The sequence below is a fragment of the Litchfieldia salsa genome, from assembly GCF_900104555.1.
Taxonomy (GTDB): Bacteria; Bacillota; Bacilli; order Bacillales; family Bacillaceae_L; genus Litchfieldia; species Litchfieldia salsa.
Genome location: NZ_FNJU01000010.1, coordinates 43,966 through 101,636, shown reverse-complemented (window position 1 = coordinate 101,636; position 57,671 = coordinate 43,966). Strand labels below are relative to the sequence as shown.

50 protein-coding genes, 1 tRNA gene and 3 other RNA genes (1 of these 54 running past the window's edge) are annotated in these 57,671 nt (G+C 36.8%); 45 read left to right on the top strand and 9 right to left on the bottom strand.

The window, feature by feature from the left end; translation table 11 throughout:
• The 19 genes from BLQ56_RS17205 to BLQ56_RS17115 form a co-directional block, all read left to right on the top strand.
• Positions 1-56, top strand: partial view of a nucleoside recognition domain-containing protein gene (locus BLQ56_RS17205; protein ID WP_090857184.1) — the end only. Its footprint begins 889 nt before the window's first position; only the last 56 of its 945 coding nucleotides appear in the window; the start codon falls outside the window, past its left edge; the stop codon is at positions 54-56.
• The gene (gene ppaX, locus BLQ56_RS17200) at positions 46-687 is read left to right on the top strand and encodes a pyrophosphatase PpaX (protein WP_090857181.1); all 642 of its coding nucleotides are present in this window, start codon (positions 46-48) and stop codon (positions 685-687) included. The genes BLQ56_RS17205 and ppaX overlap by 11 nt, the downstream gene beginning before the upstream one ends.
• Before the next feature lie 2 nt (positions 688-689).
• A complete protein-coding gene (locus BLQ56_RS17195) occupies positions 690-1,214 on the top strand; it encodes an acyltransferase (protein WP_090857178.1) in 525 nt (174 codons plus the stop codon).
• A gap of 187 nt (positions 1,215-1,401) precedes the next feature.
• Complete coding sequence (locus BLQ56_RS17190; protein WP_175490362.1) at positions 1,402-3,426, top strand: methyl-accepting chemotaxis protein; 2,025 nt, start codon at positions 1,402-1,404, stop codon at positions 3,424-3,426.
• Positions 3,427-3,933: 507 nt separating this feature from the next.
• Positions 3,934-5,109, top strand: a complete 1,176-nt coding sequence (locus BLQ56_RS17185; protein ID WP_090857174.1) for an ATP phosphoribosyltransferase regulatory subunit — start codon at positions 3,934-3,936, stop codon at positions 5,107-5,109.
• On the top strand, positions 5,109-5,732 hold the full coding sequence (hisG, locus tag BLQ56_RS17180) for an ATP phosphoribosyltransferase (RefSeq protein WP_090857171.1): 624 nt from the start codon (positions 5,109-5,111) through the stop codon (positions 5,730-5,732). Before BLQ56_RS17185 ends, hisG begins: the two co-directional genes overlap by 1 nt.
• A 336-nt stretch (positions 5,733-6,068) precedes the next feature.
• Entirely contained in the window at positions 6,069-7,334 is a 1,266-nt protein-coding gene (gene hisD, locus BLQ56_RS17175; protein ID WP_090857168.1) for a histidinol dehydrogenase, read from the top strand.
• A gap of 63 nt (positions 7,335-7,397) precedes the next feature.
• A complete protein-coding gene (hisB, locus tag BLQ56_RS17170; RefSeq protein WP_090857166.1) occupies positions 7,398-7,985 on the top strand; it encodes an imidazoleglycerol-phosphate dehydratase HisB in 588 nt (195 codons plus the stop codon).
• A gap of 1 nt (position 7,986) precedes the next feature.
• On the top strand, positions 7,987-8,613 hold the full coding sequence (gene hisH / locus BLQ56_RS17165; RefSeq protein WP_090857163.1) for an imidazole glycerol phosphate synthase subunit HisH: 627 nt from the start codon (positions 7,987-7,989) through the stop codon (positions 8,611-8,613).
• Between the two features lie 4 nt (positions 8,614-8,617).
• Positions 8,618-9,352 (top strand): 1-(5-phosphoribosyl)-5-[(5-phosphoribosylamino)methylideneamino]imidazole-4-carboxamide isomerase, encoded by a 735-nt coding sequence (hisA, locus tag BLQ56_RS17160; protein WP_090857159.1) that lies wholly within the window; start codon positions 8,618-8,620, stop codon positions 9,350-9,352.
• Complete coding sequence (hisF, locus tag BLQ56_RS17155) at positions 9,349-10,107, top strand: imidazole glycerol phosphate synthase subunit HisF (protein ID WP_090857156.1); 759 nt, start codon at positions 9,349-9,351, stop codon at positions 10,105-10,107. Before hisA ends, hisF begins: the two co-directional genes overlap by 4 nt.
• Complete coding sequence (gene hisIE, locus BLQ56_RS17150) at positions 10,104-10,730, top strand: bifunctional phosphoribosyl-AMP cyclohydrolase/phosphoribosyl-ATP diphosphatase HisIE (RefSeq protein WP_090857153.1); 627 nt, start codon at positions 10,104-10,106, stop codon at positions 10,728-10,730. The genes hisF and hisIE overlap by 4 nt, the downstream gene beginning before the upstream one ends.
• A 328-nt stretch (positions 10,731-11,058) precedes the next feature.
• Complete coding sequence (locus tag BLQ56_RS17145; RefSeq protein ID WP_238457306.1) at positions 11,059-12,558, top strand: tetratricopeptide repeat protein; 1,500 nt, start codon at positions 11,059-11,061, stop codon at positions 12,556-12,558.
• Positions 12,559-12,669: 111 nt separating this feature from the next.
• A complete protein-coding gene (trxB, locus tag BLQ56_RS17140) occupies positions 12,670-13,614 on the top strand; it encodes a thioredoxin-disulfide reductase (protein WP_090857150.1) in 945 nt (314 codons plus the stop codon).
• Positions 13,615-14,199: 585 nt separating this feature from the next.
• On the top strand, positions 14,200-14,658 hold the full coding sequence (locus BLQ56_RS17135) for an NUDIX hydrolase (RefSeq protein ID WP_090857147.1): 459 nt from the start codon (positions 14,200-14,202) through the stop codon (positions 14,656-14,658).
• Positions 14,659-14,708: 50 nt separating this feature from the next.
• A complete protein-coding gene (gene rapZ / locus BLQ56_RS17130) occupies positions 14,709-15,599 on the top strand; it encodes an RNase adapter RapZ (protein WP_090857144.1) in 891 nt (296 codons plus the stop codon).
• Positions 15,596-16,561, top strand: coding sequence for a gluconeogenesis factor YvcK family protein (locus BLQ56_RS17125; protein WP_090857141.1), 966 nt, complete (start codon positions 15,596-15,598; stop codon positions 16,559-16,561). The genes rapZ and BLQ56_RS17125 overlap by 4 nt, the downstream gene beginning before the upstream one ends.
• 105 nt (positions 16,562-16,666) lie before the next feature.
• Positions 16,667-17,608, top strand: a complete 942-nt coding sequence (whiA, locus tag BLQ56_RS17120; RefSeq protein WP_090857138.1) for a DNA-binding protein WhiA — start codon at positions 16,667-16,669, stop codon at positions 17,606-17,608.
• A 103-nt stretch (positions 17,609-17,711) separates the two neighbouring features.
• Positions 17,712-17,969, top strand: a complete 258-nt coding sequence (locus tag BLQ56_RS17115) for an HPr family phosphocarrier protein (RefSeq protein WP_090857135.1) — start codon at positions 17,712-17,714, stop codon at positions 17,967-17,969.
• A gap of 221 nt (positions 17,970-18,190) precedes the next feature.
• Here the strand turns inward: BLQ56_RS17115 and clpP are convergent, their stop codons facing one another.
• Complete coding sequence (clpP, locus tag BLQ56_RS17110; RefSeq protein WP_090857132.1) at positions 18,191-18,793, bottom strand: ATP-dependent Clp endopeptidase proteolytic subunit ClpP; 603 nt, start codon at positions 18,791-18,793, stop codon at positions 18,191-18,193.
• 298 nt (positions 18,794-19,091) lie between these two features.
• Between clpP and BLQ56_RS17105 the strand changes: the two genes are divergently transcribed.
• Positions 19,092-19,163, top strand: a tRNA-Arg gene (locus tag BLQ56_RS17105).
• A gap of 57 nt (positions 19,164-19,220) precedes the next feature.
• Here BLQ56_RS17105 and BLQ56_RS17100 read toward each other — a convergent pair.
• Positions 19,221-19,406: a hypothetical protein gene (locus BLQ56_RS17100; RefSeq protein ID WP_090857129.1), complete on the bottom strand. Its 186-nt coding sequence runs from the start codon at positions 19,404-19,406 to the stop codon at positions 19,221-19,223.
• 153 nt (positions 19,407-19,559) lie between these two features.
• Here BLQ56_RS17100 and rpoN point away from each other — a divergent pair, with 153 nt between their 5' ends.
• The 8 genes from rpoN (at position 19,560) to eno (ending at position 28,669) form a co-directional block, all read left to right on the top strand.
• Entirely contained in the window at positions 19,560-20,846 is a 1,287-nt protein-coding gene (gene rpoN / locus BLQ56_RS17095; RefSeq protein WP_090857126.1) for an RNA polymerase factor sigma-54, read from the top strand.
• A gap of 18 nt (positions 20,847-20,864) precedes the next feature.
• Positions 20,865-21,131 (top strand): glutaredoxin family protein, encoded by a 267-nt coding sequence (locus tag BLQ56_RS17090; RefSeq protein ID WP_386756473.1) that lies wholly within the window; start codon positions 20,865-20,867, stop codon positions 21,129-21,131.
• Positions 21,132-21,279: 148 nt separating this feature from the next.
• A complete protein-coding gene (locus BLQ56_RS17085; RefSeq protein WP_090857123.1) occupies positions 21,280-22,299 on the top strand; it encodes a sugar-binding transcriptional regulator in 1,020 nt (339 codons plus the stop codon).
• A gap of 129 nt (positions 22,300-22,428) precedes the next feature.
• On the top strand, positions 22,429-23,436 hold the full coding sequence (gap, locus tag BLQ56_RS17080; RefSeq protein ID WP_090857121.1) for a type I glyceraldehyde-3-phosphate dehydrogenase: 1,008 nt from the start codon (positions 22,429-22,431) through the stop codon (positions 23,434-23,436).
• A gap of 246 nt (positions 23,437-23,682) precedes the next feature.
• The gene (locus BLQ56_RS17075) at positions 23,683-24,867 is read left to right on the top strand and encodes a phosphoglycerate kinase (RefSeq protein WP_090857115.1); all 1,185 of its coding nucleotides are present in this window, start codon (positions 23,683-23,685) and stop codon (positions 24,865-24,867) included.
• A gap of 87 nt (positions 24,868-24,954) precedes the next feature.
• Positions 24,955-25,716, top strand: a complete 762-nt coding sequence (tpiA, locus tag BLQ56_RS17070) for a triose-phosphate isomerase (RefSeq protein WP_090857112.1) — start codon at positions 24,955-24,957, stop codon at positions 25,714-25,716.
• The gene (gene gpmI, locus BLQ56_RS17065; RefSeq protein ID WP_090857109.1) at positions 25,709-27,244 is read left to right on the top strand and encodes a 2,3-bisphosphoglycerate-independent phosphoglycerate mutase; all 1,536 of its coding nucleotides are present in this window, start codon (positions 25,709-25,711) and stop codon (positions 27,242-27,244) included. Before tpiA ends, gpmI begins: the two co-directional genes overlap by 8 nt.
• A gap of 132 nt (positions 27,245-27,376) precedes the next feature.
• Positions 27,377-28,669, top strand: a complete 1,293-nt coding sequence (gene eno, locus BLQ56_RS17060; protein ID WP_090857106.1) for a phosphopyruvate hydratase — start codon at positions 27,377-27,379, stop codon at positions 28,667-28,669.
• Between the two features lie 264 nt (positions 28,670-28,933).
• On the opposite strand, the gene BLQ56_RS24135 is transcribed toward eno, so the two are convergent.
• Complete coding sequence (locus BLQ56_RS24135; protein ID WP_274380247.1) at positions 28,934-29,065, bottom strand: hypothetical protein; 132 nt, start codon at positions 29,063-29,065, stop codon at positions 28,934-28,936.
• Between the two features lie 174 nt (positions 29,066-29,239).
• Between BLQ56_RS24135 and secG the strand changes: the two genes are divergently transcribed.
• The 7 genes from secG to BLQ56_RS17025 all read left to right on the top strand — a co-directional run bounded on the left by secG (position 29,240) and on the right by BLQ56_RS17025 (position 35,533).
• Positions 29,240-29,473, top strand: a complete 234-nt coding sequence (gene secG / locus BLQ56_RS17055; protein WP_090857103.1) for a preprotein translocase subunit SecG — start codon at positions 29,240-29,242, stop codon at positions 29,471-29,473.
• Positions 29,474-29,645: 172 nt separating this feature from the next.
• Positions 29,646-30,386: an alpha/beta hydrolase gene (locus tag BLQ56_RS17050; RefSeq protein WP_090857100.1), complete on the top strand. Its 741-nt coding sequence runs from the start codon at positions 29,646-29,648 to the stop codon at positions 30,384-30,386.
• 23 nt (positions 30,387-30,409) lie between these two features.
• Positions 30,410-32,755 carry a ribonuclease R gene (rnr, locus tag BLQ56_RS17045; protein WP_090857097.1) on the top strand — a complete coding sequence of 782 codons (2,346 nt, stop codon included), beginning with the start codon at positions 30,410-30,412 and terminating at the stop codon, positions 32,753-32,755.
• 110 nt (positions 32,756-32,865) lie between these two features.
• A complete protein-coding gene (locus BLQ56_RS17040; protein ID WP_090857094.1) occupies positions 32,866-33,438 on the top strand; it encodes an LOG family protein in 573 nt (190 codons plus the stop codon).
• A 79-nt stretch (positions 33,439-33,517) separates the two neighbouring features.
• On the top strand, positions 33,518-33,985 hold the full coding sequence (gene smpB / locus BLQ56_RS17035; protein ID WP_090857091.1) for an SsrA-binding protein SmpB: 468 nt from the start codon (positions 33,518-33,520) through the stop codon (positions 33,983-33,985).
• A gap of 182 nt (positions 33,986-34,167) precedes the next feature.
• Positions 34,168-34,529, top strand: a transfer-messenger RNA (tmRNA) gene (gene ssrA / locus BLQ56_RS17030).
• A 377-nt stretch (positions 34,530-34,906) separates the two neighbouring features.
• Positions 34,907-35,533: an NAD(P)/FAD-dependent oxidoreductase gene (locus tag BLQ56_RS17025; protein WP_090857088.1), complete on the top strand. Its 627-nt coding sequence runs from the start codon at positions 34,907-34,909 to the stop codon at positions 35,531-35,533.
• A 105-nt stretch (positions 35,534-35,638) separates the two neighbouring features.
• Here the strand turns inward: BLQ56_RS17025 and BLQ56_RS17020 are convergent, their stop codons facing one another.
• On the bottom strand, positions 35,639-36,022 hold the full coding sequence (locus tag BLQ56_RS17020; RefSeq protein ID WP_090857085.1) for a hypothetical protein: 384 nt from the start codon (positions 36,020-36,022) through the stop codon (positions 35,639-35,641).
• Between the two features lie 268 nt (positions 36,023-36,290).
• On the opposite strand from BLQ56_RS17020, the gene BLQ56_RS17015 reads away from it, so the two are divergent.
• The 3 genes from BLQ56_RS17015 (at position 36,291) to BLQ56_RS17005 (ending at position 39,342) form a co-directional block, all read left to right on the top strand.
• Positions 36,291-36,890: a YdhK family protein gene (locus tag BLQ56_RS17015; protein ID WP_090857082.1), complete on the top strand. Its 600-nt coding sequence runs from the start codon at positions 36,291-36,293 to the stop codon at positions 36,888-36,890.
• Between the two features lie 403 nt (positions 36,891-37,293).
• Positions 37,294-38,667: a sensor histidine kinase gene (locus tag BLQ56_RS17010; RefSeq protein WP_090857080.1), complete on the top strand. Its 1,374-nt coding sequence runs from the start codon at positions 37,294-37,296 to the stop codon at positions 38,665-38,667.
• A 6-nt stretch (positions 38,668-38,673) separates the two neighbouring features.
• Positions 38,674-39,342 carry a response regulator transcription factor gene (locus BLQ56_RS17005; protein WP_090857077.1) on the top strand — a complete coding sequence of 223 codons (669 nt, stop codon included), beginning with the start codon at positions 38,674-38,676 and terminating at the stop codon, positions 39,340-39,342.
• A gap of 213 nt (positions 39,343-39,555) precedes the next feature.
• Here the strand turns inward: BLQ56_RS17005 and BLQ56_RS17000 are convergent, their stop codons facing one another.
• Positions 39,556-39,801, bottom strand: a complete 246-nt coding sequence (locus BLQ56_RS17000) for a PLC family EF-hand domain-containing protein (protein WP_386756476.1) — start codon at positions 39,799-39,801, stop codon at positions 39,556-39,558.
• Positions 39,802-39,927: 126 nt separating this feature from the next.
• Between BLQ56_RS17000 and BLQ56_RS16995 the strand changes: the two genes are divergently transcribed.
• The 3 genes from BLQ56_RS16995 to BLQ56_RS16985 all read left to right on the top strand — a co-directional run bounded on the left by BLQ56_RS16995 (position 39,928) and on the right by BLQ56_RS16985 (position 43,281).
• Positions 39,928-40,641 carry a response regulator transcription factor gene (locus BLQ56_RS16995; protein WP_090857071.1) on the top strand — a complete coding sequence of 238 codons (714 nt, stop codon included), beginning with the start codon at positions 39,928-39,930 and terminating at the stop codon, positions 40,639-40,641.
• A complete protein-coding gene (locus tag BLQ56_RS16990) occupies positions 40,619-41,992 on the top strand; it encodes a sensor histidine kinase (RefSeq protein ID WP_090857068.1) in 1,374 nt (457 codons plus the stop codon). The genes BLQ56_RS16995 and BLQ56_RS16990 overlap by 23 nt, the downstream gene beginning before the upstream one ends.
• A gap of 116 nt (positions 41,993-42,108) precedes the next feature.
• Entirely contained in the window at positions 42,109-43,281 is a 1,173-nt protein-coding gene (locus BLQ56_RS16985; protein WP_090857066.1) for a F510_1955 family glycosylhydrolase, read from the top strand.
• A gap of 57 nt (positions 43,282-43,338) precedes the next feature.
• On the opposite strand, the gene BLQ56_RS16980 is transcribed toward BLQ56_RS16985, so the two are convergent.
• Entirely contained in the window at positions 43,339-43,683 is a 345-nt protein-coding gene (locus BLQ56_RS16980; protein ID WP_090857063.1) for a four-helix bundle copper-binding protein, read from the bottom strand.
• 268 nt (positions 43,684-43,951) lie between these two features.
• On the opposite strand from BLQ56_RS16980, the gene rnpB reads away from it, so the two are divergent.
• From rnpB to BLQ56_RS16965, 3 genes are all read left to right on the top strand, one after another.
• Positions 43,952-44,464, top strand: an RNA gene (gene rnpB / locus BLQ56_RS16975) — RNase P RNA component class B.
• A 104-nt stretch (positions 44,465-44,568) separates the two neighbouring features.
• Positions 44,569-44,654, top strand: an RNA gene (ffs, locus tag BLQ56_RS16970) — signal recognition particle sRNA small type.
• A 136-nt stretch (positions 44,655-44,790) separates the two neighbouring features.
• Positions 44,791-47,061, top strand: a complete 2,271-nt coding sequence (locus BLQ56_RS16965; RefSeq protein ID WP_090857060.1) for a beta-glucosidase — start codon at positions 44,791-44,793, stop codon at positions 47,059-47,061.
• A gap of 240 nt (positions 47,062-47,301) precedes the next feature.
• On the opposite strand, the gene BLQ56_RS16960 is transcribed toward BLQ56_RS16965, so the two are convergent.
• Genes BLQ56_RS16960 through BLQ56_RS16950 form a run of 3 tightly spaced genes read right to left on the bottom strand, consistent with a single transcriptional unit; the run spans position 47,302 to position 52,335 of the window.
• The gene (locus BLQ56_RS16960; RefSeq protein WP_090857057.1) at positions 47,302-48,849 is read right to left on the bottom strand and encodes a response regulator; all 1,548 of its coding nucleotides are present in this window, start codon (positions 48,847-48,849) and stop codon (positions 47,302-47,304) included.
• Entirely contained in the window at positions 48,824-50,590 is a 1,767-nt protein-coding gene (locus BLQ56_RS16955; protein WP_090857054.1) for a sensor histidine kinase, read from the bottom strand. The genes BLQ56_RS16960 and BLQ56_RS16955 overlap by 26 nt, the downstream gene beginning before the upstream one ends.
• 44 nt (positions 50,591-50,634) lie before the next feature.
• The gene (locus BLQ56_RS16950; protein WP_090857052.1) at positions 50,635-52,335 is read right to left on the bottom strand and encodes a HAMP domain-containing protein; all 1,701 of its coding nucleotides are present in this window, start codon (positions 52,333-52,335) and stop codon (positions 50,635-50,637) included.
• Between the two features lie 258 nt (positions 52,336-52,593).
• On the opposite strand from BLQ56_RS16950, the gene BLQ56_RS16945 reads away from it, so the two are divergent.
• Positions 52,594-57,671 (top strand): family 43 glycosylhydrolase (locus BLQ56_RS16945; protein ID WP_175490361.1); only part of this gene is annotated, 5,078 nt, incomplete at its 3' end.

Sequence of the window (57,671 nt, the reverse complement as noted above, 5' to 3'; positions counted from 1 at the left end):
ATATTTGGAAACGAGCGGAGCAAAACATACGGAAGGAAGCAACTTATGAAAATTAATACATTACTATTTGATTTAGACGGAACCTTAATAAATACAAACGATCTAATTATTTCATCATTTATGCATACACTTGAGCAATATTATCCAAATCAATACAAACGAGAAGATGTGCTGAAATTCATTGGTCCTTCCTTGCATGATACATTTGTAACAATGGATGAAAATCGCGTAGAGGAAATGATCAATACTTATCGAGAACATAATCATGCAAACCATGATTTACTTGTAAAAGAGTATGAGGGTGTTTATGACACGATTAAGCAACTGCATGAAAAAGGGTATAAACTAGGTATTGTAACAACGAAAGTCAGAAGTACTGTAACAATGGGGCTTAAGCTTACCGGATTAGATGAGTTTTTTGATGTGATTGTTACTTTGGATGATGTAAAGAATGCAAAGCCAGACCCGGAGCCTATACAACTAGCGCTTTCTCAATTAAACTCGCAAGCAGATGAGTCAATCATGGTTGGCGATAACTATCATGATATTTTAGCGGGTAAAAATGCTGGTACGTTAACAGCAGGTGTTGCTTGGACGATTAAAGGAAAAGACTATTTAGCGACATTCGACCCAGATTATATGCTAGAGCATATGAATGACCTATTGACTATTATCGGAGCTGAATAGCATTGAGAAACACGACAAGATATCCAGTGGAAGGTGCGAATTCACTTTGGCATGTTTATAAAACGGTCCCTTTTTGGAAGGTTGTTAAAAACTTCATCGTGATTCAATTAGCAAGATATACTCCATTTCTAGCGATGAAAAATTGGTTATATCGCACCTTCTTAAACATGAAAATCGGTGATCAAACGTCATTTGGATTAATGGTCATGCTTGATATTATGTTTCCAGAGAAAATAAGTATCGGTAGAAATTCCGTGATTGGTTATAATACAACCATTCTCGCGCATGAATATCTCATTAAGGAATATCGTCTTGGAGAAGTCCTTATCGGTGATGAGGTGATGATTGGGGCGAACACAACCATCTTACCAGGAGTCAGGATCGGTGATCATTCAATCGTGTCAGCTGGGACACTCGTAAATAAAGACGTACCAGATGGAGCCTTTGTTGGTGGAAATCCAATGAGAATCATTTATACAAGAGAAGAATTAGAGAAGAGATTTAAGACTGAAGAAAGTCATGATTAGGGTCAAACCTTGTTGTGGCTTTTTTTATTATCATCCACTAAATAAAGGGATTATTTTAAAAAATTATGTATTTTTTTCAAAAAATGTCAAATGTAACCGGTAACAATCGTTTTTTGCCGAAAAATCTCCTAAACAAATAGGTATTATGACCGATAATAACTTTATTAAGTATAGGGGAGAGACGACAATGAAAAAAAAGCAAAAGCAAAAAAGGTCATTTAAATTTGGGCAACTTTCTTTACAAAAACAAATCCTCCTACCATTTTTGGCAATTATTATAATTGCGGGAGCGGTTATTTCTTTTGTTAGTTTTAAGTTTAGTGAAATCATGGTTACTAATGAATTAGTGAAGAGTACTGAAGAACAAATGGTGAGTGTGAATGAGGCTTTTGATTTATTTCTAGGAAACACAGAAAAGACACTCAATCGCTTCTCAAATATGCCTGAAATGTCAGACCCACGAGCTGCCAATGACAGTATTGTCAAATATTTTACTGAAACAAAAGCTTCGAATTCAGAAATTTTAGAGATCTACATAGGGATGGAAGACAATGGTAAAATGATTATTGATCCTTCAGTCCAGTTACCAGAAGACTTTGATGCCAGAACACGTCCTTGGTACCAAGAGGCTGTTAAGAATAAAGGCGAAATTATTTGGACAGATCCATATCTGGATGCAAATTCTAATGAGTTAACAGTAAGTGCAGCAAAAGCAGTTGAAAAGAATGGCCAATTTGTTGGGGTTGTGTCTGTTGATATTTTACTAGATGTATTAGTAAGTTTGATTGAGAACGTTAAGATTGGTGAAACAGGATATGCAGCACTACTCGATCAAAGTGGAACATACATTGTTCACCCAAATGAGGATTATGTTGGAGCTAATGCTTCGAAAGAGTCTTATTATGTAGAGATTAGTAAAGGACCTGAGCATGGGATGGTTCACTATGAATTTGAAGGTGCTCCTAAAGCAATGGGATATGTGAAAAACGAAACAACTGGTTGGGTCCTTATCGGTACTGTTTACAAAGCAGAATTTGCTAACAAAGCAAAAGATATTATTTTTCCTATCACAGTGACTCTTATTATCATTATTGGGCTAGCAATTGTTGCTTCGTTTTTCATTGCGAGAAGAATTGTGAATCCTATCAAGGCACTCCAAGTAGCAATGAAGGATGTTGAAGAGGGAAATCTTGCGGTGAAAGTAGCTATCAATCGTAAAGATGAAATCGGGCAACTTTCCACAGCGTTTGAGAATATGCTTTTACAAATGAGAGGTATGATTGAGAAGGTATCTAAGGTTTCATTACAGGTAACTGATGCCTCTCAAACTCTTGTTGCAAGTGCAGAGGAAAATACAGCTGCATCGAATGAAGTGGCAACGACAATGGGACAAATTGCTTCTGGAGCTAGTAGGCAGTCTGATTTAACAGAAGAGAGTAATAGAGTTGTACAGTTATTGGCTACAAACATCAAAAATGTTGAAGAGCAAACTCTCCAAATATTAGAAGAATCTACTTCGATGTATACAACTTCTGAAGATGGAATGGAAAAGGTGCGATTACTTCAAAACCAATTTGGTCGTACAAACGAAATGATTGATGAAATGGTTGCTGCGATCAAGAGCCTTGATCAGCGTTCAACTAATATCAATGAAATTGTGAGCACGATTACGGCGATTGCAAGTCAAACAAACTTACTTGCGCTAAATGCAGCGATTGAAGCTGCAAGAGCTGGTGAGCATGGAAAAGGTTTTGCTGTTGTAGCCGATGAGGTACGTAAATTAGCAGAACAATCAGAGGCTGCACTTAGACAGATTGCTGAAATCGTGAAACAAATGCAAAGTGAAACAAAGCAAACCGTTAAATTAATTAATGAAACTAGTGAGGTAATGGTAGGCCAAGGTGTCGCAGTTAACGAGACTGAGAGTGCATTTGTTTCTATTAAAACAAAAGTAGATGCAAACAGTGAGATGATCATGAAAATCTCGAATGCAATCAATCAAATGGTAGACCAAAGAAATATGATTGTTGAACATGCAACAGGTATTTCTTCTATTAGCCAAGACACAGCTGCAGGAACACAAGAAGTGTCAGCTTCAATAGAAGAAACCACTGCATCAATGGAACAACTGAACCAACTAGCATTTGAATTAGAAGGATTCTCAAGAGAACTATTAGAAGAACTACAAAAATTTAATATTGAACATAAATAAGTCGAAAAGCCCACAATCTATAAAGGTTGTGGGTTTTATTTGGCTGTTTCTTAAAATTTGTTATTTACACATAAAACATTGAAGAGGTAGTTTCTAGCAGGCTGAATACACGGAGACTCCTGCGGGACAAGTGGCCAAAGTGAGACCCCACAAGAGCTTTCGCGACGAGGAGGCTCACTGGTCACCCGCCGGACGCGGAGTGTATTCAGCCTGCGGCTTTATAAGGACAATCTATACGAAAACAGTTGCTCATTTATCAACATTTTCATTCTTGTTTGTTAAGCCTACTATTAGATTGAAAAATGAGAATACATCAAATAGAAAGATAGTTTATAATGGTAGAGACTTTATTAATCAAAAATATCAAAAAACTTAACTGTTTTAGGTTGACGAATGTTTTTGAGAGTTGTAAACTTACTAATAACTTCAACTTATTAGCATATTAGCGAACTAAAGTGTTTGCTGGATAAATAAAGAAAATTAATATTGATGGTGGTGGACTGGTTCATGTTATTTATGTTTGAAAAACCATTAGGTATGCGTGATACATTACCTTCTTTATATGAAATGAAGAAGAAGGTTCGATCTGCAATGTCAGATGAAATTAATAGTTGGGGATTTCAATTTATTGAAACACCAACATTGGAATATTATGAAACGATTGGCGAGGCTTCAGCCATTCTTGATCAACAATTATTTAAACTATTAGATCAGCAAGGACATTCATTAGTTCTTAGACCTGATATGACAGCTCCGATTGCTAGGGTAGCTGCTTCAAGGCTATTTCAAGAAGGACATCCATTAAGATTAGCTTATTCAGCGAATGTATTCCGTGCACAGCAAAGAGAAGGTGGACGCCCGGCAGAGTTTGAACAAATTGGGGTAGAATGCATCGGGGATAAGACAATCAGCTGTGACGCAGAGGCTATTGCATTGATGATTTCTTCACTTAAGAAAGCAGGTCTCAGTCAGTTTACAGTTGCTATTGGGCATATCGGTTATGTCAATACACTATTTTTAGAAATATTAGGAAATGAAGAAAGAGCAAATATTCTTAGACGATTCTTGTATGAGAAAAACTATGTTGGATATAGAGAGCATGTAAAGAGTTTACCTTTGTCTTCTATTGATAAGCAAAAACTGCTATCACTCCTACAATTAAGAGGAAACGAAACGAAAATAGCGGATGCAAAGGATATTATTGAAAGTGCGAATGGCAGAGAAACAGTCGAAGAATTAGATCAGTTATGGACTCAGTTGGCAGCCTATGGGGTTACTGAACACATTAAGATTGACTTTAACCTTGTAAGTCATATGAGTTACTATACTGGGATTTTATTTGAAGTGTATGCTGAGAATGTTGGGTTTCTCATTGGTAATGGCGGGCGCTATGATCAGCTTTTGGAGAAATTCGGATGTTCAGCTCCTGCAACAGGATTTGGAATTCGTCTTGATCGTTTAATAGAAGCACTTGATTATACTGAGGAACAGGATGATATCCATTGCGTCATTTTTAGCTCAGAGCAACGAAGTGCAGCTATTGAATTTGCAACCGGTGAGCGTGCAAATGGAAAGAGAGTTATTCTACAAGATATTAGTGGGATTAATGATGTGGATGCTTGTGCAAATGCATTTAATGAAGTGACCTATTTTATAGGGAAAGGTAAAAAGGGGGCAGAGTAATGCGAGAGGTTTTAACAATTGCCATGCCTAAGGGGCGGATCTTTGAAGAAGCGGCAGAGCTATTACGGAAAGCAGGATATCTGCTTCCTCCGGAGTTTGATGATTCACGTAAGTTAATAATCGATGTACCAGAAGAATCATTCCGATTTATCCTTGCTAAACCAATGGATGTGACGACTTATGTAGAACATGGTGTTGCTGATATCGGTATTGCAGGGAAAGATGTCATGCTGGAAGAAGAACGTGATGTGTATGAAGTGCTAGATTTAAAAATAAGTGCATGCCATTTGGCAGTAGCGGGATTACCGGGCACGAAAATGAGCGATATTGCGCCAAAGGTTGCCACAAAATATCCGAATGTTGCATCAAGCTATTTCCGTGAACAAGGTCAACAAGTTGAAATTATCAAGCTAAATGGTTCCATTGAGTTAGCTCCAATGATTGGCTTAGCTGATCGCATCGTCGATATTGTCTCAACAGGAAGAACACTTGAAGAAAATGGTCTTGTCCAACTTGAACATATCGTCGACATAACCTCAAGACTAATCGTCAACCCAGTTAGCTATCGTCTTAAGGACAAAATGATCGACGAACTGGTTGAAAGATTGTCAGAAATTATTTAAGAGATCTTTTTTAGAGAAATTTCTTTTTTGTAAAATACTATGTATTTTTTTATGGTCGATTGGAACGGAAGGTGCGAGACTCCTGCGGGATGTGCAGGACAGATGAGACCCCGCAGGAGCTTCGCGACGAGTGGGTCATCCCTGCACCAAGGAAAGATCGCACCTGGAGTGGAAATTGACTACTGAGTTTGTAAGTAGTAACAAAGTTTACGAAACTACCCTTATTAGAATATTTGTTGCTCGCTGTGATGCCCGCGGAAAGCAAGTGGTTCGCAGAGAATGGAAGTTTTAAAAACTACGTATTTTTGATTATAAGCGATATTAGAGGTGAAAAATATGAAAATCGAACGTGTTTCAAGTGCTGTATCACTTAAAAGAACACTTGACCAAGGGACCGAAGAGCAACGAAAAGACGTTCTAGCAATCTTAAATGATGTTGCAAACGATGGTGACCAGGCAATCATCCGCTATACAGAAAAATTTGACCGTGTTCTATTAGAAGATTTAAAAGTAACAAAAGAAGAAATCGCTACAGCCTATTCTTCCTTAACTGACGAAATAATAGAGATCATTAAAGAAGCAGCTGCTAATATTGAAGACTACCATAGTCGACAAGTCAGACAATCTTGGATGACCATGCAAGAAAATGGAACGATGTTAGGTCAAAAGATCACCCCACTAGATGCAGTTGGTGTGTATGTTCCAGGAGGAAAGGCTGCTTATCCATCTTCGGTCTTAATGAACGTCATTCCTGCTAAGGTAGCAGGTGTTAAGAGAATTGTAATGGTATCACCTCCTAGTCAGGATGGTTCACTTCCACCTGGAGTACTTGTTGCTGCAAACGAATTAGGAGTACAAGAGATTTACAAAGTAGGAGGAGCCCAAGCCATAGGTGCTCTCGCATACGGAACTGACACGATAAAACCTGTCGATAAAATTGTCGGTCCTGGTAATATTTATGTAGCGCTAGCAAAGAGAGAAGTATTTGGTAGTGTTGATATTGATATGATTGCTGGCCCAAGTGAAATCGTCGTACTAGCCGATGAAACAGGAAGAGCAAATGAAATTGCAGCTGACCTGTTGTCACAAGCTGAGCATGATGAAAGAGCGTCAAGTATTTTAGTAACAACCTCAATGGAGTTGGCAGAGGCAGTTTCAATAGAGGTTGAAAAGCAATTATCGGACCTTCCACGCAAAGAAATTGCTGAAGCATCGATTCGAGACTTCGGGGCGATCTATGTTACCAATGGAATGGACGAAGCGATTGAAACGGTAAATGATTTAGCTGCAGAGCACTTAGAAATCATGACAGCTGATCCGATGGCAACAATGAGTAAAATTCGCCATGCAGGTGCCATCTTTTTAGGTCGTTTTAGTTCAGAACCTATTGGTGACTATTTTGCAGGTCCTAATCATGTTCTACCAACAAACGGAACAGCAAGATTTTCAAGCCCATTAAGTGTTGATGATTTCGTGAAAAAATCTAGTATCATTTCATATAGTGAACAAGCAATCAAAGAGAACGGTGCAAAAATTGCGGCCTTTGCTCGATTAGAAGGCCTTGATGCACATGCAAGAGCAATCGAAGAACGTCTAAAATAAAGAATAGCGGGACTAATATTGTCCCACATAAGGTGCCAGGCACCACCAGATGGAGGGAATAAAATGTCTAGACAATCAGTGGTTGAACGTAAGACGAATGAAACAGATATTAAGCTGAGCTTTGAAGTAGACGGAGAGGGTCAGTCAAACTTAGAGACTGGTGTTCCTTTTTTAACACATATGCTTGATTTATTTACAAAACATGGCCAGTTCAATTTAACTGTCAATGCAAATGGTGACACTGAGATTGATGATCATCACACAACTGAAGATATTGGTATTTGTCTTGGTCAAGCTTTAAGAGAAGCATTAGGAGACAAAAAAGGAATCAAGCGCTACGGAAACGCTTTTGTACCAATGGACGAAGCATTGGCTCAAGTTGTGATTGATTTAAGCAATCGACCTCATTTCGAATTGAAAGGGGAATTCCCTAGTTCAAGAGTCGGAACATTTGACACAGAGTTAGTTCATGAATTTTTATGGAAGCTTGCACTTGAAGCAAGAATGAATCTTCATGTCATCGTTCACTATGGCACAAATACACACCATATGATTGAAGCAGTATTTAAGGCGTTAGGACGAGCACTTGATGAGGCAACAATCGTAGACCCGAGAGTGAAGGGAGTACCTTCGACGAAAGGAATGTTATAGAATGATCGGTATTATTGATTATGGAATGGGCAATTTGCATAGTGTCAGTAAAGCATTAGAACGTATGAATTATGAGTATGTCATTTCTGACTCTCCTGAAGTCTTAAACAAAGCAAAAGGTCTAATTCTTCCTGGTGTAGGTTCATTCAAGGATGCGATGTCAATTCTAAATGAAACAGGATTAACAAACTATATTAAAGACAGTGTAAAATCAGGTCGTCCTCTCTTAGGGATCTGCTTAGGAATGCAGTTGTTGTTTGATAAAAGTGAGGAAAACGGTCAAACAGAAGGACTGAGCCTATTAACAGGTGAAGTCATTCGTTTTCCGGGTAAAACACCAACTGGTGAAACGTACAAGGTTCCACATATGGGCTGGAATAACCTGAATATTAACACGAAATCACCGTTATTAGCCTCATTAGATGAGGGACATGTATACTTTGTTCATTCTTATTATGTAAACACGAATGATCAGGATGTTGTCCTTGCAAGCAGTACATATGATGTTGAAGTTCCTGCAGTTGTGGGAAATGGTCTTGTTTTTGGGACTCAATTTCATCCTGAAAAAAGTAGTGAGGTTGGATTAACCATCTTGAAAAATTATGCTGCAATTGTAGAAGGGAGGTAATTGTATGAGTTTCATTATTTATCCGGCAATCGATATGCGTGGTGGGAAATGTGTTCGTTTAATTCAAGGGGACTATAATCAAGAAACAGTTTATGGTGACTCACCTTTTGATATGGCAAAACGCTTTGCTGATGAAGGGGCAGAGTGGATTCATATGGTTGACTTGGACGGTGCGAAAGCTGGTAAACCTGTAAATGATCAATATGTGATAAAAGTAGCAAAAGAGCTTTCTGCTAAGGTGCAAATTGGTGGAGGAATCCGTTCTGAAGAAGATATTGAGTATTATATAAACAATGGTGTCTCTCGTGTAATCCTTGGAAGTGCGGCAATCTCAAACCCATCCTTTGTAAAAGAAATGCTTAAAAAATATGGCTCTAAAATTGCGATTGGACTTGATGCAAAGGATGGCTATATAGCAACAGAGGGATGGTTGAATACATCGTCAATAAAAGCAACCGATCTTGGAAAAGAGCTTGCAAATGCAGGAGCAGAAGTTTTCATATTTACTGATATTGCAACAGATGGCATGCTATCAGGACCAAATATCGAAGCGGTAGTTGAAATGGCAAAAGCAACAGGTAAAGAAGTGATTGCATCTGGTGGAGTGAGTTCGATTAAAGATTTACAAAATCTAAACGAGTACACGGAAACAGGTGTAGGTGGAGCTATTGTTGGAAAAGCTCTGTATACAAATCAATTTACGGTCACAGAAGCAATAGAAGAGGTGAGGGGTAAATGATTACTAAACGAATTATACCTTGCCTTGATGTGAAAGATGGTCGAGTAGTAAAAGGAATCCAGTTTGTGGGACTTCGAGATGCTGGAGACCCAATTGAACTAGCCAAATTCTACGATGAAGAAGGTGCAGATGAGCTTGTATTTCTGGACATTTCTGCATCACATGAAGGTCGTAAAACAATGGTTGAGGTTGTTGAACAAGTGGCATCACAACTTGCAATCCCATTCACAGTTGGCGGTGGGATTAACTCTCTTGAGGATATGAAGAAAATCTTGAGAGCAGGCGCTGATAAAGTTTCATTAAACACTGCGGCTTTAGGCAATCCAGGATTGATTACTGAGGGTAGCAACTTTTTTGGAGCTCAATGCATTGTTGTTGCAATTGATGCAAAATATGATGAACAATTAGGTTCATGGCGGGTATACACGCATGGCGGACGTAATGCGACAGATTGGGAAGTTGTTGCATGGGCAAAAGAAGCTGTAAGCCGTGGTGCAGGTGAAATCCTTTTAACTAGCATGGATAGTGATGGTGAGAAGAACGGGTTTAACCTAAACCTTACGAGTGCAGTTAGTTCAGCTGTTTCTGTTCCTGTAATCGCTTCAGGAGGAGCGGGAAATGCTCGTCATTTTCAAGAAGCATTTGAGGCAGGTTTAGCCGATGCTGCTTTAGCTGCAAGTATATTTCACTATAAAGAAACTTCTGTCAAAGAAGTAAAAGCATCCTTAAGGGAACAGGGGGTTAATGTACGATGAATATTCCTTCACAACTAAAATTTGATCAAAATGGGCTGATTCCAGCCATCGTTCAAGATGCAACAAGTAAGGAAGTACTTACGCTAGCTTATATGAATGAAGAATCGCTTCAAAAATCCCTTGAAACAAGGCAAACATGGTTTTACAGTCGTTCACGACAGGAACTGTGGCATAAAGGGGCAACCTCTGGAAACACTCAGAACATCACTGATATTAAGTACGATTGTGATCAGGATGCATTACTTGTGCTAGTCCAACCAGAAGGTCCTGCATGTCACAAAGGAAATTATAGCTGTTTTCCTGAAAGTATCCTGGATGATGAGCCAAAAGAAACAGACGCTGACAGATTTGCTATTATTAATGAATTGGAGCAAATCATTGCCGAGCGTGAAGCAGAACGACCAGAGGGTTCATATACGACCTATCTCTTTAAGGAGGGCGTAGATAAAATCCTTAAAAAGGTTGGTGAAGAAGCTTCTGAGGTAATTATTGCTGCTAAAAATAGAGATCCAGAAGAATTGAAATGGGAAACGGCCGATTTACTATTCCATCTCCTAGTTTTATTAAGAGAACAAAAACTTCCGTTAGATGAAGTGTTAAACGCACTTCAAAAGAGAAGATAACTTATATTTTGATTGTTTTCGTATAGATTGTTGCTTTTAAAGCCGCAGGCTGAATACACTCCGCGTCCGGCGGGTGACCAGTGAGCCTCCTTCGTCGCAATGCTCCTGTGGGGTCTCACTTTGGCCACTGGTCTGAGCAGGAGTCTACGTGTATTCAGCCTGCTTGTAACTACGATTTCAATGTGCAGCCTATCTATTTATAGAGGCAGTCCATAAGTACTTGGCACTTATGGACTGCCTCTTTTTGTCAACTGGCCAACACGCACTATTTTCTTCTTATACAATATGGTATACTTTCTTCGGTAAGCTATTAAATTTGGAGGTTTCGATGGGAGAAAATACAATGAACGACCGACAACATCAAATCGCAAAGATCATTCCGTTTCTTCAAACGGGAGAGTATTATTTCAAAAAGGGATTAAAAGCCTATCGGAAACGTGATATATATAAAGCAAAAAAACATCTACAACGAGCGATACAAATACAGCCAGAGGACTCCATGTTTCTTTGTCAATTAGCGGTCGTTTTAACGGAACTTGGCGAGTATACTCAATCCAATAGAATTCTTTTATCAGTCATTGAGAAAGTAGATTCTGAGATGACAGAGTGTTTTTATTTTATGGCAAATAACTACGCACATCTTGGGTTATTTCAGGAAGCATATAAATATGCAAACCTTTATTTAGAGATGGAGCCTGATGGAGAATTTATAGAGGATACCGAAGATTTATTAGAATTATTGAGTATTGAATCCGATGTTGAAGAAGAAGAGTTTGAATTACAAGATGAACTAATCGTGAAGCAAGAAAAGGCAAGAGAATACTTGGAAAACGGAGAGTTAGAGCAGGCAATTCAATTATTGAAGGAAATAATTAGTTTGTATCCGGATTTCTGGTCAGCCTATAACAACCTAGCCCTTGCTTATTTTTATTCTGGAGAGGTAGCAAAAGCGGCAGAAATGTTAGAGGAGGTACTAGACAAAAATCCTGGGAACCTTCATGCATTATGTAATATGCTTGTGTTTCTATACTATCAACGCAAAAACAAAAAAGTAAAAGAGCTGGTCGGACGTTTAGAGTCGATTCATCCAATTCTAGTCGAACATCGTTATAAGCTTGGTGCTACTTTTGGTCTTGTTGGAAGATATGATCTTGCATATAAATGGCTACGCCACTTGCACAAGCAAGGCTTCCAAGGAGATGAAACGTTCTATTATTGGTTAAGTCATTCAGCTTATTTTACAAATCGACTGGATGTAGCTAAGAGCGCTTGGGAACGCGTGCTTGAAGAAAATCCTGATAAAAAGGGTTCAGAGCCATGGGCAGATGGTAAAACCAAGAACTTTAATGATATATTAGATCGTTGGCTTAAAGGAGACTATATTGAAGAAAGATTATACGGTCTTTATCTTTTAAGTAAGACAAACAAGTCGATCACAAAAGACGATATTGATGGGTTAGAATTACACGCTACACTTGAACTGGAATTTGCTGAATACATCTGTCAATTAAACAGATCTAGGAAGAAAAAGCAATCACCAGATTATATAGAACAAGGATACCAAGTTGTCGAGTTGTTATTTAATCAAAACAAAAATAATGGCTCGTCAACCGAAGGGCTCTACTTAACATGGTTTATGATCTATGACCAAGCAATCCTTCGAAACTATCATGTAAGTAATTGCTCTGCATGGGCTGCTGCAACTGAATACATGTGGAGAAAACACCAACTATCACATGTTAGTCAAAAAGAGATGGCTAGTAAATATAACATATCACAAGCAACCATTACGAAATATGTAAAATATGTGAAAGAACTCCTTCAATGAGCAAAAAAATGGACGATATGATGATTGTTTTATAGGATGTTAGTATGGAAAGAGTAAATTAGTAAAACAATTATAAATATCATATGAATCATTTAGGGGAGTGACAAACACATGACTGAAGAAAAAATTTACGATGTGATTATCGCTGGTGCAGGTCCTGCTGGATTAACTGCAGCTGTTTATACATCTAGAGCAAACTTGTCTACGTTGATGTTAGAGCGAGGGATACCTGGTGGCCAGATGGCGAATACAGAGGATGTTGAAAATTATCCTGGTTTCGACCATATCTTAGGACCTGACCTTTCTAATAAAATGTTTGAGCACGCAAAGAAATTTGGTGCAGAATATGCATACGGTGATATCAAAGAAATTATTGATGGTGAAGAATACAAAACAGTTGTTGCCGGAAGTAAACAATACAAAGCGCGTTCAATCATCATTTCGACTGGTGCAGAATATAAGAAAATCGGAGTGCCAGGTGAAAAAGAGCTTGGTGGTCGTGGTGTGTCATATTGTGCAGTTTGTGATGGAGCATTCTTCAAAGGCAAAGAGCTAGTAGTTATAGGTGGAGGAGATTCTGCCGTTGAAGAAGGGGTATATCTGACTCGATTTGCGACAAAGGTAACAATTGTACATCGCCGTGACGAGCTTCGTGCACAAAAAATTCTTCAACAACGTGCATTTGACAACGAAAAAATTGATTTCATTTGGAATTCTACAATCAAGGAAATCAATGATTCAGAAGGAAAAGTTGGTAGTGTCACATTAGTGGATACGGTAACAGGTGAAGAAAGAGAATTCTCAGCTGATGGCGTATTTATCTATATTGGGATGGTCCCACTTTCAAAGCCATTTGAGGGCTTAGGTGTGACAAATGCAGCTGGTTACATTGAAACAAATGACCGAATGGAAACAAGAGTTCCGGGTATTTTTGCTGCAGGAGATATTCGTGAAAAAACTCTACGTCAAATTGTGACGGCTACAGGTGACGGAAGTATTGCTGCTCAAAGTGCACAACACTATGTAGAAGAGTTACTTGAAAAATTCAAGGCCTAGTAAAAGACAATGTGTTAAAAAATAAGCAGACGTAATTACTATTTAACCCTGCTGTAACATGTATGAAACAATTATCTAGTATGATAAGGGTAGTAATTGACCCCCTTTTATAAATAGATACATTTTGGCACGAGCCTAGAGGTTCGTGCTCTTTTTTTTATGGGTGTATTCGCAAGCTGTTGTTTTTAGATATAAAATATTGAACTGGTAGGTACAAGCAGGCTGAATACACGTAGACTCCTGCGGGCTCACTGGTCACCCGCCGGACGCGGAGTGTATTCAGCCTGCGGCATTAATAGCAACATTCTCCATACAAAATAGCCTTTACATAAACAAGAAGTAAATAAATACGATCCCTGTTTTGGTGTCTATCCTCAGAGTCAAGCCACTCGGGGCATAAGCCGCTTTTCTTGTTTGAATTTGGAAAATAACAAAAATAAACAATCCATGTTCATTGTTACTCATATAGAGAAATAGTATAATAAGATAAACTTGGTTAACTATTAGTAGTGAAAACCATTAAAGAAATCTTAAAAACGTCAAAAGGCATCTTTGATGTTAACAGTGAATTTGAGGTGAAAGACGTTGCAACGAGTTACAAATTGTGTCTTATTGAAAGACAATGATGTATTATTACTTCAAAAGCCCAGACGAGGCTGGTGGGTAGCTCCTGGCGGGAAAATGGAGCAAGGTGAATCTGTCAGAGACTCATGTATACGTGAATATAGAGAGGAAACAGGAATTTACATAAAAAACCCGATGATCAAAGGGATTTTCACTATTCTAATTAAAGAAGGAAATCAAATCACTTACGAATGGATGATGTTTACATTCCTAGCAACCGATTTTGATGGTGAAAATGTGGATGAATGTGAAGAAGGAATCCTAGGCTGGCACCCACTTCAAGATGTCTCTCAATTACCAATGGCCCCTGGTGATTATCATATTATTGATTATGTTGCGAAAGGCACAGGAGTTATATATGGTACATTTACATATACACCTGATTTTGAATTACTCTCATACCGATTAGACCCAAGTTAAATCAACATAAATGTCTACAAATCAATTTACTTTGTCAGGAGGGCTAAAACATGAGTGAAGAATCCACAAATGATTTAAGATTGGTTATTATTACTGGAATGTCAGGCGCTGGAAAAACAGTTGCGATTCAAAGCTTTGAGGATTTAGGATATTTCTGTGTGGATAACCTACCTCCAAGTCTATTACCAAAATTTCTCGAGCTGATGAAGGAGTCAGGCAGTAAGATGAATAAGGTAGCCCTTGTTATGGACTTGCGTGGAGGGGAATTTTTTGTCAATCTTTTTGAAGCACTAGATGACTTAAGTGAAAAATCATGGATTACTCCTCAAATTTTATTTCTTGATGCAAAGAATTCTACATTAGTGAGCCGATATAAAGAGACGAGACGATCTCATCCATTAGCACCAACAGATTCTCCATTAAAAGGAATTGAACAAGAACGTGAAATGCTTGAAGAAATCAAAGGGAGATCACAGATTATCTATGATACATCTGAGTTAAAACCAAGAGAACTTCGTGAGAAAATTTTGAACCATTTTTCAGCACACACAAATCATACCTTCACCGTCAATATTCAGTCCTTTGGGTTTAAATATGGATTACCAATTGACGCAGACTTAGTCTTTGATGTTAGATTCTTACCGAATCCTCATTATATTGATACAATGAGGCCTAAGACAGGATTAGATGAAGAGGTTTCGTCATATGTATTAAAATGGAGTGAAACACAAAAGTTTATCGAAAAGCTAGGAGATTTACTTGCTTTTATGATTCCTCAGTATAAGAGGGAAGGGAAAAGTCAGCTTGTCATTGCCATCGGTTGTACAGGTGGACAACATCGTTCGGTTACACTTGCTGAATATTTCACAACCTATTTTGGTAAGGACTATGACACACATGTTACTCACCGGGACATTGAGAGGAGAAAAGAAGCTCGATGACAGATTCCAATCAACCCAGAATTGTAATCATAGGTGGGGGAACCGGTTTATCTGTTTTATTAAGAGGATTGAAGTATTTACCTGTTGATATAACGGCAGTAGTTACAGTTGCTGATGATGGTGGAAGCTCTGGTCGACTCCGCGATGAAATGGATATTCCGCCCCCGGGAGATATTCGAAATGTCTTAGCTGCATTATCTGATGTTGAACCACTAGTAGAAGATTTATTTCAGCATCGGTTTAAGAATGGAAACGGTTTATCAGGCCATTCGCTAGGTAATTTGATTCTAGCAGCGATGACGACGATCACAGGTGACTTTGTCCATGCGATTAGTGAAATGAGCAAGGTCTTAAATGTAAGAGGAAGAGTACTACCAGCAGCAAATCAAAGTGTCGTTTTAAATGCTGAAATGGAGGATGGTTCAGTCGTAACAGGGGAATCAAAAATTCCATACTCTGGAAAAAGGATTAAAAGAGTTTTCCTGAGTCCCGAAGAAATTGAACCATTACAAGAAACCTTGTCTTCTATAGAACAAGCTGATCTAATTATATTAGGACCAGGAAGTCTGTATACAAGTATTCTCCCTAACCTACTTGTACCTAAACTAGGGGAAGAAGTGTTAAATTCTAAGGCTAAGAAAGTATATATATGCAATGTGATGACTCAAGCTGGGGAAACCTTAAACTATACTGCCAGTGATCATGTCAAAGCATTAAATGATCATATGGGAATGGATTTTATAAGCACGATCATTGTCAATGATGGTGAAATTCCATTAGAAATAAAGCATCGGTATGCAAAAGAATTAGCCAAACCAGTTATTTATGACATTGAGAGACTAAAATCGCTTGGGTTAGAAATTATCCATGATAAAATAGTGAGTTATGAAGATGGAGTCATCCGTCATGATACAAATAAAGTAGCGGCAGTCTTATACGAAATGATTCAACATAAGGCTTAGACTAAACATCCGTCAAGCATTGAACAAACAACGAGAACAGGGAATTCAACTAGAACGAGTAAATGAAGTGATAATCACTGTTTTACCGGAAAATGAGGTGATGTTTTGTCATTTGCATCAGAAACGAAAAAAGAATTGACGAATTTAGAGAGTAAAGAATGTTGTATTAGAGCAGAGCTTGCTGCATTGATTCGGATGAACGGCATGCTATCATTCTCCAATCGAAAAGTAGTGCTTGATATCCAGACTGAGAATGCAGCTATTGCAAGAAGAATCTATGTTTTATTAAAAAAGCGTTATCAGGTAAGTGTAGAGCTTCTAGTACGAAAAAAAATGAAGTTAAAGAAAAACAATGTATACATCGTTAGGCTTGTTGAAAAAGCCAAAGATATATTGGAAGATTTAAAAATTATTGAAGAAGGATTTGCGACCATAAAAAATATCTCAAGCGAGCTCATTCAAAAAAAATGTTGTAAACGCTCCTATTTGAGAGGTTCCTTTTTAGCAGGAGGGTCGGTCAACAACCCTGAAACCTCTTCATACCACCTTGAAGTGTTTTCACAATATACAGAGCATAATGAATCATTATGTGAATTGATGAATTCGTTTGAATTAAATAGTAAAACCTTAGAACGTAAAAAAGGATTTATCACCTATCTTAAAGAAGCTGAAAAAATAGCCGAATATTTAAATATCATTGGCGGTCATCAGGCCCTGCTACGATTTGAAGATGTTCGAATTGTAAGAGATATGAGAAACTCAGTGAATCGTCTAGTTAACTGTGAAACTGCAAATTTAAATAAAACAATCGGTGCAGCGATCCGTCAGGTAGAAAATATACGTTTTATTGATGAAACTGTAGGATTAGGAATCTTACCAGATAAATTACGAGAGATTGCTGAACTACGGGTCACATACCAAGACGTCACCTTAAAGGAACTAGGGGAAATGGTATCAACAGGACAAATTAGTAAATCTGGTATTAATCACCGCCTTCGTAAAATAGATGAAATTGCAGACAAGATTCGTGCGGGTCAGAGAGTATGATCAGAAAGATCTAGCATCAATGGTTAATTAAGTTATCGAAAGCAATTCTTTTTTATAATATGTAAGTACTATTCAAGAGAAAAAGGAATGAGGAGGAACAATCATGGCACAAAAACAAGTAGAGGTTTTATTAAAAACAGGTTTACAGGCAAGACCCGCAGCCCTTTTTGTCCAAGAAGCAAATCGCTTTAGTTCAGATGTATTTATCGAGAAGGATGGCAAAAAGGTAAACGCTAAAAGTATTATGGGATTAATGAGTTTAGCGGTTAGTTCTGGTGCAAACATCACAATTATTACTGAAGGAAATGATGAACAAGAAGCGTTAGAGGCATTAACTAAGTTTGTAGGGCAAGAAGGTTAAAAAAAGGCTATCAAAAATGATAGCCTTCAGGCTGTTGACAAACGCTCGCATTCTTCGTTGCTCTCCCTTGATCGGTGCTCATTACCCTCATGGTAACTCTGCTCCTCACAAGGGAACGTGCCTCGACTTCAAGCGTTTTCAATCAGCCTAGTTTTTAATAGATTACTTTTTCTACACACTAAAAAAAGGCTATCAAAAATGATAGCCTTCTTTACTTTAATTTATTTCTTTACAGTATCATCATTATTGCGTGAGATTACTTTATCTACTAGACCGTATTCAAGTGCACGTTCAGCAGTCATGAAATTATCACGTTCTGTATCGCGTTCAATCACATCAAGTGGTTGACCAGTACGTTCAGATAAAATATTATTTAACTTATCACGAAGGAATAAGATTCTCTTAGCAGCAATCTCAATTTCAGTTGCTTGACCTTGAGCACCACCTAATGGTTGATGAATCATTACTTCACTGTTTGGTAAGCAGAAACGTTTACCTTTTTCACCTGCAGCTAAAAGGAATGCTCCCATAGAAGCTGCCATACCAATACAAATAGTAGATACTTGTGGTTTAATAAAATTCATCGTGTCATAGATTGCCATTCCAGCGGTAATTGAACCACCAGGACTATTGATGTATAAAGAAATGTCCTTCTCTGGATCTTCTGCAGCTAGGAAAAGTAACTGTGAAACAATGGAGTTTGACACATTGTCGTCAATACCGCTACCTAACATAATAATACGATCTTTTAATAAACGAGAATAAATGTCATACGCACGTTCCCCGCGATTGGTTTGTTCAATGACTGTAGGAATTAAATTCATTCTAATTTCCTCCTTTATGGGTTAATGATTAAAGGTCGATGATCAACCTTTAAAAGTTATGTACTACTTGATATTATCATACAACTAAGGTCAATAAAGGTCAAACAAAAGCTCCTGTTAAAACTATCTTATTCATGAATTAATGGAATCATGCTTAAGAGTCGTACCCTTTATATGTATAAGAAAATTTGTGTCTAGAAATCCTTTAATAAGGATACCCTTCTTCCGACATTTTAAACATGCTTACTCTTGCAATTTGTCTTATTCATCGCATATAATAATGAAGCGGTATTTTTATGCCCTCGTAGTGTAGTGGATAGCACGAGAGATTCCGGTTCTCTTAGGGTGGGTTCAAATCCTGTCGAGGGCGCTATAACACAACCAAAAAGCTGTCCCATTTAGCATTAAGCTGATGGGACAGCTTTTTTTATTGTTCCTTATACCCTATAACCCCATCATATTCATCTGTATCAACAGGGTTAACCTCCCACATTTGTTGGATGGGTGTGTATTCTTGCGCAAATTCCATAGCCTCTTTAGCTTCTTCAGTGTTAGTTTGTTCTCCGATTGTTCCAGTTAATGAATTTGCGTAAACGATCTCCTCTTTTTTCATTACATTCACCCTTATCAATGATAAAATATAGATACTTGTTCTAAAGGTAAGATATCTATTTCTTTTAGGATTAGACAATGTTGATCGAACATACATGAAAATTAATTGTGAATGAACAAATATAAGGTGCGAATCTGGATAGGGGGCGTAAGTTTGGAGATAAAAGCAGGGTTATTCCAAAAGCAGTCCTTGAAGTTATCGATGACTAAAGAGCTTACACAAGCCATTACTTTATTGCAGTATTCTTCTATCGAATTGCAAGATTTTCTTCAGCAATTATCACTAGAAAATCCACTTATGGAATTAAAGGAACGATCTTATAGCAACCTAAGGGTTGGTGGAGTTTCAAAAAAACCCATTGATTATATAGGGAAGAATGTGTTGTCATTGTCCGATCATCTATGCATGCAGTTAGTGAACTTTGATTTATCTCATCAAGAACAGATTGCTGTAAAATATGTGATAGCCTCATTAGATGATAACGGATACTTGCTACAATCTGAAAAAGAACTTGCAACATCCCTTGGTATTAATATTGAGATTGTTACAAAAACGATAGATGTCATCCAACAATTGGATCCAGTAGGAGTTGGCGCACGTAACCTACAGGAGTGTTTACTGCTTCAACTTTTTCAGAAGCCAGACACTAGCCCGTTAGCGACTGAAGTGATTGACCAATACTTTGAGCCATTTGCCAATAAATCATGGAAGGAAATATCCACAGCTCTTAGAGTAGATGTGAAAGAAATTCAGAAAGTTTACGACTTAGTTCAACAGCTAAACCCACGGCCAGGCAGTCAATTTCAACACTGGACAACTAGCTATATAAAACCAGAAGTAAAGATTGAAGTCGTAAAAGGAGAGGTCTTGTTTACCCTTCTAGCTGTTAATACAACCCAGCTTTCTTTGAATAAACAATATAGCAACCTAAGGGACATAAATCCTGAAGCAAAGTCTTTTTTAGAAGAGAAATATAATCAATATCTATGGATTGAAAAGAGTATTGAACAAAGAAAGCAAACAATCTTAAAAGTCATGACAGAAATTATTAAAAAGCAGCGTTCTTTTTTTATAAAGGGACCTATGCACATACAACCGTTGACGATGAGTGATGTTGCTGTAGAGTTAGGTATTCATGAATCCACGGTAAGTAGAGCTGCAAGAGGAAAATACGTACAGACTCCATATGGAACGTTTGAAATTAAATCCTTCTTTAGTAATCAGGTGAACGATAAATCATCAGTTGATCTTTCATCCATTCAGCTTAAGAGTTTAATAAAGGACATAATAGAAAAAGAAAATAAGCAAAAGCCATTATCAGATCAACAGCTAGTGTCACTATTAGAACAAGAATATCAAGTTGTCGTATCACGCAGAACCATTGCGAAATATCGAGACCAATTAGGAATACAAGGATCAAATAAGAGAAAAAGATATTAGAAAGTGAGAGTAAACAGTATGAGTCAAATCAAGGTAATTATGTATTCAAAGCTGGATTGTCCGTTGTGTGTAAAAGGGAAAAAAGTACTTGAAGATTTAAAGGAAGAGTTTCAATTAGATATTCAGGAAGTTGATATATACAAAGATGAAGTGCTCTTAGAGAAGTATCAAATAATGATACCGGTAGTAGAAATTGATGGGGAAGAAGTAGAATATGGGATTATTCACAAAGATGTAATAAGAAAGCGTTTACTTGAAAAAAATAGGCATAAGAATGTTGAATAAAAAAATTACTCCTGTTAGAATAAACATGTAGCAAGCGATTAATACTTTTTAAAACGTGGGAATAGCGTTTTTTTTTACTGTAGCCGGGACATAATATGTCACACCGGGACAAAAACTGTCCCGTATAGTAAAAAAGGGGAAATAATACATGCGATCATTAGTAGATGTACAAAAAAGATTATTACCCGATATTCTCCCAGTTATGCAAAAGCGTTATGAAATTCTTAAATACATACGACTCATGCAACCAATCGGAAGAAGGAATCTTTCAATTAGTCTTGGACAAAGCGAACGTATTTTACGTACTGAGGTTCAATTTTTGAAAGACCAAAAGCTCATTGATGCAGGAATAGCAGGAATGACCATAACAAAAGACGGCGCATTTGTATTGAATCAACTGGAAGATATCATTAAGGAAATATCAGGTTTAAACGTATTAGAAAACGAATTGAAAGAAAAGTTGCAAATTAAAGATGTAATAGTCGTTGCTGGTGATAGTGATCAATTCCCATGGGTAAAAAAAGAATTAGGAAGAGCTTGTGTTAAACGTATAAAGTCGAGTCTTACTGGTAATAATATCGTCGCTGTTAATGGTGGAACTACTTTAGCAGACATCGCAGAGATGATGACACCTGATCCAAAGAATAAAGAGATTTTATTTGTTCCAGGAAGAGGTGGGCTTGGTGAGCAAGTAGAAAACCAAGCAAATACCATTTGTGCAAAAATGGCTGAAAGAGCTTCGGGAAATTACCGTCTTTTACATGTACCAGATGTTGTTAGTAATGAAACCTACCAAACGATGATCAATGAGCCATCAATAAGAGAGGTTCTTGAATTAATTAAATCTTCAAGTATTGTCATTCATGGGATTGGAGACGCTATAACAATGGCTGAGCGTAGAAAAACTGCTCCAGATGATGTGAAGAAAATCATTGATGGAAATGCAGTAGCAGAAGCTTTTGGTTATTACTTTAATGAAGATGGTAGAGTGGTTCATAAAGTACAAACAATTGGTCTACAGTTAGAAGATTTAGCAAATGTTGAACATGTAATTGCAGTAGCGGGTGGAGCGTCTAAAGCGATGGCCATTCAAGCATACTTAAAGCAAGCACACGATACACTGCTAATTACCGATGAAGGTGCCGCAAAAGAGTTAATTCGGGGATAACTTTTAATAGTCAAAAGGACATTCACTTAAGTTGATAGGTTTAACTTGTCGAATTATGGGGGAATTACTAAAGACATAGGAGTTAACCTCTAATATAAAATTAAAGGTTCAATCTAAGGAGGAAAAATAATGACTGTAAAAGTTGGTATTAATGGTTTTGGTCGTATCGGCCGCGTAGTTTTCCGTGCTGCATTAAAAAATCCTAATGTGGAAGTAATTGCAGTAAATGACTTAACAAATGCTGCTACACTAGCACACCTTTTAAAATATGATTCAGTTCATGGTAAATTAGATGCTGAAGTTTCTGTTGATGGTAACAATCTTGTTGTTGACGGAAAAACAATTGAAGTATCTGCTGAGCGTGACCCTGCTAAATTATCATGGGGTAAATTAGGTGTAGAAGTTGTAGTTGAATCTACTGGTTTCTTCACTAACCGTGCAGACGCTGCAAAACACTTAGAAGCTGGAGCTAAGAAAGTAATTATCTCTGCACCTGCTAATGACGAAGATATCACAATCGTTATGGGTGTTAACCATGATAAGTATGATGCTGCTAATCATGATGTAATCTCTAACGCTTCTTGTACAACTAACTGTTTAGCTCCATTTGCTAAAGTATTAAATGACAACTTTGGTATTAAGCGTGGAATGATGACAACTGTTCACTCATACACAAATGACCAACAAATTCTTGACCTGCCACACAAAGATTTACGTCGTGCTCGTGCGGCTGCTGAGAACATCATTCCAACATCTACTGGTGCTGCAAAAGCAGTTTCTCTAGTATTACCTGAATTAAAAGGTAAATTAAACGGTGGAGCTATGCGTGTTCCAACTCCAAACGTATCTCTAGTTGACTTAGTTGCTGAACTTGAGAAGGATGTAACAGTTGAAGAAGTAAATGCTGCTTTCAAAGCTGCTTCTGAAAATGAATTAAAAGGAATCCTTAACTACAGTGAAGAGCCATTAGTATCTGGTGACTATAATGGAGACCCAGCTTCTTCTACAATTGATGCTCTTTCTACAATGGTTATGGAAGGTAGCATGGTTAAAGTTATTTCTTGGTATGACAACGAAAGTGGTTACTCAAACCGTGTTGTTGACCTAGTTGAATATATCGCTTCTAAAGGTCTTTAATCACAAGCTTAATAAGATAAAAAAGGGGAAGGGGTAATCCCCTTCCCTTTTTATGGTAGGTATGGAAGTGATATATTTATACCTAGTTTTACTGTCTAGCTCCAGCGCCTAGCCCCTCGGGGTCTTAAGTCAAATCACTTCAGAAATCAAGATTTCCTGCGTGATTCGCCTTATGCCTGCCTGAGGCTGAGCAAGGCGCTTACGCTTTTCTTAACTTTTAGATCAAATAAGGAGGCCTTTTTTCGAATGAATAAAAAGTCTGTTAGAGATATTGATGTTAAAGGCAAAACAGTATTCTGTCGTGTTGATTTCAATGTACCAATGAAGGATGGTGTCGTAACTGACGACACACGTATCCGTGCTGCACTTCCAACGATTCAATATTTAAGTGAACAAGGTGCAAAGGTTGTTCTTGCAAGTCATCTTGGTCGTCCAAAAGGTCAAGTAGTAGAAGAGTTAAGATTAACTCCTGTTGCTAAGCGTCTTGGGGAACATCTTGGAAAAGAAGTTGCAAAAACAGATGAGGCATTTGGTCCAGAAGTAAAGCAAGCAATCGCGAGTCTTCCTGAAGGTGGAGTATTACTTCTTGAAAACGTTCGTTTCTATGCTGGTGAAGAAAAGAATGATGCAGAACTAGCGAAGAATTTTGCTGAACTTGCAGATGTGTATGTAAATGACGCATTCGGTGCTGCTCACCGTGCACATGCTTCTACAGAAGGAATTGCAAAACATATTCCTGCAGTTGCTGGATTCTTGATGGAGAAAGAGTTAGAAGTACTTGGAAAAGCATTATCTAACCCTGAACGTCCTTTCACAGCAATTATTGGTGGAGCAAAAGTTAAAGATAAGATTGGTGTTATTGATAACCTACTTGATAAAGTTGATAACTTAATCATCGGTGGAGGTCTTGCTTATACATTTATAAAAGCTCAAGGCCATGAAGTAGGAAAGTCTTTACTAGAAGAAGATAAGATTGATCTTGCTAAAGAATTTATGGAAAAAGCAAAGAAAAATGGAGTTAACTTCTTAATGCCTGTTGATATAGTTGTTGCAGATGACTTCTCAAACGATGCTAATATTAAAGAAGTGGCAATCAATGAAATTCCAAGTGATTGGGAAGGACTTGATATCGGACCAAAAACAAGAGAAATTTATAGAGATGCAATTAAGAGCTCTAAACTTGTTATTTGGAATGGACCAATGGGTGTATTCGAACTTGATGCATTCTCTAACGGAACAAAAGCAGTTGGTCAAGCATTAGCAGATGCAAAAGATACATACTCAGTTATTGGTGGAGGAGACTCAGCAGCTGCGGTTGAAAAGTTCGGAATGGCTGATCAAATGAGCCATATCTCTACTGGCGGTGGAGCTTCACTTGAATTTATGGAAGGTAAGGAATTACCTGGAGTTGTAGCTTTAAACGATAAGTAATAATGGTCAGGGTGGGTAGAATACTAGCAAATTGCTTTTACCACCCTCCTTATGTGTTTGAATAAATTCTATTGGGACGGTGTAAAGATGAGAAAACCTATTATTGCAGGAAACTGGAAAATGCACAAAGTACTTTCAGAAGCAACAAGCTTTGTTGATGAAGTAAAGGGTCTTGTTCCAGGTTCTGATAAGATAGACTCTGTTGTATGTGCACCAGCACTATTTCTAGAACGCATTGTATCTAGTGTAAAAGGTACTGACCTTAAAGTCGGTGCTCAAAACATGCATTTTGAGGAAAGTGGTGCTTTTACAGGTGAAGTAAGTCCAGTGGCACTTGCTGACTTAGGCGTAAATTATGTGATTCTTGGTCACTCAGAACGCCGTGAAATGTTCGCTGAAACTGACGAAACTGTAAACCAAAAAACTCTTGCTGCATTCAAGCATGGATTAACTCCAATTGTTTGTTGTGGTGAAACAGATGAGCAGCGTGAAGCTGGTCAAACAAATGAATTAGTTGCTGGTCAAGTTCAAAAGGCATTAGCTGGCTTAACTGAAGAGCAAGTAAAAACTACTGTCATTGCTTATGAACCAATTTGGGCAATTGGTACAGGCAAATCTTCATCAGCTAGTGATGCAAATGAAGTTTGTGCTTATATCCGTAAAGTGGTTGCTGAGCAATTCTCGCCAGACGTGGCTGAAGCTGTTCGTATCCAATACGGTGGAAGTGTAAAACCAGCAAATATTGCTGAGTACATGGCACAGCCTGATATTGATGGAGCTTTAGTTGGTGGAGCTAGCTTAGAAGTTGACTCTTTCTTAAAACTTTTGGAGGCAGGTTCTAATGAGTAAAAAGCCAGTAACATTAATTATTTTAGATGGGTTTGCCTTACGCGATGAAACAAAAGGAAATGCAGTTGTTCATGCGAAAAAACCTAACTTTGATCGTTACTGGAACCAATATCCGCATGCAACTCTTACAGCAAGTGGAGAAGCAGTCGGCTTACCAGATGGACAAATGGGCAATTCAGAGGTAGGTCACTTAAATATTGGTGCAGGTCGTATTGTTTATCAAAGTTTAACTCGTGTGAACGTTGCAATTCGTGATGGTGAGTTTGAGCGAAATGAAACATTTATGCAAGCAATTAACCATGCAAAAGATAAAGGCACGGCATTACACCTTTTCGGTTTACTTTCAGATGGTGGTGTACATAGTCACATCCAACATTTGTATGCATTGGTGAAATTAGCAGCTGCTGAAGGCTTGAAAAAAATATATATTCACGGATTCCTTGATGGAAGAGATGTTGGTCCACAAACTGCCAAAGAATATATTTCAGAACTTAATGCAAAACTAGATGAGTATGGTGTTGGAGAAATTGCTACAATTTCCGGACGCTATTACTCCATGGACCGCGACAAGCGCTGGGATCGTGTCGAAAAGGCATACCGCGCTATGGTTTATGGTGAAGGCCCTACTTATAAGAGTGCTTTAGAAACTGTCGAAGACTCTTATTCTAATGGAATTCATGATGAATTCGTCCTTCCATCTGTGATCACAAAGGAAGATGGTTCACCGGTTGCTACAATTAGCAGTGATGATGCTGTTATTTTCTATAACTTCCGTCCAGACCGTGCAATCCAAATCTCAAATGTTTTTACAAATGAAGATTTCCGTTCATTTGAACGCGGAGAAAAGCATCCAACGAATTTACTTTTCGTATGTTTAACTCACTTTAGTGAAACAGTTAAAGGCTATGTTGCGTTCAAACCAACAAACCTTGATAATACACTTGGTGAAGTACTTTCGCAAAATGGTCTTACTCAATTAAGAATTGCAGAAACTGAGAAATATCCTCATGTAACATTCTTTATGAGTGGTGGACGAGAAGCACCATTTCCTGGTGAAGAACGAATTTTAATTGATTCTCCAAAAGTAGCTACATATGACTTACAGCCAGAAATGAGTGCATACGAAGTAACTGAAGCATTACTGAAAGAAATCGAAGCAGATAAGCACGATGCAATCATCCTAAACTTTGCAAATCCAGATATGGTTGGACATTCCGGAATGCTTGAACCAACCATTAAAGCGATTGAAACAGTTGATGAATGTTTAGGGAAAATTGTTGATGCAATTAATGCTAAAGGTGGAACAGCGATCATAACTGCTGACCATGGGAATGCTGATGAGGTTGTTACATTGGAAGGTACCCCAATGACAGCACATACAACAAACCCAGTTCCAGTTATCGTTACGAAGGAAGATGTTACCCTTCGTCAAGATGGAATCTTAGGTGATTTAGCACCAACTGTATTAGATTTATTAAATGTAAAATTGCCAGTCGAAATGACAGGTGCAACATTACTTAAGAATTAGAAACTGTTATTATTAAAGAAATGTAAACAAGTAATAATTTGATTGATTCATTAATGATCTTAGTTGATAATTGATGAGTACTTAAGAATTTCAAAAATATGACCATATAGGTAAAAAAAGGAGAGATTTATAATGTCAATTATTGTTGATGTTTATGCTCGTGAAGTATTAGATTCTCGTGGAAATCCAACAGTTGAGGTAGAAGTTTATACGGAGTCAGGTGCATTTGGCCGTGCATTAGTTCCAAGTGGTGCGTCTACTGGTGAATACGAAGCAGTTGAATTACGTGATGGTGACAAGAGCCGTTACTTAGGTAAAGGTGTATTAAACGCTGTAAACAACGTAAATGAGCTTATTGCTCCAGAAATCATTGGTTTTGACGTAACTGACCAAGTTGCAATTGACCAAGCATTAATCGAGCTTGATGGAACTGAAAACAAAGGTAAATTAGGAGCTAACGCTATTCTTGGTGTTTCTATGGCAGCAGCTCGTGCAGCAGCCGATTTCTTAGAGCTTCCTTTATACCAATACCTTGGTGGATTCAACGCAAAAACTCTTCCAACTCCAATGATGAACATCATCAACGGTGGAGAGCATGCTGATAATAACGTTGATATCCAAGAATTCATGGTAATGCCTGTAGGAGCAGAAAACTTCAAAGAAGCACTACGTATGGGTGCTGAAATTTTCCATAGCCTACGTTCAGTATTACAAGGTAAAGGCTTAAACACTGCTGTTGGTGATGAAGGTGGATTTGCTCCAAACCTTGGATCAAACGAAGAAGCTCTTCAAACAATTATCGAAGCTATCGAGAAAGCTGGTTACAAGCCAGGTGAGCAAGTACAGCTTGCAATGGATGTTGCTTCTTCTGAGTTATTCAACAAAGAAGATGGTAAATACCACTTAAAAGGTGAAGGAAAAGTATTCACTTCTGAAGAAATGGTTTCTTACTATGAAGATCTTGTTTCAAAATACCCAATCATCTCAATTGAAGATGGTTTAGACGAAAACGACTGGGAAGGTCACAAACTTCTTACTGAGCGTCTTGGTAAGAAAGTGCAACTTGTTGGTGATGATTTATTTGTTACTAACACGAAGAAGCTTTCTGAAGGTATTGAAAGAGGAATTGCTAACTCAATCCTTATCAAAGTTAACCAAATCGGAACACTTACTGAAACTTTTGATGCAATCGAAATGGCTAAGCGCGCTGGTTACACAGCAGTTATCTCTCACCGTTCTGGTGAAACAGAAGACAGCACAATTGCTGACATCGCTGTTGCAACAAACGCTGGACAAATCAAAACAGGTGCTCCTTCACGTACAGACCGTGTAGCTAAATACAACCAATTACTTCGTATCGAAGATCAATTAGTTGATATGGCTCAATACGCTGGTGCGAAAGCATTTTATAACTTAAGAGGTTAATACCTTAATTGGAAAAACAGCAGGACTTGGTCCTGCTGTTTTTTTTTTGATTTGGTGGTTTTGTCGAAAAATCGATAAATGGCTCAAAGTAGCGGATAAAAGTGCCAATGTGGCAGATAAAATTAGGAAAGTGACGGATATTCGACAAAAAGTAGCGGATAAACTTTTGAATTATAGATAGTGCTAGCTTGAAACTCCATCCATCTATGTACTTCTTGTTGGAAATACAAAAAAGTGTACCATCTAGGCACACTTCTTGACCATTTATTTCTGTTTCTTTCCTTTTTCATTCTGTTTCCCCAATTTAGTCTGATTTTTTGATGTATGATCACCTAAATAGGTTGTTTCATGATCCTTTGAGGCTCTTAATAATGCATCATAATTTTCATTAATCATTTTAAATGCTCCTTTTTATTTTCTCCTTGTTAGTATGTTCTTAGAAGGTACCCAATACGATGGAAAAGAATAACATCACATCCACTTAAAAACGCTTTCTCCTATTGTCCAAGCATCCCTTTTATGGTACATTTAAGATAACGTAATTTGCGTTTTTATCAGGAGGTGTTTTACATGCATGCACTACTTATTACTTTATTAGTTATCGTTTGTATCGGTTTAATTGTGGTTGTTCTTTTACAATCAGGAAAGAGTGCCGGTCTTTCTGGTGCCATTTCTGGTGGAGCAGAAACATTGTTTGGAAAGCAAAAAGCACGTGGTTTGGATGCAGTATTACAAAAAGCTACAATCGTATTGGCAGTCTTATTCTTTGTCTTAACGATCGCGATTGCTTATACTGGAATATAATCCATAAAATGAAAGGGGTTAGACAACATTTGCTGTCTAACCCCTTTTTTGATTTTTGCTTTAAGCTTTATTAAGCAACAATCTTTGCAATTAAACAAACGTTTGTTTAAATTTATACATAAGAGGTAGAGCAGACTATTTATATGAAACTTGAAAGTAGGGAGACAACGTAATGAAGAAATTAGTACCAAAGCCTTTTACATTTGAAGCTGGAGAACGTGCGGTTCTATTATTACATGGATTTACAGGTAATTCAGCTGATAATCGAATGCTTGCGCGTTTTTTAGAGAAAAAAGGTTATACATGTCATGCACCACAATATAAAGGACATGGAGTACCACCAGAGGAGTTGGTTCACACAGGACCTGATGATTGGTGGGAAGATGTGATGGAGGGGTATAATTTTCTTAAAAATCGTGGACATGAGAATATTGCTGCAGTTGGATTATCACTTGGCGGGGTATTTTCATTAAAATTGGGTTACACTGTACCTATAAAGGGAATTGTACCTATGTGTGCTCCTATGTATATAAAAAGTGAAGAAGTCATGTATAAAGGCATTCTAGAGTATGCGCGGGAATATAAGAAATATGAGGGTAAATCATCCGATCAAATAGAGCGCGAAATGATTGAATTCGAAAAAACACCGATGAATACACTAAAAGCATTACAGAATTTGATTGCTGATGTGAGAAATAATGTCGACATGATTTATTCACCAACCTTTGTTGTTCAAGCCCGACATGATCATATGATTAATACGGATAGTGCAAACATTATCTATAACGAGGTAGAAGCAGATTTAAAGGAAATCAAATGGTATGAAGAATCAGGGCATGTAATTACGCTGGATAAAGAACGTGACCAGTTACATGAAGATGTTTTTGCATTTTTAGAAAAATTAGATTGGTAAAAGAACTAAAGGAGGTTTCTAGCATGGAAGAGGAAATTCAACAACATATCGATAAACTTTTATCCTTTATGAAGGAAGAAGCTTATAAACCCTTAACCGTTCAAGAACTAGAAGAGGCATTTGGAATACAAGACTCTGAGACATTCAAGGAATTTGTTAAAGCACTTGTTGTGATGGAAGACAAGGGATTTGTGGTTAGAACGAGAAGTAATCGTTATGGATTACCTGAAAAAATGAATTTGGTTCGTGGTAAGCTAACAGGGCATTCAAAAGGATTTGCTTTTGTTATACCTGAAGAAAAAGGGTTAGATGATGTTTTTATTCCACCAAATGAAATGAAAAATGCGATGCATGGAGATACAGTGCTCGTACGTTTAAGCTCTGAAACAGGGGGACAACGAAAAGAAGGAACAATTGTCCGAATTGTAGAGCGTGGTGTGACAGAAATTGTGGGTACATACACTGAAAGTAAAAGTTTCGGTTTTGTTATACCAGACGATAAAAAAATTGCCAATGATATTTTTATCCCGAAGAATGCTTCAAACGGAGCTGTAGAAGGACACAAGGTCGTTGTTAAATTAGTGACCTATCCTGAAGGGAGAATGAGTGCAGAGGGAGAAGTTATACAAATACTAGGTCATAAAAATGACCCTGGTGTTGATATTCTTTCAGTCATTCACAAGCATGGATTACCTCAAGAATTCCCGAAAGAGGCACTAGATCAAGCAAATAAAGTACCAGATTCAATTTCAGAAGACGAAATTAAAAATCGAAGAGATCTTCGTGATCAAGTAATCGTCACGATTGATGGTGCTGATGCAAAAGACTTAGATGATGCTGTTACAGTCACTAAGCTTGATAACGGCCACTATAAGCTTGGTGTACATATTGCGGATGTAACAAACTATGTAACAGAGGGCTCACCAATCGATAAAGAAGCAGCAGACCGTGCAACAAGCATTTATTTAGTGGACCGTGTAATACCAATGATTCCACACCGATTATCAAACGGGATTTGCTCATTAAATCCAAAGGTTGATCGTCTAACACTTTCATGTGATATGGAGATAGACTCTGAAGGTGTTGTAGTCAAACATGAGATCTTTCAAAGTGTGATCAAAACAACAGAGAGAATGACCTATTCGGACGTTAACAGTATTCTTGTTGATCAAGATGAAGAAATCACGAAGCGTTATGAACCGCTTGTACCAATGTTTAAAGACATGGAGAACCTTGCTCAGATTCTTCGAGAAAAGAGAATGAAGCGTGGAGCCATTGATTTTGATTTTAAAGAAGCAAAGGTGCTTGTTGACGAGGATGGCAAACCAAAGGAAGTTGTTCTTCGTGAGCGATCTGTTGCTGAGAAGTTGATTGAAGAGTTCATGTTACTTGCTAATGAAACAGTAGCAGAGCACTTCCATTGGATGAACGTACCGTTTATCTACCGTATTCATGAGGATCCAAATGAAGAGAAGCTTCGACGCTTCCTAGAGTTCATTACGAATTTTGGATATGTAGTAAAAGGGAGTGGCAATTCAATTCATCCGCGTGCACTTCAAGAGATTATTGAAGCTGTACAAGGTAAGCCAGAGGAAATGGTTGTTTCAACTGTCATGCTACGATCAATGAAACAAGCAAAGTATGACCCTGAAAGTATTGGCCATTTTGGTTTATCAACAGATTTCTATACACACTTTACTTCACCAATTCGCCGTTATCCTGATTTAATCGTCCATCGATTGATTCGTACTTATTTAATTGATGGACAGCTAGGAAACGACGTTCAGAAAAAGTGGAAAGAAAAGCTTGGTGAAATTGCGGATCATTCTTCTAATATGGAACGACGTGCAGTTGAAGCTGAACGTGAAACAGATAGCATGAAAAAAGCAGAGTATATGGAAGACAAAGTAGGCGAAGAGTATGATGGAATCATTAGCTCGGTCACGAATTTTGGAATGTTTGTCGAGCTACCTAATACCATCGAAGGACTTGTTCATGTAAGCTACCTAACAGATGACTATTACCGTTTTGATGAACGTCAATACGCGATGATTGGTGAACGAACTGGAAACGTGTATCGTATAGGCGATGAAATCACGGTACGAGTTGTGAATGTGAATAAGGACGAACGCTCGGTAGACTTTGAAGTGGTTGGGATGAAAGGAACACGCAGAAAGCTTTCGAAAGATGAACCGAAAGTGATTAAAGCTGATAAAGGGAAATCAAGACGTAAGGATTCTGGAGGAGCTTCAGCTTCAAAAGACGATGAATGGTCTACCAAGAAGCCTGGTTCTGGAACTGTAAAGAAAAAGAAGAAGCATTATGAAAATGTTCCGAAGCAAAAGAAAAAGAAAAAGCGTGGTAAATAAAGATAAATAACAAAGGGTGTGTATCAATTATGGTACACACTTTTTCTATGCAAAGCATTTGATGGTTTGAACAAGCATAGTATAATTTAAACGTAAAGGAGGGGATTTTAGTGGGGGAACTTAAAAAACTGTGTGTGTTTTGCGGTTCAAGCTTGGGCACTTCTGGAGAATATAAGGAAAAAGCAATTCAGTTAGGGACACTATTAGCTTACAAAGGAATCGAATTGATCTATGGTGGCGGAAATGTGGGAATTATGGGTGAGTTATCGAGAGCAGTTTTAGAAAATGGGGGCAGAGTAACCGGGGTAATTCCACAAGTTATTTATGAGAAGGTCGACCATGTTGAGTTAACTGAGTTAATCGTCGTGAATAACATGCATGAACGTAAGGCGAAAATGTATGACTTAGCAGATGGCTTTATTGCCTTACCAGGTGGAATTGGTACTCTTGAAGAGTTAGCAGAGGTCATGACATGGTATCAAATTGGTTATCATGCAAAGCCAATAGGCATTTATAATGTAAATGGATATTATGACAGCTTGCTAACATTCCTAGAACATTCAATCCAAGAAGGGTTTCTTAAAAGGGAATATTTAGACAGTCTAATAACAGACGACGTACCAAGCTCTCTTTTAGCAAAAATGGAAAAACAAGAGATGAAGTTAATTAATAAATGGTCATAGTAAGCTAGTCCTGACTGAAAGTTGAGTGTTAAGCTTTCATTTGTTATAATATACTGTACCGTTGTAAGGGGGAAGTCCAATGCCAAGAGGTGCAGGTAAGGTTATCGCACAAAATAAGAAAGCAAATCATGACTACTTTATTGAAGAAACATATGAAACTGGAATGGTGCTTCAAGGGACTGAGATCAAATCACTTAGAAATGGTCGCGCGAACTTAAAGGATGCATTCGCTCGTGTTCAAAAAGGCGAAGTGTATCTTTATAATCTACACATTAGTCCATATGAACAAGGTAATCGATATAATCATGATCCACTAAGAAGCAGAAAACTGTTATTACATAAGCGTGAAATCGATAAGTTAATTGGATTAACAAAAGAAGAAGGATACGCATTAGTACCATTAAAGATCTATTTAAAAAATGGATATGCGAAACTTTTACTAGGTTTAGGACGCGGTAAGAAGAAGTTTGATAAACGTGAAGACCTGAAGAAAAAGGAAGCGAAGCGTGATATTGAACGTGCATTCCGCGATCGTCAGAAGGAATAGCAATCACTAACAGATATTTACAATTGCAAAGTTGTACATGTATTGTTATAATAAGTTTTGTAAGGAACAACTTAGCTCTTAGAAGCTATTCTCCGACTCCCTGATAATCATGATTGATTTCATGCTTATCACTTAAAAATGAATAAGCTTGCGAAAGATTCGCCGCTTATCATTTGTCATATGGGGACGTTACGGATTCGACAGGGGTAGTTTGAGCTTAGGTTGCGAGTCGAGGGGATCGGCCTCGTTAAAACGTCAAAGCCTATAACTGGCAAACAAAACAACAACTTCGCTTTAGCTGCTTAATAACAGACTATAGCGGTTCCTCCCTCCATCGTCCATGTGGTAGGGTAAGGGACTCACTCTAAGTGGACTACGCCGGAGCTCACCGTCTGAGGGCAAAGGAAGAGAGTAATCAGACTAGCTGCTCTAAAGCCTGTCGATAGGCCGAGGAGTTCGCGAAATGCTAATATGTCGACTATACTCGTAGACGCTTAAGTGGCAATGCTTTTGGACGTGGGTTCGACTCCCACCGTCTCCACCATACATACCTTGGTGGATTAATACTTAATTTGATTTGAAATCATAAATTTTATAAAAAAAACTGTAGAGTTATTCTACAGTTTTTTTTATTTGGCTGTTTTCTCAAGGTTTGTTGTTTCAGATATACATTGAAGTGGTATTCAGCATGCGTCCTTAAAAGCAACAATCAATACGAAAACAACCTTTTATTTTTTTTACTGGATTATAAACAATATCTAGTTCACATAAAATCACTAAGTACCCTATAATTTTTCCGTCCACTTACAGTAATTTAGGTGTAAAAATAAGTCCTTTACATACTGCTAGGGGGTATAATACAATTATAGTGAATACTTATAAATACACTTCAAGGAAAGTGCTATAGGAGAGTGAACCAGGGTGGAGACAAGTGGGAAAACGACCAAACTTGCTGTTAACGGTGGAATCAGTTTTGGTTCGAAACTTAATGCAAGACAACTGGTGGTATTAGCAAAATATATAAAAGATGATAGTGAAATAGAACTTACTACGTTCCAACAACTATATATAGAAGTTGAAGAGAGTGATTTGGAAGTAGCTAAAGAGGAATTTGAAAAAGTTGGGCTTTCCATATATCCTGTAGGTGCATATGTGAAAAGTCTTCGAACTTGTGGTTTCTGTAAAGGGGCTGAAGAAGAGGGAATGCCTGTAGCAATTGAATTAAATAGACGTATTGCCGGACGAGAAGTACCATGGCCACTTCGACCAGCCTATACAGGATGCCCAAATGCATGTGGAGAACCACTTGTTAATGATATTGGCGTTATTAAGAAGAATGAATTTTATGATTTATATGTTGGTGGAAAAGCGACAGGGGAAAATGCGAGAACAGCCATAAAATTAAGAGAAGGTCTGAGTTCAGAAGATTTGTATGTGACTGTAGAAAAGTTGCTTGAGATTTATAAAGAAAATGGTAAAAAGAGAGAGGCATTTTGGAAGTTTATTAACCGCTATGGCTTAGAGAATATCGAGAATCTGTTGGTTTGATAAATAATATTTTTATTAGGTTTGATATAAAAATTTACATCACTAATCCTTTTGTGATGTTTTTTCTTTTGAGAACACTCGTCATACCAAATTAGCTAGGTTATATTAGATTAAATAAAAGAGCATTCCCCAACCAACAAGAACAAATGAAATAATTGAAAGTGAGCCATACATAAACAATTTATTTTTCCCATCCTTTTGTAGGGCCTTGTACTCATTGTAAGAAAGCTCTCCTGTTGCAAATTTTAAACCAATATCACTCGGTTCAATTGAATAAAGAATCCCGTTGTCTCCTTCTAGAATGATTTTTGTTATTACAGGCAACTCCTTGTCTCGATTAAGATTTAACAAATCCTCAATCTGGTTTTCTGTTTTCACGCTCTTGTCTCCACAATATTCAAATTTAACTATTTTGTATATTGTATTTTGATGAATCTGTTTACTTATTGTGAAAGCTAATTGCTCGATTGCATTACTTGGAAAACACATAATTATCACCCCATTAATTATTATATAATTATCTATTAGAAAAGGATAATCATATATTCTTTTATCTTATGTCATAATATTTGCACTAGTGATGGTTAACATGAATTAAATCCGTAAAGGAGTATTAGTATTTTGATTTTAAAGTTCGGTTCTTCTCAACACAAAAAAATTAAGTAACCTGTTATTATTCCTTTTATTCTGCATATTTTTTGCACAAATTTAAGTTATCCTATTAAAGCTTATATGATACTTTAGGAGGAACAGATAAATGTACAAAAAGTTTGTGGTAGGGATAGCAACATTGGTCATTGCATTTTCTTTAGTTGGATGTGCAAACGGTAATGAGGAAGCAGCACCAAATGAAGATACAACTCAAAATGAAGAAACAACAGAAAATGAAGACAAAGAAATGGACCACGCTGATATGCATCATTCAGGTTCAGGTGAAATTCCTGAAGGTCTACAAGAAGCAGTAAATCCAACCTATGAAGTTGGAAGTAAGGCGATTATTAAAGAAGCCCATATGGAGGGTATGGAAGGTGCAGAGGCTACGATAGTAGGAGCTTACGATACAACTGCGTATGCCATTTCATATGATCCAACAACTGGAGGAGAAAGAGTGACAAACCACAAGTGGGTCATTCATGAAGAAATCCCTAGTGCCGGTGAAGAACCTTTTGAAGTTGGAGCAGAAGTAACGACTGATGCAGCCCACATGGAAGGCATGGAAGGTACGACCGCAACAATTGATTACGCTGAAAAAACAACGGTGTATATGATTAATTTTACTCCATCTAATGGTGGGGAAGAAGTGACTAACCATATGTGGGTTATAGAAAGTGAATTAGCACCAGTTGATAGTAATTAATTTATTATTTAAATAAGGCTGTTTTCTCAAAATTTGTTGTTTTGACATATACTATCGAAATAGTAGTTACAAGCAGGCTGAATACACGGAGACTCCAGCGGGATCAGTGGCCAAAGTGAGACCCCGCAGGAGCACTAGCGACGAGGAGGCTCACTGGTCACCCGCCGGACGCGGAGTGTATTCAGCCTGGCGTTTAAAAAGCAACAATCCATACGAAAACAGCCTTAAATAAAGACTCATAAAGGATGGAGGATGCTGAATTATATAGCAAGAATCATCCTTTTTTTGTACTTAGTTTTTTTATTAATATAATAAAGTAGAGGTTATTTTATCTAAAAAAAGTGGGGGAATTCTCCAATAAATGGAGAGCTATTCAATAGATGTTGAATATAGGAGTCAAAAGATGAACAAACTTTCGCTAAAGCTAGGACTTTTATTTTTTGCTTTTTTAATCATGATTGAATTAATTTTGTTTTATTTTTTATATACAGGATTAGTGAATAGCCGTATTGAAGATGAGTTGACAGAGCTACGTGCGAGAGGGAATAGTCATCGCAATATTCTTCAAAAACATTTTGATCGTCCAACGATTTTTCATGTAGCCTTAATGGAAACAGAGGCTGATACAGATGTTGTCATCACCACACATGATGGTACTATTAAAGCAGAATCAGATAGACTAACCCCTCAAATGGAAGAAATATTACAACAAGAAAGGGACTCAATTCCCAATGAAGGATTAGTGGTTGAAAACAGATGGAAAACTGAATTAGATATATCAACGGTTAGCCCTATAATTATTGATTATCAAACAGTAGGATATGTCTATATGTTTAAGGATACAACTTCGATTCAAAACATGATATCTAGCTTGAAGCAACATTTTTTTTTAGTAGGAACTTTAGCTATATTGGTCACTATTATTTCCATTTTCTTTTTAACAAGAGTAATTACGCTCCCATTAATCCAAATGACGCAGGTCACTAAATCACTTAGTAAAGGTGATTTCTCAGTGACTCTAAATGAGATAAGGAGTAATGATGAGCTTGGAGAACTTTCAAGGAGCATTCACAAGCTAGCAGAAGACCTTCACTATATAAAAGAACAAAGAAATGAATTTTTAGCAAGTATTTCTCATGAATTACGAACACCACTTACTTATATTAAAGGTTATGCGGATTTGGCAGAAAGAGAAGGAGTGACTGAAGAAGAACGAAATAAATACTTAACAATTATTCATGAAGAAGCAACTCATATTTCGAGATTAGTCAAAGATCTGTTTGAATTAGCAAAAATTGACCAACATTCCTTTACCATTCAACTGGAGGAAGTGAACCTAAATATTTTCTTAAACAATTTAGTAAAGAAGATGAAACCAGCATTCGCAAATAAAGGAATCCAACTCAACCTTTACTATGAAGAAGAGATTTTTGTTTTGATTGACACTGACAGGTTTGAACAAGTTTTTGTAAATCTACTAGATAACTCCCTAAAATATTCGAAATCAAAAGAAGTTGTAGACATTAAAGTGAATCTTAATGACCAACATGTATTTATTTCGGTCATAGACTTTGGTGAAGGTATCCCTAATACAGATCTTCCCTATATTTTTGATCGACTTTATCGTGTAGACAAATCTAGAGCTAGAAAAAGCGGAGGCACTGGATTAGGATTAGCCATCGTAAAAGAAATTGTTGAGGCTCATGGGGGAGTCGTTACTGCAAGCAGTACACTTGGGAAAGGAACGAAGATTACTATTCAACTAGAACGGAGTTAAAGAGGTATGAAAAAAGTTTTGTTAGTGGATGACGAAATAAGGATGATTGATTTGCTGTCTCTCTATTTAAAACCAAGAGGGTACCATTGTCTAAAAGCATCTTCAGGAAAGGCAGCAATTGAAATCTTAGAAAATGAAACGGTTAACCTTGTTTTGCTAGATGTCATGATGCCGGATATGGATGGATGGATAACGTGTAAACAAATCCGTGAATTTTCAAGTGTTCCTATCATCATGTTAACTGCACGGGACCAAAAAAGTGATGTTGTAAAGGGCTTAAATCTAGGAGCCGATGACTATATCACTAAACCATTTGATGAAAATGAACTTATTGCTCGTATAGAATCTATTTTCAGAAGAATAAAACATTCTTCAATCATAGAATTTAAGCAATTAATATGGAATGAGGACATAAGGGAGGTATATTTTAATGAAGGTAGGATTTCATTGACGCCTAAAGAATTCACATTAATTGGATTATTACTTAACAATAGAAACAGAGTGTACTCTCGTGAGCAGTTAATAGAAAAGATTTGGGGGTTTGATACGAATACAGAGGGAAGAACAATTGACTCTCATATTCGAAATATCCGTGATAAACTAAGGCAAGTTGATTTTCCAATCGATGAACACCTTCTATCGGTATGGGGTGTAGGGTATAAATGGGTGGATTAAATTATATGTATTATAAAAGGAGAAACTTTGATATAAATAGAGCACAAAAAATAGAGTCCCTACCTATATATCGCAGTAGGGACTCTATTAATTTCCAAAGAAGTTAAGACCAGTATTATTACATAATTAATACGAGAGATGGTGGAATCCAACCTTGCAGTCAATACTCATCGTGCCAAACCCAAATCCAGCCATCATCTTGGAAACTCAACCCTATAGATTATTCATCATGCTATCTGCGTTAGTATTTTCCATCATTCCACCACTTCCATGGCAAGAGTTAAACATTTCTTTAAGTTCTTTTGTTGATAAATCAGGATGCATTTCCTCCATATACGGCTTCATCTGACCAAAGTTTAATAAGCCCTCTCCATTTCCTTGCGCATACGTAAATGTTCCTGCTCCTAAAATAACACCTAAACTTAAAATCCCTACAACTAATTTTTTCAATTCGAACATCTCCTTTCTTGATTTTATCTTATTCTTCAATAATGAAGTTCTTATGGAGAACTTATGTGGAAGTTGTGAAGATTTCTCTTTTGAAATTATTAGATGGTAAAATAACTACTAAAGGGGTGGGGGAAAATGCCGAAAATCCTACTGGTTGATGATGAAAAAATGATTTTAGAGGTTCTCGAAGCTTACTTTAAAAAAGAGGGTTGGGAAATCGTTACCTCTTTAAATGGTATTGATGCACTTAAAAAGGTAAATGAACATAAACCCAGCATCGTTATTTTAGACTTAATGTTACCTGATATAACTGGAGAAGAAGTATGCCGACTAATTAGGAAGGAAAGTGACGTTCCTATTATGATGCTTACAGCAAAATCATCTGAAGAAGATTTAATTAATGGAATTGTGCTGGGAGCTGACGATTATATTAAAAAGCCATTTAGCCCAAGAGAAGTAGTTATACGAGCGCAGGCATTACTACGAAGGGCAAAGAAAATAGAGTCAGCAAATCAGATGTTGTTTAATGACAAAAAGTTGATAATTGACACTGTTAAAAAAGAAGTAGTATTGAGAGGGCAAGTAGTCTCATTAACTCCCATTGAATATAAAATTTTAATTTCAATGGCTGCATATCCGGGTAGAGTGTATAGTCGGGCGGATCTATTAGAAAAGTGTCAGGAAGATGGAGCTTATTTTGAAGGTTATGAACGAAGCATCGATACACATATTAAGAACTTACGTAGGAAAATTGAAGAAAATTCTCGCGATCCTATATACATTCTGACTGTATTTGGTATGGGATATAAGTTTGGAGGAAAAGCAGATGCTCCGGACACTGCGTTCTAAAGTTCTATTCTATTTCATAGTCTTATCACTTTGCGCAATATTTCTAACAAGCTTTTCAATCCTGTGGGGATTTGAAGAACATTTTACTGAGTATTTACAAGAGGACAGAGAGGGAGATATAAAATTAATTAATGAAGAAGTGATCAAGGAATATAAAGAGACTGGAAATTATTTAAGTATTGAAGTAACAAGTTTGTTGCATCAGCAAGCTATGACAAATCGTTTATTTTATCAAATTTACAATGGTGAAGGAGAACTACTTGTAGATACAACTAATATGCTTGGAATGATGGAGCGAATGGGACCAGCTGGGGAGGGGCTAGCAAGTGAGTATCAAACTGGCACGTATGATATCAAGCTAGATAACCGTAATATTGGTACAACAAAAGTTTATTATCCTAAAGGGCTCTATGGAGCAGAATCCACCTTTTTTAATACAATCAAGCAGTATATCTTTGGAGCGGCTATGATTATACTCATTCTTTCAAGTCTATTTAGTATGCTATTTTCAAAACGATTAACAGACGGCTTTACCCAATTAACCAGAGTGGTTCGTGAATTACAAAATCATAAAAGGGACATTCGTATGCCTATAGAGATTTTAACCGAGGAAATGGTACCCCTAGCCGAGTCTTTTAATGATCTTGCCGAATCTCTTTCTAAAGAAGAGATACTTAGGAAACGTTTCACGGCTGATCTCGCACATGAACTTCGAACACCACTTGCCACTTTAAGAAGTCAAATTGAAGCGTATCAGGATGGAATCTGGGAGCCTACACCTAATAGATTGCAACAAAGTCATAATGAATTAATGCGCTTAGTACGTCTAGTTAATGAAATGGAGAATCTCCTTGCAGCTGAAAATCCACAAATTAAGCTTCAAAAAACGGATATAGAACTTTGGAAAATTCTTACTCATATAAAAAATCAGTTTGATCCTTTATTCTATGAAAAAGCTGTTAATCTTAAGGTCATAGAACCCTTAGACGAACACTGGATTTTTGGGGATAAAGATCGAATCATACAAATATTAACGAACATCATCAACAATGCTTTTCAATATACATCATCTGGGAAAAGTGTTAGTATTTCAATCGTCAAGCAAAATCAGTTCGTTGGTTTTGTTGTGAAGGATGAAGGAGTTGGGATTGGCGATGAAGACCTCCCATATCTTTATGAGAGATTTTTTAGAGGAGACAAGTCTCGAGATAGACAAACAGGTGGGATTGGGATTGGGCTTTCCATTGTAAAGGCGTTAGTTGATGCACACCATGGGGAAGTGCAAATAATTAGTGAATTAAAAAAAGGAACAACTGTGACAGTCTTATTTCCTTATATAGAGAGGAAATAGAAGGTATAATTATTTATGTTTAAATATAAATTTTGTTGTAAGTATACTAAATAGAGTGGTTAGTGTTTGAATGTCGGGGAAATTTTAGCCCAATTAAGCTAGATAAGGTGGTAAAAATGAAAAAGCTAAAGACAATTCCATTGTTAGCAACAATTTTATATGGATTACAGATAAATGTATTAGCTCATGGAACAGCAGAAGAGCATCAACAAGAGGCTTTAGTTTTTGATAAGTTTATTCAATGGGGATTGATAGCTTCTTCCCTTGTTTTTCTCATGTCGGTTATATATCTAATATATACTACAAAAAGATTAAAAATAGTAAAAGGAAAAGCGAAGTTTCAATTACAAAAGACCTCTACAATTTTCAAATGGCTAAGTACAATCACATTAGTGAGCACGATTATTCTGGGCTTTATTTCATTAAATAAAGAGGATAGTAAAATAGCGAGTGGGATGGAATTGATGCACATTCATGGGATTGGCCATACAAATGATGGAATGTCTTTTTTTGTTCCTGCTCATGATGGATTAAGAGAATTCTCAGATGGAGTGTGGAGGAAACCTGAAGGGGAACAGCACGATTATATGGGGTTTTCGATGGTTGATGAAGGATTTTATAGTAGCGGTCATCCGGCAGTAGGATCGAAGCTTGGAAATCCTTTTGGGATTGTGAAAAGTAACGACCTCGGAAAAAATCTTGATATCTTAGATTTATATAAAGAAGTCGATTTTCATGGCATGGCTGTAGGTTACTACTCACATGCAATATATGTATTAAATCAACAACCAAATAGCAGAATGGAAGATACGGGTCTGTATTTCACAGTGGATGATACTAAAACATGGACAAAGAGTGAGATGAAAGGCTTAGAAGGACAGGCAGCATCAATAGCTGTTCACCAAGAGAATGAAAAAATAGTGGCAGTTGGAACAGAACAAGGAGCTTATATATCTAATAATTATGGTAACACGTTTGAAAGTATTGTTCCTAATGTACCAACCTCGGCAATTCATTTTACAAAAGATAATACTCTTTTTGTTGGGGGATTTGATAACGGGTCAATCTTGACAAAAATTGACTTAGACTCCAAAGACAAGACTATGATTAGCCTTCCAGATATAAGTAATGAGGATGCAATCTCTTATATTTCAGTAAACCCACAAAATAGTTCGGAAATTGTTATCACAACCTTCGAACGTTTCATTTATTTATCACAGGATGGTGGGAAAAGCTGGAGTCAAATTGCAAAAGAAGGAAATACAATTAATATTAATAAGGAAAACTAAGAATAGTATTAATCCTAAATAAAAACCCCCGTTTTGGGGGTTTTAGTTCGTTTGAAATTAAGAAGCCATTTTTCTGCAAGACTCTGCACATTCACGACAGATCTTAGCACATTCTTGACAATGGTCGTCTTTAAATTTTTCACATTCTACAGCACAAGCTTCACAAATTGCTGCACAAAGCTGACAATGCTGAGCTGAGAATGAACTGTTACGTGACATTAAAGCTACCGATTGTAAACACATTTCAGCACAGTCAGTAAGCATTTGAAGACATTTCACTCTTGCTTGTACATCTGGCTCTTGTAAGCATGCTGTTGAACATTCCTCACAAGCTCTTGCACACTTTACACAAGTCTCGATACAAAAATCCATATTAGATGGAGATGTAGATAATACACCCATTTTAAAACCTCCTCTTCATTAAATTCTATTAAATTATCTACTTGTTGTATCTCAATTATGCAAGACAGCATGAATTCTTTTATCTTGTTTTATCCTCCATTACCAATATCCATTAATTTAAGGTTGTTAAATGATAGTGTTTTCTCTTTTTTGATTTAAAGTAGTGAATTATATAAATTTACCAACCAATAATAACTTCGTAGAATTTGACTTCTGAGTTAATGTGTTGTAATATAAGAAATGTAGTTAACAGCAACCGAATAATCATACACCAGAGAGAATCGCGCAGAATTTAATTCTGTGAGGAAAGTCCGTGCTCGCACAGGCTGAGATGTCTGTAGTGTTCGTGCCTAGCGAAACAGTAAGCTAGGGCAATCTGGCTCATGCTGGATTGACGGCAGGGAAAGTAACCTAAGTCTAGAAATTGTCTAGCTTCAGCGCCTAGCCCCTCGAGGTCATAAGCCAATCCGTCAAGAAGGTTAAAAAGCAACTTTCTAGCCGGCTCGTCTTATGCTTGTCGGGGCTGAGCAAGGCGCTTCAGCTTTTCTTGATATGGTGCGAATACCTTGAAAGTGCCACAGTGACGGAGCTTCAAAGGAAACTTTGAAGGTGGAACGAGGTAAACCCCACGAGCGAGAAACCCAAATTTGGTAGGGGAAGTGTCTGGCGGGAATTGAACCAAAAGACACCATGAATCTATTCATGAGATAGATGATTCTCCATTTTGTGCGAGGCTTCTAGCCGAATGTAGCACATGATGAACAAAACACGGCTTATGAGGATTGTATGATTTGAGTGTTAACTTAGTATATTTATTCATATGGGGTTACTTATAGAAAGGCAGAGATATTTATCCTCTGTGTGGGTGCAAATCCAACTAATCCAATTAAAGTCCAATGGTGAAATTGCGAAGTGGGTCAGGGCAGGAATGCAGCAGCCCTAAGCAATTAAATCATGTGGACTTTTTATATTTTAATTTTTGTGTAAATGTAGATCCTAGTGGTCTGCATTTTTTTATTTTTTAACTTCATATGTATTTATGCGAGTAATAGTAAACATTATTACATAGATGATTCATCAAACATAGAAGGGGGTAGAAATAGTATTATGCTCAAAAAGGTCTTTCTAATAGTTGTCTTTATTATTTTACCACACCTCAGTGAAAGAGCTGCTCTTGCATCACTTCCTCCGCAGTTAACAGATAAGGCTTCAATAAATGAAGTAATAAAGGCAATGACTTTAGAAGAAAAGGTGAAGATGGTTGTGGGCAGTGGTATGCCAGGAATGTTTGGAATTCCAAAAGCAGAGATCGAAGGGGCTGTAGGTGTAACCCATGCAATACCACGATTAGGTATTCCTGCGTTGATTTTCGCGGATGGCCCAGCTGGTTTAAGAATCAATCCAATTAGAGAAGGTATTCCAAATACATATTATACAACGGCTTTTCCTATTGAGACTTTACTAGCCTCTACTTGGGATACGGAAATGGTGGAAGCTGTAGGGTCAGCCATAGGCGATGAGGCGAAAGAATATGGAGTTGACATATTACTCGCTCCAGCATTAAACCTACATCGGAATCCCTTAGGTGGAAGAAACTTTGAATATTTTTCCGAAGATCCCTTACTTACAGGGAAAATGGGTGCTTCATATGTAAAGGGTGTTCAATCTCAGGGGGTTGGTGCCACACTAAAGCATTTTGTCGCAAATAATCAGGAAACAAATAGAATGCAGATTGATACTGTCGTGTCACAAAGAGCATTAAGGGAGTTGTATCTTAGAGGCTTCGAGATAGCTGTCAAGGAATCAAAGCCTTTGGCAGTGATGAGTGCCTATAATCAAATAAATGGCGTACCTGCTTCTGAAAATAAGGAGTTGCTAACAACCATATTAAGAAAAGAGTGGAATTTTAATGGCTTTGTGATGACTGACTGGTTTGCTGGCAAGGATCCCATTGCACAGATGCGAGCAGGAAACGATCTGATTATGCCAGGTGAACAGAAACATATTACTAGGCTTATACATGCTGTGAAAAGTGGCTTGCTTGATGAGGAAATTCTTGATCGAAACATTAAGCATATTCTTAAAACAGTGGTAAAAACCCCAAGTTTCAAAGGCTATGAATACTCCAATCAACCGAATCTTGAAGAGCATGCACAGGTTGCAAGAAAGGTTGCTTCAGAGGGAATGGTCTTATTAAAAAATGACGAGAAAACTTTACCACTCGATAAAAATGCAAAAATTGGATTGTTTGGTAACACACAGATTGAAACAATAAAAGGTGGAACTGGAAGTGGGATTGTACAAGCAAAATATACAGTTTCTATAGCTGAAGGTTTGGAGAAACAGGGATTTAAGCTTCATCAAGGACTTCTAAGCAGCTATAAGGCATATGTATTAAGCTTAAGACAACTACCGGAGTATAAAAGTAAACCAGGACCTTTAGGAATTGAGTTTGGATTAGTTACTCCACGAATTCCTGAAAAGCCAATTCCGTCTAATGAACTACAAGATGTAGTGAAAGACACGGATTCTGGAATCATAACGATAGGTAGAATATCAGGAGAATTTGAAGATAGAGAGAATGAAAAGGGAGACTTTCTTTTAACTAATGAAGAACAATCAATGATTGAAACGGTATCAGAAGCATATCATCAAGCAGGAAAAAAAGTAACTGTAGTTCTTAACATTGGTGGACCTATCGAAGTAGCAAGCTGGAGAGAAAAAGTTGACTCGATTCTATTAGCATGGCAGCCAGGGCAGGAGGCAGGGCATGCAGTAGCCGATATCTTATCAGGGAAGGTAAATCCATCAGGAAAACTTTCTACCACATTCCCTATGAAATACAATGATGTCCCATCAGCAAAGAGCTTCCCAGGTACACCAAAGGATAATCCAAAAGTGGTTATTTATGAAGAAGATCTTTATTTAGGGTATCGCTACTATACCACTTTTGATGTAAAGCCTGCATATGAGTTTGGGTATGGATTATCTTATACCAGCTTTCATTATGAAAACCTAGAAGTAGAAAAAAAGAAAAATAACATACACCTAAATCTAAATGTGAAAAATGTAGGAGATGTCAAAGGAAGAGAAGTAGTACAAGTATACCTAACGAGTCCTAATGGGAAGTTAGAAGAACCACTACTAGAACTTAAAGCTTTCGAGAAAACAAAAGAATTGAAACCATTGGAACATCAATTAGTTGAATTTACTCTCAATTTAAATGATCTTGCATCATTTGACGAAAAAAAGTCATTATGGGTAGTGGAAAAAGGTAGATACAAAGTAAATATAGGAACTTCCTCTGAAAGTATTCTACAATCCACAACGTTTAGAATAGACGAAGACATTATTGTAGAAAGAGTAAATGATTACTAGAAGTAGAAAAGATAAAGTAAGCCGGAAATTAAGGCGATGAAAAGCCACCTTAACTAATGTTAAAGGTGGCTTTTAGTAATAGGACTATGAACTATTACTCAAGTAATTTAAACACCCCTTCGTAATACATGTATAAAAAAAGTATCACAGCCCAAATGATGTATACGAGTATGATGAGTGTAAAAGATAAGTTTTTCATGATTTTAGGTTAGGTTATAAATAATCCAAATATACATTTTCTCAAACTGATTGCATTTGATTTTTAAATTGCTTCGTTGTCATGCCAGTGATTTTTTTAAAGGATCTACAAAAATAATGTGAATCACTATATCCAACTTCATAGGCAATCTCATATGTTTTGTTGCGGGTGGTCATTAAAAGTTCTTTTGCTCTTTCCATCCGGACATTTGTTAGATATTCAATAAATGTTTGACCAGTTTCTTGACTGAATAAGTGACTCAAATAAGAAGCACTAACATTTACAGTGTCTGCCATCATTTGAAGTGATAACACTGAGTTACTGTAATTTTGGTGAATATATTCAACAGCCATTTCTACAGGAGTAGAAAATTTACTGTACATACTATCTCTACATGTTGTAACAAGGTCTAACATTTTTTCCATATAGTTTAATACATCATGATAAGACCTAATCCAGCTTGCAGTTGTTTCTAATTGATTAATCTCTTGCATGACATCAATGTTATCCATTTCAATTTCTTTTAGAAAGTGAGTGATGGTAATGGTAAAGTCCATTAAAAAGTAATAGGTAGTAAATGGTGAACGAAAGTTACCATTTTCAAGATAAGAAGAGTACGTTCGTGCAAAGCTAGATACATTACTAGAAGATCCAAATTTAAGGAAATCAATTAAATCTTTTCGTTTAAAATGATGTAACTCTATTTTTGACTCAAGGTCTCTATTGGTTGATTTTGTACTATATTTATGGATTATGGTTGAATAGCTTTTTTCTTCGTCAGCATCATTAAAGGATAAACTAATCCCCTGAATTCGACTCTCAATCTTTCCAATACCGAAAATAATAGGTCTGTCAGGATGACTTCCTTCATATGCTTGTAAACGCTCTCTAATCATCTCAGCATTTTTTTCTAATTCTAGTTGAGATTCCCCCTTCATAATAAAGATATCTTCTTTTAATTTTCTACTAAAACGTAGGCAATTATAATCATCCTCTATCCATGTCATGAAGCTTGAATCATGTGTATACTCTAGTATAATAATAAAATAGTAATTTGAAATAAGGTCAAGATTTAAACTCGCAGCTTCTTTAATTGCAGCAGAGGAAGTGTAAGAACCTTCACAAATATCATATAGAAATTTATCTCGGGAAGCATATTTGTTTTGTAATACTTGATTTTCTAAGTCACTCAATCTCTTCTGAGTATGATTTGCTTTATCAATTTGAGAAGAAACTTTTTTTAATATCTTAAGTAGATCTTGAGAACTGACTGGTTTCAGACAGTATTCATTTACCCCAATTCTCATCGCTTCTCTTGCATATTCAAACTCGTCATGACCACTAAGGATAATAATCTTTGTTGAAGGCATTTTCAAACTTAAAAGCCTGCTTAATTCCAACCCATCCATAAATGGCATCTTTATATCAGTTATAACAATATCTGGTTTGTGTTTCTCTATTAAAGGAAGGGCAATCTCACCGTCTGAAGCGTCACCGCAATAGACAAACCCTTCACTCATCCAATCGATGCTTTTGCCAATGCCATTACGAATTGCTATTTCATCATCTACTAAAAAGATCTTCTTCATTTATATCACCGTCCACTACTGGGATTATTAAACTGACACGTGTTCCGGAGCCATACCAACTATTTATTTTTAAGCCAAAAGGGGTTCCATAATGGAGTTGAATTCTATTATGAACATTCACCATGCCAAAGCCTCCTTTGTCCTTATCAAACGGTATTCCTCGGGAAAGCTGAAGTCTAATGTCTTCTAACTTTTCTTCTGACATTCCAATCCCATTATCTATCACATCTATACAAATATACCCTTCTGGAGTAAAGTCACCTTTAATTCGAACGAAGCCTTTACCACGTTTATTTTTAATACCGTGATAAATGGCATTTTCGACAAGAGGCTGTAGAGTAAGCTTGATTATTTCATATTTTAAGATATCTTCATTTAAATGGAATGTTACATCTAAAATATCTTGGTATCGCATCTTTTGAATCACTAGATAATTACGAATATGTTCAATTTCATCCTTTAATAGAATTAAATCCTTTCCTTTACTTAAAGATATTCTAAAAAAGTGTGACAATGCCTTAGTTATTTCAATAACCTTTGGGGTATTCTTTGCTTCTGCCATCCAAATAATCGTCTCAAGTGTATTATATAAAAAGTGTGGATTTATTTGTGCTTGCATTGTTTTTAGTTCTGCAATTTTTAATTGCTTTTGTTCATTTACACTTTTGTCTAGTAGGGTTTTAATTTTATATATCATACTATTGAAATTTTGGCCAAGTTGAGCAATCTCATCAGAACTATGATTATTTATTTTTACTGTAAAGTCCCCAGAAGAAGCTTGGTTCATTTTGTACTGTAAGACGCGGAGGGGGAGTATTAACTTAGAAGTGATGATAAAATATAAAAATATGATAAATATAATACTAGTGCCGACTGTAAGTATAATTAGGCTCTTTATTTCAGTAGTATCTTTCGTAATGTCTGACAGTGGTGTATATCTAATGAATTTCCATCCAGTTAATTCTGATGTGTAAAATACAACAAATGTTGAACCTTCAGAAAAATAACCGGAGCTTTTTTCGGCAATCATATTTCTATCAGTTATTTCTGTGACGCTTGCGAATTCTGGCGAAATAAAAAGGGTATCACCATTTTCTGATTCAACTTGAAAAGTTCCAGAAAGCTGAGTAGATGTATCGTAAAGGATATCCTTAAAGCCAGAGGCCTTTATAATAATGTTCATGATTCCAATTACTTCTTTGGATTCACCATTACTGATTGTGCTTGTCAGAGATAGTGCCGGGGTACTGTTTTTATATGTAGATTTTATAACGGGACTCCTCTGTTGGTTATTAAAAGTAGTAGTTAATAAGTTTTTATATGTTTGATTATCTAATTGATGTACCCCGTGATCTTCACTAATAGCTTTTCCATCAAGACCAATGATTCTAATATTCATGACATATTCACTATATTGAAAACTTTCTCTATAATGCTCAATCATATTTAAAATAATTTTAGCTTCATCAGCTGTATTTTCTTTATCAATTAAGAACTGTAACGTACTGTCCATTTTTCCAATTTCAGCAAAACGATTTATCTCTTGAATGACATCATCAAATTCTCTGCTTACTCGTTCAGTTTGTAATTGTGATAAACTATATGAATTTTCTGAGATAATATTATATGTTTTAGAATATGAGATCATGCCAATAAGGATCAGTGGTAAAACAGACAATATAAAAAACGTAATAAGGAGCTTTGCCCGAAAGCTGGAAACCACAGATTTTATTAATTTCATTTAATCCCAACCTTCTATATTCTACTAGTTTAATTTCTAATAAGTTATATTTTGAATTGTTTTATGTTTTCATTCATTTCTTGTATTCTTTCTACAAGTTTGTAGGAGGCTTCTGACACTTCTTCAAGAGTAGTAAATTGCTCTTCTCCCATGGCTGCAATACCAATAACCTCTTCTTTATTAATTTTGGAACTTTCCTCAATTTCTAATATGATTTGACGCACAGAGAGCATTTGAGCATAGGCATCTTGAATGTCTTGCTTTATACTTTCTAAATCAAGCTGTTGATTATCCCTAATGGAACGAATAGCTTGGAAGTCACTTTTTATTTGTTTGGATGTGAGATTGCTTTTGCGCATTTCTAAGAGGTCTTGTTTTAAGTGTGCTTTCATCTTTGCAACATGTATAGATATTTCAATGTTTTGTTCTGTAGAAGTTTGTGAGAGTGTTTTGAATTCATTATTAAGTTCAGAAATACGTGATAAATGATTTTTAAATTCATTGTTATTTTGGTTATCTGGATTGTTATTTAATAATGTTAAGGATAATAAGCTAGATTCTCTAGCAATAAGGCTAAGAAGTTTGATATGTTCTCCCAATTCCTTATTCATTTTTTGCCATTTTTCTGTTTCAGCATTAATTCTCTGTATCCTTCCAATGTTTCCGTTCGAACTTGAAAAGAAATCATCTATTTGACTATTAATCTGATTTGTAATTTGGAGCGTTTGATTTGACTGTAGGTTGATATTGTTTGATTTAAGTAAAATTGTATTGAATTTATTGAATAGATTTTCAAAAGTAGATACTGATGTGTTTATTAGTTCATCTTGTTTATGTAGGTTAACTGAGATTGTTTGAGTTGCTTCAGCAACTTCTTCTCCTGCAAGTCGATTTTCAAGAATACTTTGGTGAATATCTTTTGAAGTATAGACAACTAGATTGTTTGTATCTCTGACACTTAGAATAATATTTTTAAGATTTTGGAACATCCGGTTATATGAATGACAGAGATCTCCAATTTCATTTTTAGAAATGAGACTAATTTTACCTACAGTGAGATTTCCATCAGCAATTTCATTTGTTTTTTGAGCTAGATGATGTATAGGTTTTACAAAGCTTCGGGCCATATAAATAGAAAATAATAATGCAGTGAGAATGACGGCTATGAATGAAATGATATAGATCGTTATGTCTCTATTTAAGCTAGTGGAGATATCATTTTTTGATTGTTCTTTCACAACAAGTGTTGTATGCAAAAGAGCTTGTACTTTCTCATCGATAAGATCTGATAAAATCGTAATATATTCGTAGGTGATATTTTTCTGGTCAGCAGAAACATTCCCTTGAATTTGTTCCCCTAATCGATCGATATATTCAGTTGTCGTTGTTAAGGTTTCTCGCACCTCGAGAATTTCACGTGTAAATTGCCCATTTTTATCATCTAGTTCAATCTTTCTTAAATTCTGGTACATACTTTTAAGATGATCGTATTGAGTACCCTCTTCAAATGGGACTTTCCCATAAGCAATATCTCTAATTTCATCATTCAATTTTTGTTTTAAGACACCATTAATTGAATTAGTTAAGGTAATTGTCTCAATCATCGCGTTATATTGTCGAACATATCCAAAGAAAAGATAGATTTGTACACAGTTTATTGCAGCAAGGGATAAAAGAATTGCTAGGAAAATCAGAATTAGGCGCTTCCGTAATGAGAGGTCAGCTAATTTAGAACGAGCTTTCATCTATAATGTCCTCCTCCTAAGTATAATTTGGTATAAAAATTTAATAGAATAGTATACCTATTTTTAATATATTTACATATCTAGATTTTAAGATGATGACGAATCAAAAAAATGTGCAATAATACCGAAATTTACTCCATTCTTCCATTGTGTGAAAACGCTTTATAATTAGATTACACCAGTTCAGAATAAATTACTAAGAAATATTTCTAGAACTGGGGAAAAAAGGGAGGGCTAAAATTATGAGGAGGTTAGTGCATGTTTAGTTTCAAAAAGGTTAGATCGTTAATCATGATTGTAGTTATTCTATGGAGTAGCTTGTTTTCTGGAGCAGGTTTCTCTTTGATCGTTCAAGCTGAAACAGTAGGTAATGGTGCTCTTTTAGCAGAGGATTCATTAATGGAAATAGCAAAGTCTAAGTTAGCTATTCCTAATGAAAAGGATATCCGTGGAAATATAACCCTTCCAACTGAATTAGTTGTGAATGGCCAAACAGTAACAATCACATGGAGCTCTTCAAATCCTGAAATCATCACAGATGATGCTACAGGAGAGAATGGAGATATTCCAGCAGGTGTTGTTACCCGTCAAGCAACAAATCAAAATGTGACATTGACAGCAACACTTGAAGTGAATGAAGAAGTAAGTGAAAAGGTATTTAATACAGTTGTTAAAAAGTCAGTCCAATTGGATGAGTTTAAGGGATATATTTATACATATTTCCGAGCAAACATCTATGGAGATGGGGAAAGTCAACAGATTCATCTTGCTTCAAGTAAAGATGGACTTTTCTGGGATGATATGAATAATAATGAACCTATTTTAGAAACGAATTTTGGAACAAAAGGTGTACGTGATTCTTATATCGTTAGGGCTCCAGAAGGAGACAAATTCTATTTAATTGCAACTGACCTAGATGCAAATGCAGGACAATGGTGGGAATATGCTAATAATGGAAGTAAATCCATTATGGTTTGGGAATCCGAAGATCTAATTAATTGGTCAGATCAAAGAATGATTGAGATTGCACCAGAAGGAGCAGGGAATTTGTGGGCTCCTGAGACTATTTACGATCCTACTACTGGAGAATATGTCGTATATTGGGCATCTAATGTAAATGATGAAGGTCATCGTATGTATTATGCAAAGACGCGTGATTTTAGGACATTTACTGAACCACAGATTTTTAAAGATCGTACAGTTTCAAATACATTTATTGATACGTCAATGATTGAACATGATGGAACATACTATCGTTTTACAAAAAAAGAACAAGATATAACCGTATTATTAGAGAAAAGTAATTCTGTTTTGGGCAATTATGAGTTAGTAAAAGAAAGAGTAGGCGGACAAGGTGGAGTAGAAGGGCCTGGAATTTTCAAATTAAATGGAGAAGAAAAATGGCTATTAATGTTAGATGGATACGCTGATACAAATGCAGGAGCTGGCTTCTTCCCACTAATTGCTGATAGTCCAGAAGATTTAGATTCTGGTACCTTTAGAAGATTAGGAGATACAGAGTTTAGGATGCCAACAGGTGCAAAACACGGTAGTATTATTCCAGTTACTCAAAAAGAGTATGATGCCATCATGAATAAGTGGGGACATAGCCTAGTGAGTCCTGTTACACCAGATTCAGGTGATGATATTAAACCTGATTTGCAGTATAAGTTTGATGAGGTATTACAAGGAAATGCTGTAGTAAATACTGGAGTATCTGGTGCTCAGAATAATGGTATTTTGCATAATGGAGCAAGTTATATAAACGATGAAGAGAAGGGGAAGGTATTAAATCTTAGTGGTGGAAATGCAGGGACGAACAGCCCGTATTTGGAATTCCCTCAAGGGTATTTTGATGGTAAAGATCATGTATCTATTTTCATGGATATCAAATCAGAAATGGCTAATGAATTCTTCTTTACGTTTGGTATTGGACAAGATACACAGAAGTATTTATTCTTGCGTACTAGAGAAAGTGAATTGTATTCTGCGTTAACAGTTAAATCCAATCCAAAAGAGCAAAAAGTAATTGAACCTCTTAGTAGTCCGATAAAGAATTCTTGGACGAATGTCGGAATTGTCTTAGAGAGGAATGAGGATGGCAATCACAGTACAATGAAGCTTTACAAAGACGGTAAACTCGTTGGTGAAAACACGAAGTTAATTGCCAACTTGTCTACAATGGGTGCAAACTTACAGGCTTATTTAGGAAAAGCATTTTACAATGACCCGTTTTTCAAAGGATCATTTGACAATGTTCGTGTATATAATAGGGCATTAACAGATGAACAAGTGGGTACGATCATTGATAAAGGGAATGAGGAACCTGATAAACCGGAGACCAACTTTACAAATACTGGTAACCCTTTGATTAATGGAAGGTTTAGCGCAGATCCTGCTACTTTAGTACATGACGGGAAAGTCTATCTGTTTGCCGGGCATGATTCGGCTTCAGTTGGAAATGATTATTATGTGATGCCGGAATGGGACATTTATTCCTCGTCAGACTTAGAAAATTGGGAACTTGAAGCCTCATACCCATCAACTCTTTTTGAATGGGCAGATCCAGACTCTGCTTGGGCTGCACAAGCGATAGAAAGAGACGGAAAGTTTTACTGGTACACAACAGCATTTAATCCTGCTGAAACAAGCTATAACATTGGAGTTGCTGTTTCTGACAACCCTGTAACAGGTTGGCAGGATGCTATTGGAAAACCTTTGGTTACAAGTAGTATGACTGAGACTCCACCGAATATGGGAGGATGGCGTTGGAATAATATCGATCCAACTGTATATGTAGATGATGATGGCCAAGCGTATCTGTATTGGGGAAATACCTATCTTTACTATGCGAAACTAAAGGATAATATGATTGAATTAGACGGTGAAATTCAAAGAGTCGAAATTCAGGATATGGATGGCTCTTTCACAGAGGCACCTTGGTTGCATAAGTATAAAGACAAATATTATCTGACATTTGCTATGAACTGGCCAGAAGATATCGGCTATGCCATGAGTGATAGCCCTAGTGGACCATGGACATATGCAGGCAAGCTCATGGATGCAACTGAGGGTACTGGCACAAATCATCCTGCAATGCTTGAGTTTAATGATAAGTCGTATTTCGTTTATCATACAGCAGCCTTGCCAACTGGAGGAGATTATCGCCGTTCAGTATCAATTGAGGAAATCTATTATAACCCTGATGGAACGATTAAGAAAATGCAACCTACTGCTTCAGGAATTAATGGTCATGCTCAAGCGATTCAAGCAAACGGGGACGATCAATTTGTCTATCACGAGAATCAGGGAATCATGGTGGATTCTCTAGAAGTAAAGAATGCAAATAATTATCAATGGTTTATTGTGCCAGGACTGACTAACAATGGTGAAGAGTACATTTCAATCCAAGCTGAAAATAAACCAGGCTATTATATAACAAGTGAAGGTTCAAGTATTATTCTCAAAAAGCATGATGGTACCACGCAATTTAAAGAACAAGCTACATTTAAAGTAGTTTCAGGTCTTTCAACGAATGGAGAAAAATCTCTCCAAACGTATAAAGATAATCAAGTATATCTGACTATGAAGGAAGATCAAACGTTAGGATTAACAACACCATCATCTGAAACGGAGAAAGAGCGGGCAACCTTTACAATCAAGGACGTAAGCGTTAATGATATTTTAGTAAATATAGAGTCAGAGGTACTTAAGAAAAATACACAAACCGTTTTGACTGCAACGGTTCTTCCTGATGAAGCTTTAATCAAAGGTGTGGAGTTTTTCTCTTCTAACCGTGATATTATTTCGATTTCGGAACCATATATGACACCAGAAGGAGAAACGCGTGTAATCTTGGATGCTCTAGAATCCGGCACTGCCGAAATCACGATGGTGTCAGAAGATGGGGATATATTAAAAACTCTTACCCTTAAAGTAGAAGAGTATGATAAGGCTCCTGCTGAATTGAAGGATGTAGATGTTTCCTTTGATTCAACAACAAGAAAGGTAAATATAAAAGGTATATTATTCAATCAAGTAAATAAGCTTGTAACAGTCAAAGTAGTTGATCCAGCTGGGAGCAATTATTTAATAGAACAAACAACTACTGGTGAAGATGGAAAGTTTGAATTTAACTATATTACTACGATGAGTGATCTTACAGGAGAGTATTTAGTTGAAATTTATGCTACAGATTTAATTAAACCATATCAAGCAAGTTATAGTGTTGCATCCACTGCCCACTATTCTTTCAATGAGAATCTTAATGATTCCACAGGTACTTTTGATTCTGGTACAATCACTGGCGATCGAATTAATAATGTAGGTGGTACAATTAGTTATAGTGATGGAATAGTTGGAAAAGCGGCTTCTTTTGATGGACAATCTGGTGTTCTTTTACCAAATGGTCTAATTAACAGTAATAGATATACTGTTTCCTTGTGGCTTAACCCAAGTGATCTCACTAAATATACGACGACATTTTTTGGTGCAAAAAGCTCTTCTAGCTGGGTAAGTGTTGTTCCAAGAGGAGATACAGATCGTACCCTTGTATGGTCAGGTAATGCGACTTGGTATGATGCTGATACAAAAGTATCAATTCCCCAAAATGAATGGTCACATGTTGCTTTTACCGTTGATAAAGGGGATATTAAGGTATTTATTAATGGAAATGAAATGTTCTCAGGCAAAAATTTCCCGAATGTTTTCAGTAATTCAAATTCAGTTTTCGGATTAGGCGTAAACTATTGGGATACACCATACAAAGGACTACTGGACGAATTACAAATCCATAATAATATCGTTCTTTCAGGAGCTGAAATTAAAGAATATTATAATCATGTTTTAAATCCCTCAGATGGTGGAGAAACGCCACCACCAGGAGGAGATACTGATCTTACTATTGATCCATCTTCAAATAGTTCGGTTGAAGTTGAGGCTGAAAAGAGTTACACAGTAAAAGGAACAAAGGTAAGAGTAACGATGCCATCAGATTTACCCGTAGGTACGAAATTAAAAGTGATACCTAAGGATGTTGAAGAAACGACTCATGAGGGTCTAACATCTGCTGGTGACAGCTTCACATTTACTTTTGAATTCCCAGAGGAATCTTCTGAACCTACTGGCGAATTCACATTAAGTATGGGCTATGACGAAGAAGCAGATGCAGATAAAATAGCAATCTACTATTTTAATGAAACGACTGAAAACTGGGAACACCGTGGAGGACAAGTAAATACTGAAAATGAAACAATTACATTAAATGTCCCTCATTTCTCAACATATGCTGTATTTGTTACAGACGAAACACCGGGTGGAGACAATGGAACACCGGG

Bases quoted from the DNA above. Each gene is read 5' to 3' on its own strand.
- BLQ56_RS17085 (WP_090857123.1), top strand. From the start codon at position 21,280: ATGCGATCATTAGTAGATGTACAAAAAAGATTATTACCCGATATTCTC.
- BLQ56_RS17115 (WP_090857135.1), top strand. From the start codon at position 17,712: ATGGCACAAAAACAAGTAGAGGTTTTATTAAAAACAGGTTTACAGGCA.
- hisD (WP_090857168.1), top strand. From the start codon at position 6,069: ATGAAAATCGAACGTGTTTCAAGTGCTGTATCACTTAAAAGAACACTT.
- BLQ56_RS16990 (WP_090857068.1), top strand. From the start codon at position 40,619: ATGCTCCGGACACTGCGTTCTAAAGTTCTATTCTATTTCATAGTCTTA.
- eno (WP_090857106.1), top strand. From the start codon at position 27,377: ATGTCAATTATTGTTGATGTTTATGCTCGTGAAGTATTAGATTCTCGT.
- rnr (WP_090857097.1), top strand. From the start codon at position 30,410: ATGGAAGAGGAAATTCAACAACATATCGATAAACTTTTATCCTTTATG.
- ppaX (WP_090857181.1), top strand. From the start codon at position 46: ATGAAAATTAATACATTACTATTTGATTTAGACGGAACCTTAATAAAT.
- BLQ56_RS17020 (WP_090857085.1), bottom strand. From the start codon at position 36,022: ATGTGTTTTCCAAGTAATGCAATCGAGCAATTAGCTTTCACAATAAGT.
- hisIE (WP_090857153.1), top strand. From the start codon at position 10,104: ATGAATATTCCTTCACAACTAAAATTTGATCAAAATGGGCTGATTCCA.
- BLQ56_RS17010 (WP_090857080.1), top strand. From the start codon at position 37,294: ATGAACAAACTTTCGCTAAAGCTAGGACTTTTATTTTTTGCTTTTTTA.
- BLQ56_RS17125 (WP_090857141.1), top strand. From the start codon at position 15,596: ATGACAGATTCCAATCAACCCAGAATTGTAATCATAGGTGGGGGAACC.
- trxB (WP_090857150.1), top strand. From the start codon at position 12,670: ATGACTGAAGAAAAAATTTACGATGTGATTATCGCTGGTGCAGGTCCT.
- BLQ56_RS17075 (WP_090857115.1), top strand. From the start codon at position 23,683: ATGAATAAAAAGTCTGTTAGAGATATTGATGTTAAAGGCAAAACAGTA.
- BLQ56_RS16950 (WP_090857052.1), bottom strand. From the start codon at position 52,335: ATGAAAGCTCGTTCTAAATTAGCTGACCTCTCATTACGGAAGCGCCTA.
- BLQ56_RS16955 (WP_090857054.1), bottom strand. From the start codon at position 50,590: ATGAAATTAATAAAATCTGTGGTTTCCAGCTTTCGGGCAAAGCTCCTT.
- hisA (WP_090857159.1), top strand. From the start codon at position 8,618: ATGAGTTTCATTATTTATCCGGCAATCGATATGCGTGGTGGGAAATGT.
- BLQ56_RS17100 (WP_090857129.1), bottom strand. From the start codon at position 19,406: ATGAAAAAAGAGGAGATCGTTTACGCAAATTCATTAACTGGAACAATC.
- BLQ56_RS17015 (WP_090857082.1), top strand. From the start codon at position 36,291: ATGTACAAAAAGTTTGTGGTAGGGATAGCAACATTGGTCATTGCATTT.
- BLQ56_RS16965 (WP_090857060.1), top strand. From the start codon at position 44,791: ATGCTCAAAAAGGTCTTTCTAATAGTTGTCTTTATTATTTTACCACAC.
- clpP (WP_090857132.1), bottom strand. From the start codon at position 18,793: ATGAATTTAATTCCTACAGTCATTGAACAAACCAATCGCGGGGAACGT.
- hisG (WP_090857171.1), top strand. From the start codon at position 5,109: ATGCGAGAGGTTTTAACAATTGCCATGCCTAAGGGGCGGATCTTTGAA.
- BLQ56_RS17090 (WP_386756473.1), top strand. From the start codon at position 20,865: ATGAGTCAAATCAAGGTAATTATGTATTCAAAGCTGGATTGTCCGTTG.
- hisF (WP_090857156.1), top strand. From the start codon at position 9,349: ATGATTACTAAACGAATTATACCTTGCCTTGATGTGAAAGATGGTCGA.
- hisB (WP_090857166.1), top strand. From the start codon at position 7,398: ATGTCTAGACAATCAGTGGTTGAACGTAAGACGAATGAAACAGATATT.
- BLQ56_RS16985 (WP_090857066.1), top strand. From the start codon at position 42,109: ATGAAAAAGCTAAAGACAATTCCATTGTTAGCAACAATTTTATATGGA.
- BLQ56_RS16995 (WP_090857071.1), top strand. From the start codon at position 39,928: ATGCCGAAAATCCTACTGGTTGATGATGAAAAAATGATTTTAGAGGTT.
- BLQ56_RS17185 (WP_090857174.1), top strand. From the start codon at position 3,934: ATGTTATTTATGTTTGAAAAACCATTAGGTATGCGTGATACATTACCT.
- gpmI (WP_090857109.1), top strand. From the start codon at position 25,709: ATGAGTAAAAAGCCAGTAACATTAATTATTTTAGATGGGTTTGCCTTA.
- rapZ (WP_090857144.1), top strand. From the start codon at position 14,709: ATGAGTGAAGAATCCACAAATGATTTAAGATTGGTTATTATTACTGGA.
- BLQ56_RS17190 (WP_175490362.1), top strand. From the start codon at position 1,402: ATGAAAAAAAAGCAAAAGCAAAAAAGGTCATTTAAATTTGGGCAACTT.
- BLQ56_RS17000 (WP_386756476.1), bottom strand. From the start codon at position 39,801: ATGTTCGAATTGAAAAAATTAGTTGTAGGGATTTTAAGTTTAGGTGTT.
- BLQ56_RS24135 (WP_274380247.1), bottom strand. From the start codon at position 29,065: ATGATTAATGAAAATTATGATGCATTATTAAGAGCCTCAAAGGATCAT.
- BLQ56_RS17145 (WP_238457306.1), top strand. From the start codon at position 11,059: ATGGGAGAAAATACAATGAACGACCGACAACATCAAATCGCAAAGATC.
- BLQ56_RS17050 (WP_090857100.1), top strand. From the start codon at position 29,646: ATGAAGAAATTAGTACCAAAGCCTTTTACATTTGAAGCTGGAGAACGT.
- tpiA (WP_090857112.1), top strand. From the start codon at position 24,955: ATGAGAAAACCTATTATTGCAGGAAACTGGAAAATGCACAAAGTACTT.
- BLQ56_RS17005 (WP_090857077.1), top strand. From the start codon at position 38,674: ATGAAAAAAGTTTTGTTAGTGGATGACGAAATAAGGATGATTGATTTG.
- secG (WP_090857103.1), top strand. From the start codon at position 29,240: ATGCATGCACTACTTATTACTTTATTAGTTATCGTTTGTATCGGTTTA.
- hisH (WP_090857163.1), top strand. From the start codon at position 7,987: ATGATCGGTATTATTGATTATGGAATGGGCAATTTGCATAGTGTCAGT.
- gap (WP_090857121.1), top strand. From the start codon at position 22,429: ATGACTGTAAAAGTTGGTATTAATGGTTTTGGTCGTATCGGCCGCGTA.
- BLQ56_RS16980 (WP_090857063.1), bottom strand. From the start codon at position 43,683: ATGGGTGTATTATCTACATCTCCATCTAATATGGATTTTTGTATCGAG.
- BLQ56_RS16960 (WP_090857057.1), bottom strand. From the start codon at position 48,849: ATGAAGAAGATCTTTTTAGTAGATGATGAAATAGCAATTCGTAATGGC.
- smpB (WP_090857091.1), top strand. From the start codon at position 33,518: ATGCCAAGAGGTGCAGGTAAGGTTATCGCACAAAATAAGAAAGCAAAT.